Annotated in this window: 49 protein-coding genes and 2 pseudogenes (1 of these 51 cut by a window edge); 18 read left to right on the top strand and 33 right to left on the bottom strand. The window is 68.4% G+C overall.

Annotated elements, in window-relative coordinates:
• Nucleotides 1–794: the 5' portion of an AAA family ATPase gene (locus tag BLQ03_RS13975; RefSeq protein ID WP_245688922.1), read on the bottom strand. 163 nt of this gene lie to the left of the window's left edge; only the first 794 of its 957 coding nucleotides appear in the window; the start codon lies at nucleotides 792–794; the stop codon falls past the left edge of the window.
• 279 nt (nucleotides 795–1,073) lie between these two features.
• Here BLQ03_RS13975 and BLQ03_RS13970 point away from each other — a divergent pair, with 279 nt between their 5' ends.
• Nucleotides 1,074–1,817: a proteasome-type protease gene (locus tag BLQ03_RS13970; RefSeq protein WP_090756945.1), complete on the top strand. Its 744-nt coding sequence runs from the start codon at nucleotides 1,074–1,076 to the stop codon at nucleotides 1,815–1,817.
• A 13-nt stretch (nucleotides 1,818–1,830) separates the two neighbouring features.
• Here the strand turns inward: BLQ03_RS13970 and BLQ03_RS13965 are convergent, their stop codons facing one another.
• From BLQ03_RS13965 to BLQ03_RS13955, 3 genes are all read right to left on the bottom strand, one after another.
• A complete protein-coding gene (locus tag BLQ03_RS13965) occupies nucleotides 1,831–2,805 on the bottom strand; it encodes an alpha-E domain-containing protein (RefSeq protein ID WP_090756944.1) in 975 nt (324 codons plus the stop codon).
• Nucleotides 2,802–4,256, bottom strand: a complete 1,455-nt coding sequence (locus BLQ03_RS13960; RefSeq protein ID WP_090756955.1) for a circularly permuted type 2 ATP-grasp protein — start codon at nucleotides 4,254–4,256, stop codon at nucleotides 2,802–2,804. The genes BLQ03_RS13965 and BLQ03_RS13960 overlap by 4 nt, the downstream gene beginning before the upstream one ends.
• 61 nt (nucleotides 4,257–4,317) lie before the next feature.
• Nucleotides 4,318–5,433, bottom strand: coding sequence for a zinc-binding metallopeptidase family protein (locus BLQ03_RS13955; RefSeq protein ID WP_090756943.1), 1,116 nt, complete (start codon nucleotides 5,431–5,433; stop codon nucleotides 4,318–4,320).
• A 497-nt stretch (nucleotides 5,434–5,930) separates the two neighbouring features.
• Here BLQ03_RS13955 and BLQ03_RS18675 point away from each other — a divergent pair, with 497 nt between their 5' ends.
• Entirely contained in the window at nucleotides 5,931–6,143 is a 213-nt protein-coding gene (locus BLQ03_RS18675) for a response regulator (protein WP_217629764.1), read from the top strand.
• Nucleotides 6,144–6,163: 20 nt separating this feature from the next.
• On the opposite strand, the gene BLQ03_RS13945 is transcribed toward BLQ03_RS18675, so the two are convergent.
• From BLQ03_RS13945 to BLQ03_RS13920, 6 genes are all read right to left on the bottom strand, one after another.
• Entirely contained in the window at nucleotides 6,164–6,526 is a 363-nt protein-coding gene (locus BLQ03_RS13945) for a response regulator (protein ID WP_090756942.1), read from the bottom strand.
• A 2-nt stretch (nucleotides 6,527–6,528) separates the two neighbouring features.
• Nucleotides 6,529–8,433, bottom strand: coding sequence for a PAS domain S-box protein (locus BLQ03_RS13940; RefSeq protein ID WP_175558883.1), 1,905 nt, complete (start codon nucleotides 8,431–8,433; stop codon nucleotides 6,529–6,531).
• A 211-nt stretch (nucleotides 8,434–8,644) separates the two neighbouring features.
• On the bottom strand, nucleotides 8,645–9,607 hold the full coding sequence (locus BLQ03_RS13935; RefSeq protein ID WP_090756941.1) for an alpha-E domain-containing protein: 963 nt from the start codon (nucleotides 9,605–9,607) through the stop codon (nucleotides 8,645–8,647).
• On the bottom strand, nucleotides 9,607–11,064 hold the full coding sequence (locus BLQ03_RS13930) for a circularly permuted type 2 ATP-grasp protein (protein ID WP_090756940.1): 1,458 nt from the start codon (nucleotides 11,062–11,064) through the stop codon (nucleotides 9,607–9,609). The genes BLQ03_RS13935 and BLQ03_RS13930 overlap by 1 nt, the downstream gene beginning before the upstream one ends.
• A 51-nt stretch (nucleotides 11,065–11,115) precedes the next feature.
• Nucleotides 11,116–12,234, bottom strand: coding sequence for a zinc-binding metallopeptidase family protein (locus BLQ03_RS13925; RefSeq protein WP_090756939.1), 1,119 nt, complete (start codon nucleotides 12,232–12,234; stop codon nucleotides 11,116–11,118).
• Between the two features lie 170 nt (nucleotides 12,235–12,404).
• Nucleotides 12,405–13,472: a M42 family metallopeptidase gene (locus tag BLQ03_RS13920; RefSeq protein ID WP_090756938.1), complete on the bottom strand. Its 1,068-nt coding sequence runs from the start codon at nucleotides 13,470–13,472 to the stop codon at nucleotides 12,405–12,407.
• Nucleotides 13,473–13,661: 189 nt separating this feature from the next.
• Here BLQ03_RS13920 and BLQ03_RS13915 point away from each other — a divergent pair, with 189 nt between their 5' ends.
• Nucleotides 13,662–14,207, top strand: a complete 546-nt coding sequence (locus BLQ03_RS13915; protein WP_217629763.1) for a DUF892 family protein — start codon at nucleotides 13,662–13,664, stop codon at nucleotides 14,205–14,207.
• A 79-nt stretch (nucleotides 14,208–14,286) separates the two neighbouring features.
• Entirely contained in the window at nucleotides 14,287–15,030 is a 744-nt protein-coding gene (locus BLQ03_RS13910; protein ID WP_217629762.1) for an SGNH/GDSL hydrolase family protein, read from the top strand.
• Between the two features lie 395 nt (nucleotides 15,031–15,425).
• Here the strand turns inward: BLQ03_RS13910 and BLQ03_RS18395 are convergent, their stop codons facing one another.
• The 4 genes from BLQ03_RS18395 to BLQ03_RS13895 form a co-directional block, all read right to left on the bottom strand.
• Nucleotides 15,426–15,584 (bottom strand): hypothetical protein, encoded by a 159-nt coding sequence (locus tag BLQ03_RS18395; protein WP_175558882.1) that lies wholly within the window; start codon nucleotides 15,582–15,584, stop codon nucleotides 15,426–15,428.
• A gap of 343 nt (nucleotides 15,585–15,927) precedes the next feature.
• A complete protein-coding gene (locus BLQ03_RS13905; RefSeq protein WP_090756936.1) occupies nucleotides 15,928–16,932 on the bottom strand; it encodes an ABC transporter substrate-binding protein in 1,005 nt (334 codons plus the stop codon).
• Between the two features lie 72 nt (nucleotides 16,933–17,004).
• Nucleotides 17,005–17,907: an ABC transporter permease gene (locus BLQ03_RS13900; protein ID WP_090756935.1), complete on the bottom strand. Its 903-nt coding sequence runs from the start codon at nucleotides 17,905–17,907 to the stop codon at nucleotides 17,005–17,007.
• Nucleotides 17,900–18,673, bottom strand: a complete 774-nt coding sequence (locus BLQ03_RS13895) for an ABC transporter ATP-binding protein (protein WP_090756934.1) — start codon at nucleotides 18,671–18,673, stop codon at nucleotides 17,900–17,902. The genes BLQ03_RS13900 and BLQ03_RS13895 overlap by 8 nt, the downstream gene beginning before the upstream one ends.
• Before the next feature lie 421 nt (nucleotides 18,674–19,094).
• On the opposite strand from BLQ03_RS13895, the gene BLQ03_RS13890 reads away from it, so the two are divergent.
• The 8 genes from BLQ03_RS13890 to BLQ03_RS13855 are packed head-to-tail and all read left to right on the top strand — an operon-like array spanning nucleotide 19,095 to nucleotide 25,286.
• Entirely contained in the window at nucleotides 19,095–19,823 is a 729-nt protein-coding gene (locus BLQ03_RS13890) for a succinate dehydrogenase/fumarate reductase iron-sulfur subunit (RefSeq protein ID WP_090756933.1), read from the top strand.
• Between the two features lie 2 nt (nucleotides 19,824–19,825).
• Entirely contained in the window at nucleotides 19,826–20,158 is a 333-nt protein-coding gene (locus tag BLQ03_RS13885; protein ID WP_090756932.1) for a succinate dehydrogenase, read from the top strand.
• Nucleotides 20,155–20,499, top strand: coding sequence for a succinate dehydrogenase, cytochrome b556 subunit (sdhC, locus tag BLQ03_RS13880; protein WP_217629761.1), 345 nt, complete (start codon nucleotides 20,155–20,157; stop codon nucleotides 20,497–20,499). The genes BLQ03_RS13885 and sdhC overlap by 4 nt, the downstream gene beginning before the upstream one ends.
• A gap of 2 nt (nucleotides 20,500–20,501) precedes the next feature.
• Nucleotides 20,502–22,262, top strand: coding sequence for an L-aspartate oxidase (locus BLQ03_RS13875; protein ID WP_090756931.1), 1,761 nt, complete (start codon nucleotides 20,502–20,504; stop codon nucleotides 22,260–22,262).
• A 33-nt stretch (nucleotides 22,263–22,295) separates the two neighbouring features.
• Nucleotides 22,296–23,258 carry a fumarate hydratase gene (locus tag BLQ03_RS13870; RefSeq protein WP_090756930.1) on the top strand — a complete coding sequence of 321 codons (963 nt, stop codon included), beginning with the start codon at nucleotides 22,296–22,298 and terminating at the stop codon, nucleotides 23,256–23,258.
• Entirely contained in the window at nucleotides 23,255–23,923 is a 669-nt protein-coding gene (locus tag BLQ03_RS13865; protein WP_090756929.1) for a fumarate hydratase C-terminal domain-containing protein, read from the top strand. Before BLQ03_RS13870 ends, BLQ03_RS13865 begins: the two co-directional genes overlap by 4 nt.
• Nucleotides 23,920–24,948 (top strand): YeiH family protein, encoded by a 1,029-nt coding sequence (locus BLQ03_RS13860; protein ID WP_090756928.1) that lies wholly within the window; start codon nucleotides 23,920–23,922, stop codon nucleotides 24,946–24,948. The genes BLQ03_RS13865 and BLQ03_RS13860 overlap by 4 nt, the downstream gene beginning before the upstream one ends.
• A gap of 23 nt (nucleotides 24,949–24,971) precedes the next feature.
• The gene (locus BLQ03_RS13855; protein WP_090756927.1) at nucleotides 24,972–25,286 is read left to right on the top strand and encodes an NIPSNAP family protein; all 315 of its coding nucleotides are present in this window, start codon (nucleotides 24,972–24,974) and stop codon (nucleotides 25,284–25,286) included.
• Nucleotides 25,287–25,353: 67 nt separating this feature from the next.
• On the opposite strand, the gene BLQ03_RS13850 is transcribed toward BLQ03_RS13855, so the two are convergent.
• From BLQ03_RS13850 to cuyA, 4 genes are all read right to left on the bottom strand, one after another.
• Nucleotides 25,354–26,097 carry a sulfite exporter TauE/SafE family protein gene (locus tag BLQ03_RS13850; protein ID WP_090756926.1) on the bottom strand — a complete coding sequence of 248 codons (744 nt, stop codon included), beginning with the start codon at nucleotides 26,095–26,097 and terminating at the stop codon, nucleotides 25,354–25,356.
• Between the two features lies 1 nt (nucleotide 26,098).
• The gene (locus tag BLQ03_RS13845) at nucleotides 26,099–27,010 is read right to left on the bottom strand and encodes a LysR substrate-binding domain-containing protein (RefSeq protein ID WP_090756925.1); all 912 of its coding nucleotides are present in this window, start codon (nucleotides 27,008–27,010) and stop codon (nucleotides 26,099–26,101) included.
• Between the two features lie 136 nt (nucleotides 27,011–27,146).
• Nucleotides 27,147–27,857, bottom strand: a complete 711-nt coding sequence (cuyB, locus tag BLQ03_RS13840; RefSeq protein WP_090756924.1) for a cysteate racemase — start codon at nucleotides 27,855–27,857, stop codon at nucleotides 27,147–27,149.
• Between the two features lie 44 nt (nucleotides 27,858–27,901).
• Nucleotides 27,902–28,933: a D-cysteate sulfo-lyase gene (gene cuyA / locus BLQ03_RS13835; protein WP_090756923.1), complete on the bottom strand. Its 1,032-nt coding sequence runs from the start codon at nucleotides 28,931–28,933 to the stop codon at nucleotides 27,902–27,904.
• 90 nt (nucleotides 28,934–29,023) lie between these two features.
• Here cuyA and BLQ03_RS13830 point away from each other — a divergent pair, with 90 nt between their 5' ends.
• Nucleotides 29,024–29,923, top strand: a complete 900-nt coding sequence (locus BLQ03_RS13830; RefSeq protein ID WP_175558881.1) for a LysR family transcriptional regulator — start codon at nucleotides 29,024–29,026, stop codon at nucleotides 29,921–29,923.
• Nucleotides 29,924–29,962: 39 nt separating this feature from the next.
• Here BLQ03_RS13830 and BLQ03_RS13825 read toward each other — a convergent pair whose 3' ends face one another.
• The 4 genes from BLQ03_RS13825 to BLQ03_RS13810 form a co-directional block, all read right to left on the bottom strand.
• A complete protein-coding gene (locus BLQ03_RS13825; protein WP_090756921.1) occupies nucleotides 29,963–30,961 on the bottom strand; it encodes an ABC transporter substrate-binding protein in 999 nt (332 codons plus the stop codon).
• 47 nt (nucleotides 30,962–31,008) lie between these two features.
• Nucleotides 31,009–32,610 (bottom strand): thiamine pyrophosphate-binding protein, encoded by a 1,602-nt coding sequence (locus tag BLQ03_RS13820; protein ID WP_090756920.1) that lies wholly within the window; start codon nucleotides 32,608–32,610, stop codon nucleotides 31,009–31,011.
• 301 nt (nucleotides 32,611–32,911) lie between these two features.
• The gene (locus BLQ03_RS13815) at nucleotides 32,912–34,552 is read right to left on the bottom strand and encodes a Hint domain-containing protein (RefSeq protein WP_090756919.1); all 1,641 of its coding nucleotides are present in this window, start codon (nucleotides 34,550–34,552) and stop codon (nucleotides 32,912–32,914) included.
• Nucleotides 34,553–35,021: 469 nt separating this feature from the next.
• The gene (locus BLQ03_RS13810; RefSeq protein ID WP_090756918.1) at nucleotides 35,022–35,207 is read right to left on the bottom strand and encodes a hypothetical protein; all 186 of its coding nucleotides are present in this window, start codon (nucleotides 35,205–35,207) and stop codon (nucleotides 35,022–35,024) included.
• Between the two features lie 72 nt (nucleotides 35,208–35,279).
• Between BLQ03_RS13810 and BLQ03_RS13805 the strand changes: the two are divergent.
• Nucleotides 35,280–36,213 (top strand): annotated as a pseudogene (locus BLQ03_RS13805) (IS5 family transposase).
• Here the strand turns inward: BLQ03_RS13805 and BLQ03_RS19150 are convergent.
• The 4 genes from BLQ03_RS19150 to BLQ03_RS13785 all read right to left on the bottom strand — a co-directional run bounded on the left by BLQ03_RS19150 (nucleotide 36,129) and on the right by BLQ03_RS13785 (nucleotide 44,396).
• Entirely contained in the window at nucleotides 36,129–36,833 is a 705-nt protein-coding gene (locus BLQ03_RS19150) for a hypothetical protein (protein ID WP_139166746.1), read from the bottom strand. The pseudogene BLQ03_RS13805 and the gene BLQ03_RS19150 sit on opposite strands and share 85 nt — an antisense overlap.
• Before the next feature lie 462 nt (nucleotides 36,834–37,295).
• A complete protein-coding gene (locus BLQ03_RS13795; protein WP_090756916.1) occupies nucleotides 37,296–41,324 on the bottom strand; it encodes a glycosyltransferase in 4,029 nt (1,342 codons plus the stop codon).
• Between the two features lie 634 nt (nucleotides 41,325–41,958).
• Nucleotides 41,959–43,095, bottom strand: coding sequence for a ParB/RepB/Spo0J family partition protein (locus tag BLQ03_RS13790; RefSeq protein WP_090756915.1), 1,137 nt, complete (start codon nucleotides 43,093–43,095; stop codon nucleotides 41,959–41,961).
• A complete protein-coding gene (locus BLQ03_RS13785; RefSeq protein WP_090756914.1) occupies nucleotides 43,092–44,396 on the bottom strand; it encodes an AAA family ATPase in 1,305 nt (434 codons plus the stop codon). Before BLQ03_RS13785 ends, BLQ03_RS13790 begins: the two co-directional genes overlap by 4 nt.
• A 483-nt stretch (nucleotides 44,397–44,879) precedes the next feature.
• Here BLQ03_RS13785 and BLQ03_RS13780 point away from each other — a divergent pair, with 483 nt between their 5' ends.
• From BLQ03_RS13780 to BLQ03_RS13765, 4 genes are all read left to right on the top strand, one after another.
• The gene (locus BLQ03_RS13780; RefSeq protein ID WP_090756913.1) at nucleotides 44,880–45,569 is read left to right on the top strand and encodes a DnaA N-terminal domain-containing protein; all 690 of its coding nucleotides are present in this window, start codon (nucleotides 44,880–44,882) and stop codon (nucleotides 45,567–45,569) included.
• A gap of 66 nt (nucleotides 45,570–45,635) precedes the next feature.
• A complete protein-coding gene (locus tag BLQ03_RS13775) occupies nucleotides 45,636–45,875 on the top strand; it encodes a type II toxin-antitoxin system PrlF family antitoxin (protein ID WP_090756912.1) in 240 nt (79 codons plus the stop codon).
• Nucleotides 45,872–46,276: a type II toxin-antitoxin system VapC family toxin gene (locus BLQ03_RS13770; protein ID WP_090756911.1), complete on the top strand. Its 405-nt coding sequence runs from the start codon at nucleotides 45,872–45,874 to the stop codon at nucleotides 46,274–46,276. The genes BLQ03_RS13775 and BLQ03_RS13770 overlap by 4 nt, the downstream gene beginning before the upstream one ends.
• Before the next feature lie 124 nt (nucleotides 46,277–46,400).
• Nucleotides 46,401–47,909: a malonate--CoA ligase gene (locus tag BLQ03_RS13765; protein WP_090756910.1), complete on the top strand. Its 1,509-nt coding sequence runs from the start codon at nucleotides 46,401–46,403 to the stop codon at nucleotides 47,907–47,909.
• A gap of 30 nt (nucleotides 47,910–47,939) precedes the next feature.
• Here BLQ03_RS13765 and BLQ03_RS13760 read toward each other — a convergent pair whose 3' ends face one another.
• The 7 genes and pseudogenes from BLQ03_RS13760 to BLQ03_RS18390 all read right to left on the bottom strand — a co-directional run.
• Nucleotides 47,940–50,861: an FAD-binding and (Fe-S)-binding domain-containing protein gene (locus BLQ03_RS13760; protein ID WP_090756909.1), complete on the bottom strand. Its 2,922-nt coding sequence runs from the start codon at nucleotides 50,859–50,861 to the stop codon at nucleotides 47,940–47,942.
• 117 nt (nucleotides 50,862–50,978) lie between these two features.
• Nucleotides 50,979–51,668 (bottom strand): GntR family transcriptional regulator, encoded by a 690-nt coding sequence (locus tag BLQ03_RS13755; protein ID WP_217629759.1) that lies wholly within the window; start codon nucleotides 51,666–51,668, stop codon nucleotides 50,979–50,981.
• Between the two features lie 83 nt (nucleotides 51,669–51,751).
• Nucleotides 51,752–52,453: a GntR family transcriptional regulator gene (locus BLQ03_RS13750; RefSeq protein ID WP_090756907.1), complete on the bottom strand. Its 702-nt coding sequence runs from the start codon at nucleotides 52,451–52,453 to the stop codon at nucleotides 51,752–51,754.
• Between the two features lie 85 nt (nucleotides 52,454–52,538).
• Entirely contained in the window at nucleotides 52,539–52,964 is a 426-nt protein-coding gene (locus BLQ03_RS13745; protein ID WP_090756906.1) for a GlcG/HbpS family heme-binding protein, read from the bottom strand.
• A 65-nt stretch (nucleotides 52,965–53,029) separates the two neighbouring features.
• Nucleotides 53,030–54,217: a pyridoxal-phosphate-dependent aminotransferase family protein gene (locus BLQ03_RS13740; RefSeq protein WP_090756905.1), complete on the bottom strand. Its 1,188-nt coding sequence runs from the start codon at nucleotides 54,215–54,217 to the stop codon at nucleotides 53,030–53,032.
• 112 nt (nucleotides 54,218–54,329) lie between these two features.
• On the bottom strand, nucleotides 54,330–55,712 hold the full coding sequence (locus BLQ03_RS13735) for an SLC13 family permease (protein WP_090756904.1): 1,383 nt from the start codon (nucleotides 55,710–55,712) through the stop codon (nucleotides 54,330–54,332).
• Between the two features lie 122 nt (nucleotides 55,713–55,834).
• Nucleotides 55,835–56,182: pseudogene (locus BLQ03_RS18390) on the bottom strand (hypothetical protein); the annotation flags it as partial.

Below are 56,182 nucleotides of genomic sequence, written 5' to 3'. Positions count from 1 at the left end.
CGCGCCCGTGTCGCCGCCGCCAGCGCCAGCGTGCCGCGGGGCGAGACGGGATGCTCGATGCGGTCCGCGACCGCGCCCCCCGCCCGCGTCGCCATGACCAGCCGCACGATGTAGTCCTTGAGCGCGGGGGCCAGATGCACCTGCGCCACCGCGCGCCGCGCCGCGTGGATGTCGGCCTCGGCGATCAGTTCGGCCGCGGGCGGGGGCGGCGCGAGCAGCTCGGTTTCCACGAGGTCGAGGATCGCCCGCTCGTCCTCGGCCCCCGGCAGGTCCAGGTGCAGGTGCAGCAGGAAGCGGTCCATCTGCGCCTCGGGCAGCGGGAAGGTGCCCTCGTGCTCGATCGGGTTCTGGGTGGCCACGACCATGAAGGGATCGGGCAGGGGCCGGGTGGTGCCCCCCGTGGTGACCTGATGCTCGGCCATGGCTTCCAGCAGCGCGGACTGGACCTTGGGGGGCGCGCGGTTGATCTCGTCCACCAGCACCAGCGAGTGGAACAGCGGGCCGGGCACGAAGCTGAAGCCGTCCTCGGCGCGATAGACCTGCGTGCCGGTCAGGTCCGAGGGCAGCAGGTCGGGCGTGCACTGGATGCGCGCGTGCCGGCCCGGCAGATGCCCCGCCAGCCGCTTGACCGCGCGGGTCTTGGCGATGCCGGGCGGGCCTTCCAGCAGGACATGGCCGCCCGCCAGCAGCGCGATCACCAGCCGCTCGGCCATCCGTTCGTGTCCCACCAGCCCCGCCGCCACGTCGCGGGTCAGCCGGGCGACCGGGTGAGAGATGGTGCTGCTGTGGGTCACGGGGCTCTCCGCGTCGGGTGAGGGAACGGGCAGCCGGGCGGTCGCCGCAGGCCCGGAGTGTTGCATCCGCCTCGCCGGCCTGTCTCTCCGACGAAAGGGGGAGGTCGGGGCCGAGGGCTCTGTGCCCCGTGCTGCGGGGCGATCCTTCGTGGTCATCGGGCGGGCAGGGGGCCGGTGACGCTGCGGCGCGGGGGCCCGCGGGCCTTCGGCGCGATTTCGGGAAGGCAGAAGGCCTGCTAGGTTCGGCCTGTCGGGTTCCGAAGGGGAAAAAGGCCGAAGATGACCTATTGTGCGGGGTTCCTGGTGCGGGACGGGCTGGTGATGATGGCCGATACCCGGACAAATGCGGGGGTGGACAATGTCTCGACCTACCGCAAGCTGCGGGTCCATGCCAATGACGGCAACCGGCTGATCGTCAGCGCCTCGGCCGGCAGCCTGTCCACGACGCAGGACGCGGTGCAGCGGCTGCACCAGGGCGTCCCCAACCCCGAAACCGGGGAAACGGAAACGCTGGAGTCCGTTTCCAGCATCTATGACGCGGCGCTTGCCGCCGGACGCGCCCTGCGCGCGGCGCGCGACGGCATGGAAAGCCTCGAACAGCAGCAGATCAGCTTCGACGCCACGCTGCTGGTCGGCGGCTCGGTGGGGGGCGAGCCGCTGCGGCTGTTCCTGGTCTATCCGGCGGGCAACTGCATCGAATGCGGCCCCGACACGCCCTATCTGCAGATCGGCGAGAACAAGTACGGCAAGCCCATCCTGGACCGGGCGCTCTGCTATGACACCGAGCTTTACGAGGCGGTGAAGATCGGCCTGATCTCCTTCAGCTCGACCATGCGCTCGAACCTCGCGGTGGGGCTGCCCATCGACCTCGTCACCGCGCGGCAGGGGCAGTCGGGGGCCGAGGTCGTCCACCGGATCGGGCCGAACGACGGCTATTTCGCCGAACTGTCGCGGCGCTGGTCCGAGGTGATCAACGAAGCCTGCAGGGCGGTCCCGCGCGTGCCCTTCGGGCCGCCCGCCTGAAACGGCGGCAGGGTCAGGCGCCCTGGGCCTGGGTCCGGCTGGCCGGGGCCGGGGGCGCGACCCGGGTCGGCGCGATGAAATAGGTTTCGCACACCGCCTGGTGCAGCGCCGACAGGTCGGACCGGGCGCTGGCCAGCAGACCGGCGATCCGGTCGGCGTCCGCGCCCGCCGTCTCGGCCGCGGCCAGTTCCGCCGACAGCCGGGCCGCGGTCGCGGCGGCCGCCCCCGAATCCGGAAGCCGGCCGAGCGCCTGCCCGATCCCGCCCAGGCAATGGACGAGCGCGCGGGGAAAGACCTGCGAAAACACAAGAAAGCGGCTGACGCCAAGGCGCGTCACGGGTCCGCGCAGGCTGCGGCGGTACATCTGGTAGGCCGTCAGCGACTTGAGCACGCCGACCCATTCGGCCGCCTGCAGCGACAGCATGTCGCCCACGCCGTCCCCGATCCGGGCAAGCGCGTTCTCCAGCACCTGCACCGTGAAGCTGCCGCGCTCGATGGTGCGCCCCAGCCGCAGGACGGCATAGCCCGCGTCGTCGTTCATGGCGCCCGAGAACAGCCCCGCCATGGCCTGCGACCGGCCGATGATCTCGCGCAGGTGGACGTCGCGCATCTGGGGCGCCCCGACGCCGGGTCGCGCGGCGGCCGCGTGCAGCCCGTTGACCGCTTCCCAGCTTTCGCGGGGCAGCATTTCCATCAGGGTGCGGATGTTTTCCCGCGCATAGCTGCAGGAGGACAGCAGCGACGAGGGGTTCTGCGGATCGCTGAGCAGGAAGTTCGTGGCCTCGCGCTCGGTCCGGGGCAGGCCGCGGGCGTCGAAATCCTCCAGCGTGCCGGTGATGGACAGCACCGGTTCCCAGAAGAAGCCCGAGCGGTCGGGCCGGTCCAGCCGGAACTCGGAATGGACGGCGACAAGGCGGGCGGTGTTCTCGGCGCGTTCCAGATAGCGCGCCATCCAGTAGATGTTCTCGGCAGCCCGCGACAGCATCATGACCCTCCGACATCCACGACCCAGGTGTCCTTGCTGCCGCCGCCCTGGCTGGAGTTGACGACGGTCGAGCCCTCGACCAGCGCGACGCGCGTGAGGCCCCCGGCGGTGACCTCGGTGCGGCTGCCCGACAGCGTGAAGGGGCGCAGGTCCACGTGCCGGGGCGCGACGCCGCTGCCGACTATGGTCGGCACCGTGGACAGGGTCAGCATGGGCTGGGCCATGTAGTTGCGCGGGTCGCGCCGGACGGCCTCGGCAAAGGCCGCGCGCTCGGCTTCGGTCGCGTGGGGGCCGATCAGCAGGCCGTAGCCTCCGGATTCGTTGGCGGCCTTGACGACCAGATTGTCGATGTTGGCCAGCACATGGTCGCGTTCCGAAGGATAAACGCAGCGGAAGCTGGGGACGTTGGGCAGCAGGGGCTCGGCGTCGAGGTAATAGCGGATCAGCGCGGGCACATAGGTGTAGATCACCTTGTCGTCGGCCACCCCTGCGCCCGGCGCGTTGGCCAGCGCGACGTTGCCCGCCCGCCAGGCCCGCATCAGCCCCGGCACGCCCAGCATGGAATCGGGGCGGAAGGCCTCGGGATCGAGGAACAGGTCGTCCACGCGGCGGTAGATCACATCGACCCGGCGGGGGCCTGACAGGGTGTGCATCTGCACGCAGTCGTCATCGTCCACGAACAGGTCGGCGCCGGTGACCAGTTCGACCCCCATCCGCTGCGCGAGGTAGCTGTGCTCGTAATAGGCCGAGTTGTAGATGCCCGGCGTCAGCACGACGATCTGCGGCTCGTCGCCGGGGCGGGGGCTCAGCGAGGCCAGCATCGCGTGAAGCTGCGACGGATAGTCGTCCACCGGCAGGATGCGCGCGCGGCGGAACAGTTCGGGGAAGCAGCGCTTGGTGATCTGGCGGTTTTCAAGCATGTAGCTGACGCCCGAAGGGACGCGCAGGTTGTCCTCGAGCACATAAACGGTGCCGTCGCGGTCCCGCACGAGGTCCGATCCGCAGATATGCGCCCAGATGCCATGGGCCGGAGAGACGCCCATGCATTCGGGCCGGAAGTTCTTCGAGGTCGCCAGCAGGTCGCGCGGGACGATGCCGTCCCGAAAGGCCCGCTGGTCGTGATAGACGTCGTCGATGAAGAGGTTGAGCGCCAATGCGCGCTGCTTCAGCCCCGCCTCGATCCGCCGCCATTCGGGCAGGGGCAGGATGCGCGGCACCAGGTCATAGGGCCAGTGGCGGTCGTTCGAGCCGCCGTCCTCGCCATAAACCCGGAAGGTGATGCCCATCATGCGGATGCCGGCCTCCGCCGAGGCCACGCGCTCGGCCAGCCGGGCGTCGTCCAGCGAGGCGAGATAGGCGCAAAGCGCCTCGGCGCCCGGTCGCGGCTGGCCGGGCGCGAGGATCACCTCGTCGTGGAAGCCGTTGACCGGATAGTCCTTCCAGCAGATCCCCATGGCGCCCCCGACAGGCAGACGATGCATCCCCCGTGTGGATCAAGCGGTCGCACGGGCATCATCATCGAACAAGCGAGCCGTCGGGCGAAAAGGTTCCCGTGCCGCCTCTGCCCGCCCTTTGGGCAGAGGCGACGAGATCATGCACGAATCCGAGCTTGGTGATGACGGGCGCGGACAGCACGAAGGGATAAAGGTCCGGCAGGCCCATGCTGCGGTTCAGCGAATTGACCGCAAGCGTCAGCGGCAGCCAGGCCTCGACCAGCGCATCGACGTTGTCGGCCTTGTAGGCGTCGAAGTCGATGCGCGTGGCAAGCTCGTGCGCCTGCGCGACCTGCGGGCGCAGCCCGAGGCCGAAGGCATTGGCGGTGCCCAGAGTGTCCACGATATGCAGGTAATGCGCCCAGGTTTCGGCGAAATCCTCCCACGGATGGGCGGTCGCATAGGCCGAGATGCAGCGGTCGCGCCAGTCGGGGGGAGGCCCCTGGTCGTAATGGCGGTTGAGCGCGGCGGCGTAATCCTCGCGCTCGTCGCCGAACAGCGCGCGGAAGCGTTCCAGCATCTCGGGCGGGCCGTCGCGCACGAGGCGGTCCCAGTAGTAATGCCCGACCTCGTGGCGGAAATGACCCAGCACCGTGCGGTAAAGCTCGCCCATCCCGGCGCGCCTGCTTTCGCGCTCGGCGTCGTCGGCCTCGGCGATGTTGATGGTGATCAGCCCCGAGGCGTGCCCGGTCAGCACCCGCTCGGCCGTGGGGTCATCGGGGTCGGCGATCATGTCGATGATCAGCCCCTCGGGATGCTCTGCGCGGGTGGCGAGCGGAAGCCGGAACTGGATCAGCGAATAGAACAGCCGGTGCTTGGCGGCCTCGATCCGGCGCCAGCGTTCCAGGTTTCCCGCGACCGACAGGTCCGGGATCATCCGGTTGTGCCGGCAGGCCTCGCAGAAGGCATGGGGATCGCCCGAGGCGACAAGCCAGTTGCAGACGTCGTGACCGGCATTGGCGCAGAAGCGATAGGCTTCCCTGGGCCTGTCGATGGGACACCACGCGCCGTCCCGCGCCTGCAAGGCCACCAGCGCCTGCCGGGCCGCGACATAGCCCAGGCGGTGGCCGCAGCGCCCGCAGAAGCGGTTCTCGAAATGAAGCGTCTGCCGGCAGTTCTGGCATTCGAACAGTTGCATGGAGGGATCCTGAAGGCTTCGCGTCGCGGGGGACTGGCGGCGGCACCGGTGGCCAGAGCCAAGCTCAATCGGCGTCAGGGCGGAAGGTTCCACGGGCGGGCGGGATCGGCAAGGCCGCGCGGGGGCGCGCCCTTGACCGGACGGCGTCCTTTCGGCCCATCCCCGCCGATCGGGCGCAGGTCCGGCTTGAGGCGGATCCTCCTTGCGCATATCCGGGGCATTGCAGCCGTCGGCAGGGCTGCCATGATGCCGAGGCGGCGGCCTGCGGACGCCTTGTCGAGGGAGGAAGCCATGGACCAACGACTCCGCACGTCCCTCCGGGGGCGTTTCGTCATGGTGGTCGAGGACGAGTTCTTCCAGGCCGAGGAACTGTCGCGCGCCCTGTCCGGCGCGGGCGCCCGGCTGGTCGGTCCCTTCCCCACGGTGGAAAGCGCGCTGGCGGGTCTGGACGGGGGGGGCGCATCGACGCCGCCGTTCTTGATGTCAATCTGCGCGGCGTGGCGGTGGCGCCGCTGGTCGAGGCCCTGTCCGCCCGCGGCATCCCGTTCCTGTTCGCCACCGGCTATGACCGCGCCGCGCTTCCCGCCGCTTGGGGTGAGGCCCCTGTCTTCGAAAAGCCCCTCAACCTCGGCCGGCTGGTCGAGGCCGTGGGGGCGCTTCCCCCATGCGCGGATGGCCTCGGGCCCGCAATGCGCGCGCCCGTCGCGTAGGCCCGACCGGGAAGGGCCGCTTAGCCGAAGATCCCCCGGGCGACGCGCTGAAGGTCCAGCGGCTTTTCGCAGACCGGGGCATCGGCGTAATCCGCCGCGATGATGGACGGATCATAGCCGGTCAGGAAAACAAAGGGCACCGACCTGGTCCTGAGCGCATCGGCCACGGGATAGGAGGTTTCGCCGCGCAGGTTGACGTCCAGGACCGCCCCGTCGAGATGCTCGGACCTGGCGACGAGGTCCAGGGCCGCGGCGACGGTCGGGGCGGGCCCGACGACGCGGGCGCCGGCTTCTTCCAGCATGGCGGCCTGGTCGAGCGCGATGATGAAGTCATCCTCCACCAGCAGGATGTGCCGTCCCGAAAGGGATGCGACGGTGGTCATGGTCAGGACCTCCCCGAGGTGCCGGCGTCGAGCGGCAGGTCGATGGTGCAGCGCAGCTCGGTCAGCCCGAGCGCATAGGTGGTGCGGGCGCCCAGGGAATGGGGCAGGGCCTGTTCGATGAGGACGCGCCCGTATCCCCCGTCGGCGCGGGGCTCCGCCGGGCAGGCCCCGGCGCGGTTCAGCCCGTCCTCGTGCCAGTCGATGTGCAGATGCCGCCCGGCCGGGCCGTCGCGAAGTTCCCAGCGGATGCCGAGCCGCCCGCCCGCCCCGGACAGCGCGCCATGTTTGCGGGCATTGGTGGCCAGCTCGTGCAGCGCCAGCGCAAGGGTCTGGGCGTGGGAGGGGCGGATGCAGACGGGCGGACCCTGCAGCGGCAGCCGCTGCCCTTCGGCCGCGCCGAGCGCATCCAGTTCCAGGCTGAGCAGCGCGCGCAGGGTGATCGGCTCGTGTTCGGCCCGCGACAACAGCCCCTGCACCCGCGACAGCGCCTTGAGCCGGTGGTCGAAGGCCTCGCGGAAGGCCCCGATCGAGCCTGTCTCGCCCATGGTCTGGTGGGCGACGGACCGGACCACGCCGATCAGGTTGCGGGTGCGGTGCTGAAGCTCGGCCACCAGCACCTCCTGGCGCATCTGCAGCCGGCGCAGCTCGTCGATGTCGAGGGCGGCCCCGAACCACCCGGCAAGCCGCCCGTTCGCGTCCTGCCAGGGGACCTGGCGGCACAGGAACCAGTGATATCCGCCGTCGCGCCCGCGCAGCCGGTACTGAAGCTCGAGCGGCTGGCCCGAGCGGAAGGCCTCGGCAAAGGCTTGCGCCGTCGCCTCGCGGTCCTCGGGATGGACCGAATCCAGCCAGCCGCCGGCCTGCAGCTCGCCGGGGGATTGCCCCAGGTAGCCGAGGGCGCGCCCGTTCAGCTCGATCCTGTCACCCGTGGCGTCCGCCTGCCACAGCAGGGCCGGCGCCAGTTCGCCCAGCAGGCGCAGCCGCTCCTCGCTGGCGCGCAGCTGCTCGTCGGCCAGGCGCCGTTCGGTTACGTCCTGCCCGATCTTCAGGAACCCCCCGCCCGGCATGTGGCCCAGGGCGCGGCGCGATCCCTCGATGAAGACCTGCGAGCCGTCCTTGCGCAGGTGCCAGCGCACGTCGGGCGCGCTGCCCTGCCGCAGGGCGGTGTCCCTTTCCTGGTCGGGCACGCCCGCGGCGCGGTCCTCGGGGGTATAGAGCATGGCCGAGGGCTTGCCCCGGACCTCCTCGGCGGTCCAGCCGAAGACGGCGGCGGCGCCGGGCAGCCAGTCGGTGATCCGGTCCTCGGCGTCGGTGACGAAGATGGCGTAATCCGCCGCCGCCTCGACGGTCAGGCGGAAGCGCTCCTCGGTCGCGCGCAGGTCCCGCAGCCTGAGCAGCCGGTCCACGATGGGCCCGAGGATACCGGCATAGGTGCGCAGAAAGGCGCTGTCATGCCCGTCGAAGTCGCGCGGGCGCGTGTCGTCCACCTGCAGCAGGCCGAAGGCGCCCTGGCGGGGCAGGAAGATCGGAACATTCACCAGCGCGACGATGCCTTCCTTCTTCATGAAGTCGGGCACCTCGAAGCGGTCCTCCTGGGCGATGTCGCGGGTGATCACCGGCTCGCGCGCCCTGATGGCGAAGGATTCCGAGGAATGGTCCTGCATCGAAAGGCGCAGGTGCCCGACGTCGCCCGGCGCCCAGCCGATCCCGGCCCGCAGGAACAGGCTGTCCCCGTCGTCCTCGATCTCAAGCACCTTGGCGCGCTCGGTTCCCATGGCGGCGGCCACCAGCCGGCAGGCTTCCTGCAGCACCTCGTCCAGATCGTCCGACTGCAGCGCGAAATCCGCGAAATCCGCCAGCACCTTCTGACGCTTGAGCATGGTGTCCAGAAGGTCGCGTTGCGGCATCTGCAGGTCTTCGCCTTTCGTGGCGTCGCGGGGCCCCGCCGAGAGAACGGCACGAGAGCGGATCAGGTTTCTCCGGGTGTTATGAACGGGGAACCAACAAAAGTCAGCCCGCAATGCCATCATCCGGCCGCCGCGCGGACCCTGCCGTCGCGGCACCCGAGCCGGCGGGCCGCGGACGCCGGGGCGCGGCCGGCCAGCGATTGCCGGGCTTTCAGGCGCTCTGGCCCTGCCGCTGGCCCCGGGGCGGCGCGCTTGCGCGAAGGGTGAAATAATCCGCCGAGATCATGCCGTGCAGCTCGGCCAGTTCGGACTGAAGCCTTGCAAGAAGGGGGCTGGCGTCACGCTCCTCGTCCGAGACGCAGAACTCCGAGACAAGCCCGGAGGACAGCCGGTCCACGGCGGCCGCGATCGGCTCGGACCGGGGCAGCCGTGCGAGCGACTGCCGGATCTCCTGGGTGCAGTAGGCGATCGAGCGGGGAAAGACGGACGAACAGGTCAGGAAGCGGACGACCCGCGGGCCGGTGACCGGCCCCTGCACGGCGCGCCGGAACATCTGGAAGGCCGTCAGCGACTTGAGCACGCCCACCCAGTCGGCCCCGCGGATGACCTGGCTGTCGTCGGTGCCCTGCTCGATCACGTGGAAATTGCCCAGCATGACGCGCGTCGCGAAATCCGCCCGCTCGATGGCGCGGCCGAGGCGCAGGAAGGCATAGCCCTCGTCATCGTTCATGCCGCCCAGGAACAGGCCGGTCAGGGCCTGGATGCGGCCGATGATCTCGCGCAGGTGCTCGCTGCGCCGCCGGGACGCGGCGATGTCGGGCTCGGCCGTGAGCTGGTGAAGCCGGTTGATCTCTTCCCAGCTTTCGCGGGGCAGGATCTCCAGCAGCGTGCGGGTGTTCTCGCGCGCGCGGGCGCAGATGCTGAACACCGACGAGGGGTTGCGGGGATCGTTCAGCAGGAACTCCGCCACGGCCTGTTCGCTGCAGTCGAGACCGTGGTTGCGGAAGTCGCCGGAGGTGCCGGTGACGCTCAGCACCGTGTCCCAGGCGGCTTCGGCCGGATCGGGATGATCGAGCCGCGTTTCCGTCTGGACGCTGAGCAGGCGCGCGGTGTTCTCGGCCCGCTCGAGATAGCGCGCCATCCAGTAGATGTTCTCGGCCGCCCGCGACAGCATCACGCTTCTCCCGAAAGATCGACCACCCAGGTGTCCTTGCTGCCGCCGCCCTGGCTGGAATTGACGACGGTCGAGCCCTCGACCAGCGCGACGCGGGTCAGGCCGCCGGCCGTCACGTCGGTGCGGCTGCCCGACAGGATGAAGGGGCGCAGGTCCACGTGGCGGGGCGCCACCCGGTTGCCCACGATCGTGGGGACGGTGGAAAGTGTCAGCATCGGCTGGGCCATGTAGTTGCGGGGATCGCGCCGGACGGCCTCGGCAAAGGCCGCGCGTTCGGCGTCCGTGGCATGAGGGCCGATCAGAAGGCCGTAGCCGCCGGATTCATTGGCGGCCTTGACCACCAGATTGTCGATGTTGGCGAGCACATGGTCCCGCTCGCCCGGATAAACGCAGCGATAGCTGGGCACGTTGGGAAGGATCGGCTCGGCGTCGAGATAGTAGCGGATCAGCGCCGGGACATAGGTGTAGATCACCTTGTCATCGGCCACGCCCGCGCCGGGGGCGTTCACCAGCGAGACGTTGCCCGCCTGCCAGGCGCGCATCAGGCCGGGCACGCCCAGCATGGAATCGGGGCGGAAGGCCTCGGGGTCGAGGAACAGGTCGTCCACGCGGCGGTAGATCACATCGACGCGGCGCGGCCCGTCGATGGTCTGCAGCTGCACCATGTCCTCGTCGTCGACGTAAAGGTCGGCGCCGGTCGCCAGCTCGACCCCCATCTGCTGGGCGAGGTAGCTGTGCTCGAAATAGGCCGAGTTGTAGATGCCGGGCGTCAGCACGACGATCCGCGGGGTGTCGCCGGGCCGCGGGCTGACCGAGGCCAGCATGGAATAAAGCTGCATGGGATAGTCGTTGACCGGCAGGATGCGGGCCTGTCGGAACAGCTCGGGGAAGCTGCGCTTGGTGACCTTGCGGTTCTCGATCATGTAGCTGACGCCCGAGGGGACGCGCAGGTTGTCCTCGAGCACATAGACGGTCCCGTCGCGGTCCCGCACCAGGTCCGAGCCGCAGATATGCGCCCAGACCCCGTGGGCCGGAGAGACCCCCATGCATTCGGGGCGGAAGTTCTTGGAGGTCGCCAGAAGCTCGCGGGGGACGATGCCGTCCTGGAAGGCGCGCTGGTCGTGATAGACGTCGTCGATGAAGAGGTTGAGGGCCAGGACCCGCTGCTTCAGCCCTTCCTCGATCCGCCGCCATTCGGGCAGCGGCAGGATGCGGGGAATGAGATCATAGGGCCAGTGGCGATCCAGAGAGCCGCCGTCGTCGCCATAGACGCGAAAGGTGATGCCCATCATGCGGATGACCTGCTCGGCGGTCGAGACACGCTCGGACAGCGCCTTGTCGTCCAGCGAGGCGAGATAGGAGGCCAGCGCGCGGGCGCCGGGGCGGGGCTGGCCGTCCGCCGAGATCAGCTCGTCATGGACACCTTCGGTCCCGTAGTCATCCCAGCAGATCGTCATGATGCTCCAGTTGCCTTCGAAATTCTTGCACGAGGAATGGCGGCCCGGGCCTCAGGCCGGGGCGAGTTGGTCATGGTGGTTCGCGCCTTCCCCGGCCCCGCGCCCGGCGGCTTCCCCGGCGGACCGGATAAGCCGGTGCACGAAGCCCAGCTTCGTGACGACGGGCGGGGACAGGACAAAGGGATACAGGTCCGGCTGCCCCATGCTGCGGTTGAGCGAGTTGACCGCCAGCGTGAGCGGGGTCCAGGCCGCCATCAGCTGTTCGATGTCCGGGGCCCTGTAGGGGTCGGCGCAGGGCGGCGTCGCGGGTTCCCCCTGCGAGACGCTCGGGCGAAGCGACAGCCCATAGGCGCTCGCGGTTCCCAGCGTGTCCACGATATGCAGGTAATGCGCCCAGGTTTCGGCGAAATCCTCCCACGGGTGGCTGGAGGCATAGGCCGAGATATGGCTGTCGCGCCAGTCGGGGCGCGGCCCCTCGTCATAATGCCGCTGCAGGGCCTCGGCGTAATCCTCGCGCTCGTCGCCGAACAGTTCGCGGAAGCGAGCAAGGGTGCCGGGGTCGCCGTCGCGCACGAGGCGGTCCCAGTAGTAATGCCCGACCTCGTGGCGGAAATGGCCCAGAAGGGTGCGGTAAAGCTCGCTCATCCCCTCGCGGCGGCTTTCGCGTTCGGCATCGTCGGCCTCGGCGATGTTGATCGTGATCAGCCCCGCGTCATGGCCGGTCAGCACCTTGGGCGCGTCGGGATCCTCGGGGTCGGCGAGCATGTCGAAGGCCAGCCCCTCGGGATGCTCGGCGCGCGTGGCAAGCGGCAGCCCGAACTGGATCAGGGAATAGAAAAGCCGGTGCCTGGCATCCTCGAGCCGCCGCCAGCGCAGAAGATTGGCGGGGTCCGACAGGTCGGGGATCATCCGGTTGTGGCGGCAGGCCTCGCAGAAATCCCCCGGGGCATCGGCGGCCACCAGCCAGTTGCACACATCGTGATCGGCATTGCGGCAGAAGCGGTATCTGGCTCCGGGGTCGTTCAGGGGGCGCCACAGCTCGCCCTCGGGCTCAATCGCCACAAGCGATTGCTGGGCCGCGACATAGCCCAGGCGATGCCCGCAGCGCTCGCAGCTGCGGTTCTCGAAGTACAGAGCCTGGCCGCAATTCTGGCATTCGAAAAGCTGCATCGGAGATCCTGAAAGCACGGAGGTCACGGCGCAGGCGCGGGCGCCTGACCGAGGATGTTCATCTAAGCTGCTCAAGGGCCGGAAGTTTCACGGGCAGCGGGAAGATAATGATAATCAAATGTTAGTCACATGGCCGTTCACCCCGGTCCGTCCCTGCTGCCCCGTCCGCCTCAGCGCGGCGTGAAGTCCGTGTCGCGCGTGATCCGCCGGCAACAGGCGGCCATCAGGCGGGCGGTGGCTTCGAGATCGGACAGGCTCAGCACCTCGCAGGGCGTGTGCATGTAGCGCAGCGGCACGTTGAGCAGGCCCGTGGCCATGCCGGCACGGTTGATCTGCATGGGCTGGGCATCCGTGGGGGTGGCCCCTGCCGTGACATGGACCTGACAGGGGATGCCGTCCTGCCGCGCCGCCTCGGCAAGAAGGGCGAAGACGGCAGGGTTGGTGTTCGCGCCGCGGTCGATGCCGGGGCCCTTCCCGAGCTCCAGCCTGCCATGGCGGGACAGCCTGGCCTCGGGGTAGTCGGTGGCATGGCCCATGTCCACGGCCAGCCCGCACTGCGGCGCGATGCCGAAGGCCGCCGCCTGCGCCCCGCGCGAGCCGATCTCCTCCTGCACGGTCGCGACGGCATGAACGCCGACCTGCGGGTCGAGGCCGCCTTCTTCCCGCAACAGCCGCAGGGCTTCGGCGATGACGAAGACGCCGGCCTTGTTGTCGAAGGCCCGGGCGGCGGCGCGATCGCCCATCAGCATCTGGAACCCCTGCTGATAGGTCACGACATCCCCGGGGCGGACGACCGCCTCGGCCGCCTCGCGCGAATCCGCGCCGATGTCGATCCACAGGTCCTGCATCTTCGGCTTCCTGTCGAGTTCGTCGGGTTCGAGCAGGTGGATGGCCTTGCGCCCCACCACGCCGGGCACCCGCTCGCGCCCGTGCACCCAGACGCGCTGGCCCAAGGGCGTGGGGCTGTCATGCCCGCCGATTGCGCTGAAATACAGAAGGCCGTCGTCCCCGACATGGTGGATGATGAAGCCGATCTCGTCCATGTGCCCGGCCAGCATGACCTTCATGGGCGCATGGGGGTTCAGCACCGCCGTGACATTGCCCAGGACGTCGGTGCTCACCTCGTCGGCGAAGCGGGCGGCATGATCGCGGTAAAGCCGCGCTACCGGCTGTTCATGCCCGCTGGGAGAGGGCGCGGCGATCAGGGACGACAGGAACTCCAGCGAGTCGGTCTGCATGTTGGAACCTCCTGGAATGCATGCTCCGGGCCCGGGCGGCCTCGCGGCGACAGGCCCGGCATTCCCGGCAGAGGGGTAACGCCCGGCAGGCGCCGCCCGCTCCGCCGGGACGCGGGACCGCGCGGATCTGCGGAACAAGTCGCGCGCTGCCGTGTTCGATCCGTGGACCGACAACACAGGAGGCCCGGGATGGCCTATACCGACACCAACGCGACCGGCTCGATGAACTCGGACCTGGCCATGCAGCAGTATGTGATGGGCGTCCAGAGCGCCCATGCCCTGGAAAAGCAGGCGACCCAGCTCATCAACCGGCAGCTCGAGCGCATCGAAAGCTACCCCGAGGTGGCGGCGCTTCTGCAGCAGCACCTCGCCGAGACCGAGGCGCAGATCCAGCGGCTCGACACGATCCTCGGGGAACTCGGCTCCAGCCCCTCGATGATCAAGGACCTGGCGACGCAGATGTCGGGCAACATGGCGGCGATCATGCACACCGTCATGTCCGACGAGATCATGAAGAACCACTTCGCCAATGTCGCCTTCGAGGCCTTCGAGCAGGCGACCTACCGTTCGCTGATCGCCATGGCGCAGGCCGCGGGCTTCCCCCAGCACGTGTCCGCCTACGAGGCGACCCTGGCCGAGGAGGAAAAGACCTTCTCGACGCTTCTGGGCATGACCGAGCAGCTGACGGTCAAGTTCATGCAGCTGTCGGCCGAAGGCGAGCAGGCCAAGCGCTGAACCGGAAAACAGGAGGGCCCGCCCTGGCGGCCCTCCTGATCCAGGGCCCCGGACAGGGGGTGGCACGAGGGGAACGGGCATGAACCGGCGGCTCGGCCGGCGCGGCCTTCTTCTGTCCGCCGCCGCGTCCTGCGTTGCCGCCCCCACGCCAGCACGGTCCGAAGGTGCCGCGCCCATGACCCATGTCGTCCTTCTGGGGGATTCCGTCTTTGACAACGCCCCCTACGTGCCTGCCGGGCAGGAGGTGATCGCGCATCTGCGCCGCCGCCTTCCGCCGGAATGGAGGGCCACGCTTCTGGCCCGCGACGGGGCGGTGCTGGCCGGGCTGCGCGATCAGGTCCGGCAGTTCCCGCGTGACGGCACGCATCTTTTCGTCAGTGCCGGCGGGAATGACGCCCTTGGCTGGACGGGGGTCTTCGGGGACAGCGCCACGACCGTGGCCGGGGCCCTGATGCGGCTCGCCTGCCTTCGCCGCGAATTCGAGGAGCGCTACCGGGCCATGCTCGACGAGGTGCTGCGCCTGGGGCGTCCGACCGCGATCTGCACGATCTACGACGTCCGCTTCCCCGATCCGGCCTACCGCGAAACCGCCGTCACCGCCCTTGCCCTGCTGAACGACATCATCACCCGCGAGGCCGGGCGGCGCGGGCTGCCGCTTCTCGACCTGCGCGTCCTGTTTGACGAGGACGCGGATTTCGCCAATCCCATCGAACCCTCCGCCCAGGGCGGCGACAAGCTCGCCCGCGCCATCCTGCGGGTGATGGAAGGGCACGATTTCACCACGCAGCGCGCCTGCATCTTCGCAGGACCTGAACGGTCCTGAGCGGAGACGGGGGCACAGAAGGCGTGAGCCGGGCGCGGAGGCTCGACAGGGCTGCCGCCGGTCGTCTTGCGCAAGCGCGCCGCCAGAGCGGGCCGGGAGATGCTGGGGGGCTCTTTCTCCTGAAAGGCAGGACCAAGGGATCACCTCGGATTCACCCGACGATGCCCGTCGCTCTTTTCTCGCCCTCAACGGCCTGCGACAGTCCGCTGTCAATTGGAACCCGCAACTGGCCCTGAGGACGCGCCTTCACGGCAGCATGAATATCCCGCGTCCCGCGACCATGTCGGCGCGAGGCGCGCGCCGAGGCAGCTTTGCCACAGGCTACGGACGGTGCCGCAGGGCGGGAACCTGATGCAGGACCCGGGACGGGCAGCGCCGTCCCGCGCCGTGATGGGTCATGCGCCCCCGATCGGCGTCATCACCTTGCCGCTGCCCTCGCAGTCGGGGCAGGTCTTGCCATCGACCTTGCCGGTGCCGTCGCAGTTGCGGCAGGTGTTCTCGCCCGATCCCGGCGTTCCGGGAGGCACGGCTTCAGGGTTTTCCGTCTGGCTCACCGCAGGCTCTCCTTTCCATGGTCATCGAAGTCCTTGACCCGATCAACGGGAGCCGCCGATGTTTGTTCCCGGCCATCGGAGCCATCCCCGGCGCCTGGACCGCATGATCGGTCAGGCTTTGCCTCGGGACGTGACAACTTCTCTGGCGGTCACGAGCGCAGGCTGCCTTGAAAATCGATCTTACATAACTCTGGTTACTGGAGTTCCAGTTCCGTCACGCCCGGCACGTGACAAGCCGGCCGCCTGGGCCGAAGGCACGGGCGGCCGGTTCCTCATGGATCGAGGCCCAGGCGACCCGCCTGCCCCGGCCGTGGGGCCGGAGCGGGCGGAAGCCGCACAAGGGTCAGCTTCCCTCGGCGCCGCTGACGGTGTCGAAGAACAGGTCGCGCCAGTCGCTGGTGTCCTGCTGGATCAGGCCGACGCGCGCCATGTAGTTGACGTAGGGAAGCAGCCGCTCGGGCGTGGTGGTCCAGCGCGTCTGCTCGTCGGTGATCAGGGCCACGACCTCCTCCTGCGTCATGGGCGAGGATTCGGCCTCCGACCAGATGCGCGCGGCTTCCTCGGGGTTGGCCTGGATGAAGGCGATGCTTTCGTCCAGGGCCGCCATGAAGACCTTCATGAACTCGGGGTTTTCCTCGACGAACTCGGCGCGGCTCCAGACCACGGTGAAGGTATGGGGGCCGCCGAGGACGTCGTAGCTGTCCACCACCTTGTGCGCGCGCTCGTCCTTCATCTCCAGGTTCTGGAAGGGCGGAGAGCCGAAATGCGCGTTGATCTCGGACTGGCCGCCCAACAGCGCGAGCTGCGCGTCCGGGTGGCCCATCGAGACGGTGAAGGCGTCAAGATCGGCATGGCGCCCCTCGCCCAGGTATTTCTCGGCCGCCATCTGCAGGGTGATCGCCTGGATCGAGGTCTTGACCGCCGGCAGCGCGATCTTGTCCGAACGGTCGAAGTCGGACAGTTCCTTGATCTCGGGGTCGGTCGTGATCAGGTGCAGCGGCATGGAGGCCAGCGCCGCCACGCCCTTGACGCGCAGGTTGTTCTGGGTGCGCGCCCAGATCGTCAGCATGGGCGGCGTGCCCCCGGCGGCAAGGTCGAGGTTGCCCGACAGCAGCGCCTCGTTCATGCCCGACCCGCCCGTGAAGCGCAGCCATTCCGCCTCGACCTCAAGCCCGGCGGCGGCGGCGTGCTTCTGCAGCAGGCCCTGTTCCTCGATCAGCGTCAGCGGCAGGTAGCCGATGCCGAACTGCTTGGCGAGCCGCACCTTGATCGCCTCGGCCGAGGCGGGCAGCGCCGCGAAGCCCGCGATCCCCAGGGCCGCGATCATCGAGAAAAGCCGTGTGTTCATCCTGTCCTCCCTTGTTGTCGCCGTCAGGGGCGAATGGGCGGCGCCCGCCGGACGGGCGGGCGCCGCGTCCGGTCAGTGCTGCACGCCCCAGCGCTGGATGGTGCGGCGCTCGATCGTGCGGAAGACCAGGTTCTCGACGACGAGGCCGATCAGGATCACGGTCAGAAGCCCGGCGAAGACCATGGGAATGTCCAGCATGTTCTTGTTCTCGAAGATGAACCATCCAAGCCCGCCCGAACCCGAGGAGACGCCGAAGACCAGCTCGGCCGCGATCAGCGTCCGCCAGGCGAAGGCCCAGCCGATCTTGAGGCCCGTCAGGATCGACGGGAAGGCCGCCGGGATCAGGATCTTGGTGATGAAGCCCACGCCCTTCAGCCCGTAGTTCCGGCCGACCATCTTCAGTGTCTTGGACACGCCGAGGAAGCCCGAATGCGTGTTCAGCGCGATGGCCCAGGTCACCGAATGGACCAGCACGAAGATCAGGCTGGCGTTGCCCAGGCCGAACCAGATCAGCGCCAGGGGCAGCAGCGCGATGGCGGGCAGCGGGTTGAACATCGAGGTCATGGTTTCGAGGAAATCGGTCCCGATGCGCGAGGCGATGGCCAGCGCCGTCAGCACCGCCGCAAGCCCGATGCCGATGGCGTAGCCCGTCAGCAGGACCTTGATCGACACCCAGGCCGCGGCCGGCAGCGTGCCGTTCATCACTGAGGTCAGGAACGCGCCCGCCGTCGCCGAGAAGGTCGGGAACAGCAGGTCGTTGTTCAGCGTGCGGCCGTAGATTTCCCAGATGCCGGCCAGCACCACCAGGATCAGCAGCTTGCGCAGGGCGGGCTCGCGGTACAGCGTCTCGAAGGTGGACAGCTTCTGCTCGACCACGGTCATCTCGCCGCCGAGCTCGACGTCCTTGTTGAAGATCTCGGGCCGGCGGCCGGTGGCGCCATGGCCGAAGTCGATGCGGGCGACGGCCTCAGACATGTTCAAGCTCCTCCTGCTTTTCATGGGCAAAGAGCGTCTCGTGGATGTAGCGCTCCAGCTCCGCGGCCTCTTTCGGGTCGGTGGTGCTGTTGATCTCGGCCTTGACGCGGCCGGGATGCGGGGACAGCAGCAGGATGCGGCTGCCGATCTTGATCGCCTCGGCGATGGAATGGGTGACGAACAGCACGGTGAAGCGGGTTTCCTCCCACAGCTTCAGCAGCTCGTCCTGCATCTTGCGCCGGGTCAGGGCGTCCAGCGCCGCGAAGGGCTCGTCCATCAGCAGGATGTCGGGCTCCATCGCCATGCCGCGCGCGATGGCCACGCGCTGCTTCATGCCGCCCGACAGCATGTGCGGGTGGCTGTCGGCGAACTTGGACAAGCCCACCTTGTCGACGTAATGCAGGGCCTTTTCCTCGGCCTCGCGCTGCGACATGCGCTTGGCGCTCTGCAGGGCGAAGGCCACGTTCTGCTTGACCGTCTTCCAGGGCAGAAGCTGGTCGAATTCCTGAAAGACCATCATGCGGTCCGGCCCCGGCTCGGTGATCCGGCGGCCCTTCAGCGTCATCTCGCCTTCGGTCGGCGCCATGTAGCCGCCGACGGCCTTCTGCAGGGTGGACTTGCCGCAGCCCGATGGCCCCAGCAGGATGAAGCGGTCGCCCTGGTGCACGTCGAAGCTGACGCGATAGGTCGCCGTGATCAGGTGCTGGGGCGTCTTGTACTGAAGCGTCACGCCCTTGACGGCAAGCAGCGGTTCCTGTGGCTGCATGGTTCCTCCCTCGTATCTGGCTACGCGCGCCGCCTCCCGAACGATGCGCAGTCATGCTGGTCGTCCCCCGGCCTGCCTTGCGCCTGAGGGCCCAAGGGTGCCTGCCTGCGGACTGGCCTGCCGGGAACCCGGCTACTAGGCCTCCTTCTCTCCTCCTGCACAAGCACCGCCCGAGCCGGGCAGGTCATGGTCCGGCCAGAGTATGGGAAAGGTACAGTTACCGAAATACATTAATGCTAATAGATAGGTGTAGGTAATCTTACAGAACGACCGTTTCCTCTGTGGTTCTGCAATCTGCAGATCGCCCCCGTTCCCAGCCCAGAATGTAAGATCATCTTACCATTACCTTTAGAATTTAAGATTTTGTGTTAGCGGAACCCTGATCTAGCTGTGTGGCAATGTCCCAGCCAACAGGTGCGCCGTGAGCGAGAACACGAAGACACTGGAGGTTTCCGTCTGGCGCGGCACCCAGGAGGGCGGCGCCTTCGAGACCTTCAGCGTCCCCGCGCAGGAAAGCCAGACCGTCCTCGACGTGGTGAGCTGGATCCAGCAGTCCGCCGACCCGACGCTCACCTACCGCTATGCCTGCCGCGTGGGGATGTGCGGCTCCTGCGCGATGATGGTGAACGGCCAGCCGCGCTGGACCTGCCGCACCCATGTCAGCCGCGTGCTGGACGGCAACCGGCTGGAGATCGCGCCCCTGCGGAACCTGCCGGTCATCAAGGACCTGGCCGCCGACATGGACCCCTTCTTCGACAAGTGGATCAAGGCGGGCGGCGTCCACCGCCCCTCGCGCACGCGCCACGAGCCGATCCAGGAGGTCAGTCCCGAGGAACCCGGCCGGGTCGAGGCCAACAAGGCCATCGAATGCATCAACTGCTCGGTCTGCTACGCGGCCTGCGACACGGTGGCGGGCAACGAGGATTACCTCGGCCCCGCCGCCCTTCAGCGGGCCTGGACGCTGTACAACGACGAGAAGGTGCAGGACCGGGGCGCGATCCTCGACGCGGTGTCCGGCTCGGACGGCTGCCTCAACTGTCATACGCAGGGCAGCTGCACCCGCTATTGCCCGAACGAGCTCGACCCCCTCAGCGCGATCGCGGGCCTCAAGCGGGCCGTGGCGACGTCCTTCTTCCGGCGGAGGGCCTGAGGATGCTGGACCTTCGGCTCTACATGGCGCAGCGGCTCAGCGCGATGGTCATGGCGCCCCTGGTGCTGGGGCATATCGCGGTCATGGTCTACGCGATCCAGGGCGGGCTTTCGACGGCCGAGATCCTGGGCCGCACGCAGGGCAGCATCCCGTGGCTGCTGTTCTACGGCACCTTTGTCCTGGCGGTGTCGGTCCATGCGGCGATCGGGCTGCGGGTGATCGTCCACGAGACGACGGGGCTGCGCGGCCGGGGCTTGAGGATCTTCACCTGGGGCACGGGGATCGTGCTGCTGATGATGGGGGCGCGCGCCGTGGCGGCCGTGACGATGCTGTGAAACTGAAACCGCACCGCACTCACCCCCTCTGGCTCGCCTACATGCTGCACCGGGTCTCGGGCCTGGGACTGGCGCTGTTCCTGCCGGCCCATTTCTACGTGCTGGCCATGGCGGTCAGCCGTCCCGGCAGCCTGGATTACTTCCTGAACTTCGCGGCCAACCCGCTGGTCAAGGTGGCCGAGTTCGGGCTGGTCTTCCTGCTGGCGATCCACTTCTTCGGCGGCCTCCGGCTGCTCGCGCTCGAGTTCCTGCCCTGGTCGGCCCGCCAGAAAAGCCTGGCGGCGGCCTCGGTCGCGGGGGCCTTCCTGGTCTCGGGCACCTTCCTTCTGCGCGCGGTGTAATCATGTCCCTGAACCTCCGGATCGAACGCGAAGACACCGACATCCTGATCCTCGGCTCGGGGGGCGCGGGGCTGTTCGCGGCCCTTCACGCGCAGCAGACCGCGCCCGAGGGCACGCGCATCACCCTGGCCGTCAAGGGCCTGATCGGCAAATGCGGCTGCACCCGCATGGTGCAGGGCGGCTACAACGTCGCCCTTGGCGGCGGCGACACGGTCGAGCGGCATTTCATGGACACGATCCAGGGCGGCAAGTGGCTGCCGAACCAGGACATGGCCTGGCGGCTCTGCGAACAGGCGGTCGTCCGCATCACCGAGCTTGAAAACGAGATCGGCTGCTTCTTCGACCGCAACCCGGACGGGACGCTGCACCAGAAGGCCTTTGCGGGCCAGACCGCCGACCGCACCGTCCACAAGGGCGACCTGACGGGCATCGAGATCATCAGCCGCCTGATGGAACACGTGCTCGCCCGCCCGATCCGCAAGCTGCAGGAACACCGCGCCATCGGGCTGGTCCCCACGCGCGACGGCGCCTCGCTGGCGGGGGTGCTGTTCATCGACATGCGGACCGGCGGCTTCCGCTTCGTGCGCGCCAAGTGCGTGATGATGGGCACGGGCGGCGGCCCGACCATGTACAAGTATCACACCCCCTCGGGCGACAAGACCATGGACGGGCTGGCGATGGCGCTGCGCATCGGCCTGCCGCTGCGTGACATGGAGATGGTGCAGTTCCACCCCACGGGCCTGCTGGCGGGCGACCACACCCGCATGACCGGCACCGTGCTGGAGGAAGGCCTGCGCGGCGCGGGCGGCCAGCTTCTGAACGCGCGGGGCGAACGGTTCATGTTCGACTATGACGCGCGGGGCGAACGCGCGACCCGCGACGTGGTCAGCCGCGGCATCTATGCCGAGATGCGCAAGAACAACGATCCCGCCCAGGTCGGCATGTTCATCTCGATGGGCCATCTCGGCCCCGAGAACGTGCGCAAGAAATTCGCGGGCATGGTCAAGCGCTGCGCCGACTGCGGCTTCGACCTGGCCGCGGGCAAGGTCGAGGTGGTGCCGACCGCGCATTACTTCATGGGCGGCGTGGTGGTCGATCCCGACACCCGGACCGCGATGGAAGGGCTTTACGTCGCCGGCGAGGACGCGGGCGGGGCGCATGGCTCGAACCGTCTGGGCGGCAACGGCGTGGCGAACTCGACCGTCTTCGGGGGCGTCGCGGGCGACGTGATGGGCATGGATGTCCGCCGCATGACCCTGCGCGACCCCGACGAGTCCGTGCTGGCCGCCGAGGTCGAGCGCGCGATCCACCCCCTGACCCGCAAGCCCGGCCATGTGCAGAGCCTGCGCCACAAGCTGCAGGAAGCCATGTGGGAGGATGTGGGCGTCATGCGGACGGGCGCCGGGCTTCAGCGCGGGCAACGCCGGGTGGCCGAGATCCAGTCCGAGCTGATGGACACGGGCGTCGATCCCTCGAACCTCGCCTTCAACCTGACCTGGCACGACTGGCTGAACGTGGCGTCCCTGACCGAGATCTCGACCGTGATCGCGCGCGCGGGCGAACTGCGCGAGAATTCCCGCGGCGCGCATTACCGCGAGGACTTCCCCGAGGCGGGCGACCTCGACAGTTCCTACTTCACCTTGGCGCAGATGAAGGGCGACGAACTGGCCCTGACGCGCGAGCAGGTCCAGTTCACCATCGTCCGCCCCGGCGAGACCATTCTGCCCGAAAGCGAGCCCGAGACGCTGCTCGCCGCCCAGTAGCGCCCCGGCCCTGCCAGCTTCAGGAGGAAAGACGTGATCCCCATCCAACTCATCCAGTCGACCGCCGAGGACCTGATGGCCAAGGCCGCCATCGAGATTCCCGAGGATTACCTGAGCGGGCTCAAGGCCGCCGCCGCGACCGAGGACGGGGACCTGTCCTCCTTCGTGCTGCAGGCGATGCTGGAAAACTACGAGGCCGCCAAGCAGGACCGCCGCGCCATGTGCGGCGACACCGGCACGCCCCGCTGGTACGTGAAGATGGGCAACGACGCCCGCATCGAGGGCGGCCCCGTCGCGCTGGAAGCGGCGCTGCGGCGGGCGACCGCCAGCGCCACCCGCTCGGTGCCGCTGCGGCCGAACCGCGTCCATCCGCTGTGGCGCACGGACCATGACAACAACGTGGGCATCGGCGCGCCCGAGATCGAATACGGCTACGAGCCGCATGGCGAATGGATCGACCTCATCACGGTCCACAAGGGCGGGCTGTTCGGCACCGATTACCGGATGCTGTTCCCCTCGGACGGCATCCAGGGGATCAAGCGCTTCTACCTCGACAGCCTCGTGGCCTTCGGCAAGCGCGGCCTTGCCTGCCAGCCGGCGATCATCGGGATCGGACTGGGCGGCTGCAAGGACACCTGCATGGTTCTGGGCAAGCGCGCCGCCTGCCTGCGCACGGTGGGCGACCGCAACTCGGACCCCCGCATCGCCGAGCTGGAGGAGGAGCTGAAGGTCCTGGGCAACTCGATCGGCATGGGCGCGATGGGCTTTGTCGGCAAGAACATGGTGATCGATACCCATATCGAGGTCGGCTACTGCCACACCGGCGGGATGCAGATGTCGGTCCATGCCTTCTGCCTGTCCTCGCGCCGCGCCGTCGCCCGCATCCATGCCGACGGCCGGGTGGAACATCGCACCGACCCCGACTGGTTCACCCCCTACCAGCGCCGCGAGACGGTCGAATGGGAAGACGCCCCTGTTCTGGAGGCCGCCGAATGAAGCCGCGTGAAGTCGAGCTTTCGACCACCCCGACGCCCGAGGAGATCGCCGCGCTGCGCCTGGGCGACATCGTCTACCTGACCGGGCTGATGTATACGGCGCGCGAAGGCGTCTACATGCGGGCGCTGGAGGACAAGGCCAACATCCCGATGGAACTGCCGTCGCAGAGCGCGGCGAACTTCCATTGCTCGCCCGCCGCCAGCATCCGCGAGGACGGCAGCTTCGACATGGGCGCGGTGACGGCCACGGCCAGCTTCCGCTTCGCCAAGTGGCTGCCCGAATGGATCGCCAAGACGGGCGCCCGGCTGATCGTCGGCAAGGGCGGGATGTCGTCCAGGGACTACAAGGAATATTTCGTCCCGAACGGCGCCATCTACCTGTCCACCGTGGGCTACGGCACCGGCGCGCTTCTGGGCCGGGGGGTCGAGAATGTCGAGGCCGTCCACTGGAACGAGGAACTGGGACTCGCGCAGGCCATGTGGGTGCTGAAATGCAACCGCATGGGACCGTTCCTGGTTGCCTCGGACATGGAGGGCAACTGCCTCTTCGAGCGCGAGAACGCCCGCATCGCCGAGAACCTCGACCGCGTCTACGAGGGCACGAAGCCCGCGGTTCTCAAGCGCTTCGGCGAAACCGACAACCGGGCGGACGAGTTGATCGGATGACCGCCGCAGACATGACGCAGGTGCCGAGCCGGATGTGGGAACGTCTGCGCGAGCTTTTTCCCGGCGTGGTCTCGGCCGTGACCGTGGCGCTGGCCGCCAAGTTCATCTCGGAACATTACGGCGCCCCCGTCATGCTGATGGCCCTGCTGCTCGGCATGGCCTTCACCTTCCTGGCCGAACCGCAGTCCACGACCGCGCAGGGGGTCGAGTTCGCCTCGAAGAAGCTGCTGCGCTTCGGCGTGGCGCTGCTGGGCCTGGGCATCACCGTGCAGCAGATCGCGGCGGCGGGACTGGCCGTGGTCGGCATCACGCTGGGGGGTGTCGCGCTGACCATCGGCGCGGGCGTCCTGCTGGCGCGGCTGTCGGGGCGCAGCCTGCCCTTCGGCCTGCTGACCGGCGGGGCCGTCGCCATCTGCGGCGCCTCGGCGGCGCTGGCGATTTCCTCGGTCCTGCCCAAGGACGACCCGAACCACGAGCGCGACACGGTCTTCACCGTCATCGCGGTGACGGCGCTGTCCACGCTGGCGATGATCGTCTACCCGATGATCGGCGCGGGTTTCGGCCTGTCGGATCACGCGATGGGCGTCTTCTTCGGGGCCACGATCCATGACGTGGCCCAGGTCGTCGGCGCGGGCTATTCCGTGTCCGACGAGGCCGGGGCGACCGCCACCTTCGTCAAGCTGCTGCGGGTGGCATTGCTGGTCCCGGTGGTGGTCACGCTGTCGCTGTGCTTTGCCCGCCACCCCGGCGCGCGGCAGGGCGGCAAGCTGCCGATCCCCTTCTTCGTCCTGGGCTTCGCGGCGCTGGTGCTGGTCGGCAGCACGAATCTCATCCCCCAGGCCGTCACCGCCACGCTGCTGGAACTGTCGCGCTGGTGCCTCGTCACGGCCATTGCCGCGCTTGGCATGAAGACCTCGCTGCGCAAGCTGGCCGAGGTCGGCCCCCGCGCCATCGCGATCGTCTGCGGGCTGACCGCGCTTCTGGCCGCCTTCGCGCTGAGCGCGATCCTGGCCCTGCATATCTGAACCCGCCCGGAAGGACCGAACCCATGTTCATCGACATGCGCACCTATACGCTGAAGAACGGCAATGTGTCGAAGTTCCTCAAGCTCTACGAGGCCGAGGGGCTTGCCGTGCAGACGCGCATCCTGGGGCGGATGGTGGGCTATTACTTCACCGACATCGGGCCGCTGAACCAGATCGTGCACATGTGGGGCTATGACAGCATGGATGACCGCTGGGAACGCAGGAAGGCGCTGCAGGCCTCCGAGGAATGGCAGGCTTACGCGGTGCAGATGCGCCCGCTGGTCGATCACATCGAGAACAAGATCCTGGTCCCCGCGCCCTTCTTCACCCCGGCCTGAGCGGCGGGCCCTCGGACCCTGCAAGGGGGCGGCGGGGCGACCTGCCGCCCCTTCCCCGTTCCGCGGGTCACATGATCTCCCGCAGCCCCAGGATCGCGCCCGAGGCGAACATCAGGCCGATCAGCAGGACGCGGAACTGCTCGTCCCCGAGCCGCCGGAAGATCGACAGCCCCAGCTGCGCGCCGATCATCGTCACCGGCAGCGCGATGGCCATCAGGACCAGCGTTTCGGAGGTGTAAAGCCCGTTCAGCAGGAACAGCAGCGCCGTCAGCGCCAGCACCACGACGTTGAAGGGCTGCAGCACCGCCCGCGTCTCGCCCTTGGGCCAGGGGCGCATCGCGCACCACATCGTCGGCAGCGCCCCCGACAGCGAGGCCGCGCCCCCCAGCACGCCGCCCGCGAAGCCCACGAGGCTGTCCAGCACCGGCGTGCTGCGCTCGAACCGGGGAAGCGAGCGGCGGCGGAGGAAGAAGCCGCCGTAAAGCAGCATGAAGCCCGCGATCACGATCTTCAGCAGGGTCGCGCTGACGACCGACAGCAGTGTGACTCCCAGCGGGATGCCCACCAGCGCGGGCAGCAGGAAGCGGGCCAGCCGTCCGGGGTTGCGCCGGATCTCGCCGCGCACGATCCACAGGCCCTGCAGCCCGCTGACCACCGACATCACCACCACCATGGCGACGGCCTGCGCCGCCGGCAGGACCTGCAGCCAGAAGCCGAGCGCGAAGAGCGCCGTGCCGAAGCCCGCCAGCCCGTTGATCACCCCGCCCGCGAAGGCCCCGCCCAGAAGGACGGCCAGGAAATCCAGCCCCATGTCAGACCGCCTGCGCGATGGCTTCGGGCGAGAAGGTGCCGATCCGCAGCGCGCGCTCGATGGCCGCCGTGATCTCCTCGATCACGCGCATCTTGGTGCTGTCCTTGCGCCAGATCAGGCCCAGTTCGCGCACGGGGCCGCCTTCCGGGGCCAGGCGGATGCGGCGCAGGGGCGGCTGGTTGGCCACCTTCATGCAGGGCTCGGGGATGATCGAGACGCCGAGATCCGCCAGCACCATGCCGTAGATCGCCTCGAGGCTTGCCAGCTCCATCGTGTCATGGACGGCGATGTCCTTGTCCTGCAGCCATTTCTCGACCAGCGTGCCGACGACCGCGTCGCGCGAGAAGCGGATGAAGGGATGGGTCCGCAGCACCTCGGCCGGGTCGTCGCTGTCGACCTTGGGCGCGGCGATCAGGATCATCTCCTCGCGCGCCAAGGGCTGCCACAGCAGGCCCACCGGCATGATCCCCGGCTTCGAGGTGAGCGCCGCGTCCAGCGCCCCCCGTTCGAGCTGATGGACCAGATGCGTCGTCAGGCCGGGAAACAGCCGGACATGCAGGTCGGGGCAGTTCGATTTCAGCAGCGCGGTCGAGAAGGGGATGATGGCGGTCAGCGAGGTCGGCACCGCGCCCAAGGTGAATTCGCCCTTCAGCCCGTCGTCGCCCAGGACCGAAGGGACGATGTTGTCATAGGCGCGCACGACCTCGCGGGCGCGGGCCAGAAGGGCGCGGCCGATGGGCGTGAACTCGGGCGTCCGGGTCGAGCGGTCAAAGATCTCGACCTGCCACTGGGCTTCCAGCGTCCGCATCTGCTGGCTCACGGCGGCATGGGTGACGAAGACCGCGTCGGCGGCGGCGCTGAAGGTCTGGTGATCCGCCACCGCGATCAGCGTCTTGAGCATCCTGATGGACACGCCGTTTCCCTCCCAAGAAACGTAACTCTGTCTTACAGAAACATGTAAGAAGAACTTGATGAATTCAGATCATCTTGCCTTGCGGGCGGGGCAAAGGGCAAGCGCCGACGGCATCCCGGGTCGGGCAGCAGGAGCCCTACCCGTCCTCGCCCTCGCCCTCGCGCCGCGCGAAGCGGACGATCCCGCCGACAAGCACGTCCAGCGTGTCGATGACCTCGGCCTCAACGCGGGCGGCATCGACCAGCAGCGAGAACTCGGTGCAGGCGACAAGCTGGACCGTTGCGCCCTGCTGCCGCAGGTCACGCGCGGCAGAGCCGAGGGCCGTGCGGGCGGCGGGCGTGGCCCCCTCGCGCTTGATCGCCCGGATCGCGTCCAGCAGCGCGGGCTGGTCGGCGGGATAGACCGCCTGCAGGCCGTGCGCCGCAAGGGCCGCGTCGAAGAGCCCGATCCGCTGGACCGCGGGCGAGGCGAGGATGCCGACCCGGCCCCCCTGCGCGGCCCGCGCGGCGGTTTCGGCCGACAGGGCCACCATGTCGATCAGCGGAACGCCCGCCGCCGCGCGGATCGCGGGGGCATAGTGATGCGCGGTGTTGCAGGGCATGGCGAGCGCCTCGGCGCCCGCAGCCTCCAGCCGCCGCGCCATGCCGGCCAGCACCGGTGCGGGATCGGCGCCGGTGCCCTCGATCAGGGCCGCGATGCGCGAGGGCACCTGCGGGTTCTGGTCCACGATCAGGGGCACATGGTCGGCGTCGTCCGCTGCCGGGGTCGCGGCGATCACCCGCGACATCAGCAGCACCGTGGCCTCGGGGCCCATGCCGCCGAGGATGCCCACCCGGCGCGGCGTCACGAGCCACCCCCAGGGGACCGGTCCAGGGATGCGCGTCCCATCGCTCAGGCGGCCGAGGCGGCGGTCACGCGGCGCTCGGAAAAGTCGAAGGCGGCGTCATAGCCGAACAGCGCCGCCGCGCCCCCGGTATGCAGGAAGACGACCCGCTCGCCCTTCCTGAAATGCCCCTTGCGGATCAGGTCGATCAGCCCGGCCGCGCCCTTGGCCGAATAGACCGGGTCGAGCAGGATGCCTTCCAGCTCGGCGAACATGGCCAGCGCCTCCATCCCCGAGGCCGTGGGGATGCCGTAGCCCTCGCCCACGTAGTCGGTGTTGGCGACCACGTCCTCGCGCCGGACGACGCCGGGGGCGCCGATCTTCGCGGCGGTGGCCTGGGCCAGGGCGAAGACGTTCTCCTCCTGCTTGGCCTTGGGCGCGCGCACGCCGATCCCCAGCAGCGGGATCTGCGCGTTGATGGCCTTCAGCCCCACGACCAGCCCCGCCTGCGTTCCGGCGCTGCCGGTCGCATGGACGAGATGGTCGATGACGAGGCCCCGGTCGTTGGCCTGCCCCACCAGCTCGAAGGCACAGTTGACATAGCCCAAGGCACCCGTCGGGTTCGAGCCGCCGCCCGGGATGGTGTAGACCTTGCGCCCCTGCGCGCGCATCTTGTCGGCCAGCCTTTCCATCTCGGCATTCATGTCGAGGCCGCCCTTGAACTTCTGGGTCGTGGCCCCGTGCAGGTGGTCCAGCAGGACGTTGCCGTTGGTGTTGTAGTTGGCGTCCTCGCTGCTAGTGCGGTCTTCCAGCAGAAGGTGGCAGTCATAGCCCATGCGGGCGGCGAAGGCGGCGGTCTGGCGGGCGTGGTTCGACTGGGTCGCCCCCTGGGTCATGACCACCTCGGCACCCTGAGCCTCGGCCTCGGCCATCAGGAATTCCAGCTTGCGGGTCTTGTTGCCCCCCGTGGACAGCCCCGTGCAGTCGTCGCGCTTGATCCAGATCTCGGGGCCGCCGAGTTCCCGGGTCAGCCGGTCGAGCCGTTCCAAGGGCGTCGGCAGATGGGCCAGGAAGATGCGGGGAAAGCGGGACAGCAGCATGGGTCCGGATCCTTCGTGAGATGTCCCCTGCATCATTCGCCGCCCACCGTCCGCTTGCAAATTCGAAATCCCGGCAGGAACATGCGATCCTTGCATTTTACGGAGGCCCGGATGCGGCTGGAATGGATCGAGGACATCCTTGCCGTGGCCGAGACCGGCTCGCTGATCCGGGCGGCGGAACGGCGCAACCTCACGCAATCGGCCTTTTCCCGCCGCATCCGCATGATCGAGGACCAGCTGGGGACCGAACTGTTCGACCGCAGCCGCAAGCCCGTGGAGCTGCACCCTGCCGCGCGCGAGCAATGCGGGGAAATGCAGGAACTGGCCGTCCGCCTGCGGCGGCTCGCGGCGGCGCTGGGGGATGCGGCGCGCACCCATGTCGTGATCGCCAGCCAGCACGCGATCACGACCGCCGTCGCGCCCGCGCTGGTGCAGCGGATCGCGGCGTCGCGCGACATCGGCATCCGGCTGCGGTCTGCCAACCGCGACGAATGCTACACGCAACTGCTGACCCGGCAGGCCGACATCATGCTGTTCTACGCCACCGAGCGCCTGCCCCTGCCGATGGAGCCGGGCTTCGTGGAACTGCACCGGATGGGCGCGGACAGCCTGATCCCCGTCTTCGCCGCCGCGCGGCTGGACGAACTTGAGGCGGCGCTTGCGCAGGGCGAGCTGCCCGTCGTCGCCTATCCCGAGGAGGTCTTCTTCGGCCGCGTGCTGCGGGACGACATCCGCCCCCGGCTTGCCGGGCTGACCCTGCGGCCAAAGGCGGAAACCGCGCTGACGCTGGCCGCGCTGCAACTGGCCGCGACCGGGGCGGCGGTGGCCTGGGTGCCCGAGACGCTGGCCCGCGAACAGGTCCGCTCGGGCCAGCTTGCGGACCTCGGCCCCCGGCTCGGCGTCCAGCCCCTGCAGCTGATGGCGACGCGCCTGAGGGCCGCGCATTCCCCGGATGCCGAGGCCGTCTGGCGGGCGATCGCCGCCGGGTAAACGCGGCAGGGCGCTTCCCCGGGGAAGCGCCCGCCCGGCTCAGCTACCCTGCTTGTCGTGGACGTTCTCGAAGAAGACGTCCTGCCAGGTCGCGCCTTCCAGCTTCAGCGTGCCGATGCGCGTCATGAAGTCGAGATACTTGCCGATGTTGTTCGGCGTCGTGGTGTAGCTGACCTGCGGATCGGTGATGATCTGGCGCACGAGTTCGGGCGTCGAGGCATCCCCGCTGAGCCGGACATAGGTGTCCACCGCCGCCTCGGTGTCCGAGTTGATGACGCCGATCGCCTCCTCCAGCGTTTCCACGAAGGCCTGGTAGATCAGCGGGTTCTCCTCCCTGAACCGGGCCGAAGCCCACACCACGTTGAAGGTCGCGGGGCCGCCGAGGATGTCGTAGGAATTCAGGACCGTGTGCACGCCTTCGTTCTGCAGCTCCAGGTCCTGGATGGGCGAGGCGGTGAAATGGGCCGTGACCTCCTGCTTGGCCATCAGGGCCGCCATCCCGTCGGGGTGGGACATGGTGATGGTGAAGGGGTCCAGCCGGTCATGCTGGCCTTCGCCGAACTCCTTCTCGGCGGCCATCTGCAGCAGGATGGCCTGGATCGAGACCTTGACCGCCGGCAGGGCGATCTTGTCGGCCGACGTGAAATCCGCGATCGAGCGGATCTCGGCCTTGTTGCTGTTGAGCAGCAGCGGCATCGAGTTCATGGCCGACACGCCCTTCACCTCGGAGGAGGTGCCGTCGGTCCGCTCGCGCAGCACCAGAAGCGGCGGCACGCCCCCGGCCGCGAACTGGACGCTGCCCGACAAGAGTGCGTCGTTCATCGCCGCGCCCCCGGCAAGGGTCGCGTAATTGACCTTGAGCCCCTCGACCCCCAGCTCGGCGGCGCGGGCTTCCAGCAGGCCGCGATCCTCCATGATCATCAGCGGCAGGTGGCCGAGGCTCGGCTGCCGGGCGATGGTGATCTCGGCCATCTCGGCCAGGGCCGCGCTGCCTGTCAGGGCAATGGCGGCGGTAAGGGCAAAACCCCGAAGCAACATTCCTGATCCTCCCATGGAACGACGGTGGGGCGTGACGCCCTTCTTGTTCAGTGGCCGCTGCCGCTCGGCGCGGGCAGGCCGGCCATGACGACGTTGACGCAGGCGACCTTGCCGCTGGCCACGGCCCGTTCGAGCGCGGCGTCGAGATCCTCGATCCGCTCGACGAACTCGCCGTGCCCGCCCAAGGCCTCGACGGCCAGGTCATAGCGCGCGTCGGACAGGTCGCAGCCGACCAGTCGGTCCTCGCCATAGTTGCGAAGCTGGATCTGGTGCTCGGCGTTCCAGCGGCCGTCGTTGCCGATCACGGCGACAAAGGGCGCCCGGGCGCGTGCGGCGGTCTCGAACTCGGCCAGGTGGAAGCCCACGGTGCCATCGCCCATCAGGGCGATCACGGTGGCTTCGGGCTCGGCGACCTTGGCGCCCAGGGCATAGCAGGGGCCGCCCCCGATCGCGCCCGAGGGGCCGTTGATGATGCGCCGCGTGCCCCTGGTGCCCGCCTGCGCCCATTGGCCGAACTCGCCCCCGTCGCAGATCACGACCGAGGAGGGCGCGCGGTCGAGGCACCGCTGGACCGCCGCGCAAAGCGCGCCGGGGGTGATGCGGCCGGTGTCGGGGTCGGTGTCCCGATGGGGCGCGCGCCGGCAGACAGCCTCGGCCACCCGGGACCGCCAGTCGCCCCGGCCGGATGCAGACGGCGGATGATCCAGCAGCGCCTGCGCCACCGCGGCGGGTGGGGCGTGAAGCTCATGGACGATGCGCTCGCCGAGGTTCGTCCGCGCGCGCTGCAGTTCGGCCGCTTCGGCGCTGACGACCACCCATGCCGCCGCGGCGGCCGGCTTGCCGAAGCCGAGCGTGAAATCCACCGGCTTGCCGAGCGCGACGATCAGGTCGGCCTCGGCCACCATCCCGCCGAACCCCCCGAGCGAGGGATCGTTCAGCCCGCGCGGGCTTTCCATCGCGACGACCGGGGCATCGAGCTGGTCCGCAAGCCGCGCGATAAGATCCCCCGTCCGGCTTTCCGCCAGCGCCGGGCCGAGAATGACCAGGGGACGCTCGGCCTGCGCGAGCTTCGCGGCAATCCCGGCGATTCCAGCGGGATCGACCGGCTCCGCGCTCCCGGCCATCTCCTCGGCCGACGGGGGCAGGATGTTCGATTCCGCCTCCAGCACGTCGAAGGGCAGCGCGATATGGACCGGCCCGGGGCGGCCCGACAGCGCCGTCCGGGCGCCCTCGACCAGCGCGTCGCGCAACTCTCCGGCGCTTGTCGGCCGCAGGGACAGCTTGGTCAGCGGCGAAGTGAGCGCGACCTGGTCAAGCTCCTGAAACGCGCCGCGCCCGTCCTGGGCCACGGGGGAATCCCCGGTCAGGAACAGCACGGGGCTTTCCGACAGCCGGGCGCTGAAGAGCGGCCCCAACGCGTTCGCGGCGCCGGGGGCGGCCGTGACCATGCAGACGCCGAGCGTGCCGGTCAGCTGCGCATGGGCGTCGGCCATGAAGACGGCCGCGGCCTCGTGGCGGGTGTGGATGATGCGGAGTCCCGTGTCGAGGCAGGCGTCATAGACGGGCATGATCTGGTTGCCCGACAGGCTGAAGATCGTTGTCACGCCTGCCGAGGCAAGCGCCTCGGTCACAAGATTCGCGCCGCGCATCACTCTGTTGTCCCCGCTTGTTGTGCTGCGCCCGTCGGTCCTGTCCAGCGCTTTGAAACGTTATGCGATACCAGAGGCTTGTCGCCCGACAAAAATGCTTGCGCGTTCTGTAAGCTGTTCTTTCCGCAGATCCAAAGGCAGGAAGATCCTGCGGCTGTCCCGCTACTTTCCGTGCCGCGGCCCGCCTCATGGCCATGACACGCCGGAAACAGCAATCCCGCGGAGCGCCGGTCGAGGCGCTCCGCGGGTTCTTTCGGCCGCTCAGCCGGTCCCGCTGTTCCGCGGTCCCGGACTGCCGCCTTCAGCAGAGCAGCGCGCGGCGCTGCTGGGCCTGGCGCATCGCCAGCTTGCGGGCCTCGCGCCCCGAGGGCAGCGGCCGGGCGGGCTCGGCCGCGAAGCTGTCGTCCAGAAGCTGCGGGAAGAGGTCCAGGATCTCCTGCCGCGCCGCGGGTCCGACCGAGCGCAGCGCCTGCGGGCCGGTGTAAAGGGACTCGGTCTGGGCGCCGTTTGAGATCACCACCTCGTGCCGGTCGAAGAGCAGGTGGTAATACTCGACCCCGGCCAGGTCCTCGGCCGCGTCGATGCCGTCCAGCAGCACCAGCTGCTTGGCCGCCACCAGCACCTCGGGGGCGCCGAACATCCGCTGCGCGATCTTCGAGCGCACAAGGATGCGGTGCTGGGGCGAAACCAGCAGGTCCTGCGCCGGCGCGCCCTGCCCCAGGGCCCCGGCCCGGATCCGGATCGGCCGCAGACGGGGCATCTCTGCCAGCGTCGCGGCATCGACCCGGGTCGAGCCGGTCCAGCGCAGCGGCTGCGCGCCCCGGTCGCGGGTCAGCACCAGGTCGCCCGCGCGCAGGTCCTCGATGGCGACGGGACCGCGCGGCGTCTCGATCAGGGTGCCGCGCGTGAAGCAGGCAACCTCCACGGTGACGAAACCGGTATCCGTCGTGCCGGTGCCGTCAGCGATCTGGTAGCTGATGGTCTCGGTGCCGAGGCTGTTCGAGGTGTCGAAGGTCAGCGTGCCGTCGGCATTGACCGTAACAACCGTCCCCGATACCAGCGTGACGCTGTCTCCTGCGACCACGTTCTGGCCGTTGATCTGGGTGATCGTCAGGGTCGCGCCCTTCAGGGCCGTGTCGTTGGCCAGGACGTTGATGTCCCTGGTCCTGCCGGGGCCCATCTGCGCATAGTCGTCATTGGCGATCACCGCAGTCTGAAGGCTGTCCGCGACGATCATCAGGTTGGAATCGTAGCTGGAGTCGCCGGCATCCGCGATGCCGATCCAGATGGTGTTCTCGACGCCGGGATTGACAGGCGCCTTCAGCGTCAGCGTGACGGTGAAGCCGTCCATCTCGGTGTTGTACTGGCTGCCGGTGTTGTCGACGTAGAGGTTCTCGTTGCTGGGCGTGCCGCCCTTGCTTCCCCCGTCCGTGATGTTGTCGATCGAGATGTTGCCGCTGCCGATGGTCAGTTCCGCGCGCTGTCCGTTGACAAAGACGCCGACGGCATCGTTGAAGCCGCCGTTCACGTATTCGGGATACTCTTCCGACGAGAACACCAGCTGCATCGTCAGGACCGGGCCCTGGGGGATGAAGGTCGCATCGAGGATCGCAGCGTCGTTAGTCTGTGCGCCGGCGATCCCGTTCAGAGTCGTGTTGCCGTTGGGGCCGCTGGTATTGCTGCCCGTGTTTGTGATCTGGTTCGCGTTGCTCGAGCCGGTCGCGTTCGTGAAGCTGTCGGCGTGCCCGGTGGACAGGATGATTCCGCTGTCCGAGGGGACGACGCCAGGGGAAACGGCATTGCCGTCGGTGTAGATCCCCTTGGAAAGAGGGTCCCCGGTATAGGTTGCAGAAACGAGGGTGACACCCTCTCCGAACATGGTTTGTGCGAGTTGGGTCGCGTCAGCAGACGTGTCCACAGGAAGCTTGGTTGCCTGGACCATCGGTAGACCTCAAATGTACCTTTTAAAAAGGCGAGCACGGCCCCAGATGGCCGCGGCGGCGGCACTACTACCGAAGGTTGATCATCTTAAAGATGCATTCTTTATGCATTAACAATTCTTAATTGTTGATGCTGGAAAGGTCGTTTCCCGGTGTCCCCGCGGGGATCATCGGTCGGCAGAAGCGTCCTTCATCGGGAAAAAGGCGGCCGCAGATGCGGCACCCGAGGCGGCAACGGAAGAACGACCGGCGAGTCAGTCACGCGCCGGCGTCGGCATTGTCGCTTGCCGCGCCCTTCTCATCCGCCCGGCGTATGTCAGGACACCCGGAGCAGTCCCCTGCGAAAGGATCGGGCCGCTCCGGGCAAGAGGTTTTCGGCCGGGACGGGCTATCCGGCCGCAGGCCGCCACGCGACGCCCGGCCGGGATCGCGCCCGACGCCGCTGTGTCGCCATGCCGCCGCCCTGCAGGGTCATTCTGCGGCGGCGGTCAGCCAATCCTGCATGCACCTGCTGCGGAAAGCGGCATTGGTTTCGTCGCGCTGGCGCGAGATGCGGGGCGTTCCGGGTTGCCAGCCTTCCAGCTCAAGGGACAGCGCCTGGGCCAGCCGGCCCATCTCTGCCGCGGAATGGGCCTGCAGCCGTTCATAGACGACCACGTGCCGCGGGCTCTGTTGCACAAATGGGGTGATGGGATTCGGCCTGTGAAGCCAGCATGATAACTGGATGGCATGAGCAGACCGACACCCTCGACCTACAAGACCGGGAACTGGCCGGCCCACAACGAAGCGCTGAATCGTCGCGGGTCGCTGACAATCTGGTTCGACCCCGAGATAAGTTGGGAGGCCGCGCCCACGGGCCAGCGCGGTAGGCAACCCCGTTACAGCGACGCCGTGATCCAGATCTGCCTGACGATGAAGGTGCCGTTCGGCATGGCGCTCAGGCAGACGACAGGCTTCGTCGAGAGCCCGGCTCGCGGCTGATCGGCGTGGACTGGAGGGTGCCAGACTTCAGCACGCTCTGCCGCCGGCAGAAGACCCTGACGGTCAACATCCCCTGTCGCGGATCAGTGGGGCCGCTGCATCTGCTGGTCGACAGCACCGGCATCAAGGTCGAGGGCGAAGGGGAGTGGAACGCCCGCAAGCATGGCGGCACGAAGCGTCGTGTCTGGCGCAAGATCCACATCGGAATTGATGAGCGGACCCTGGAGATCCGGTCTGCCGAGTTCACCGCCAGCGACGTGGGCGATGCGCCCATGTTGCCCGAGTTGCTGGACCAGATCCCACTCGATCAGGAGATCGGCAGCGTCACCGCAGATGGCGCCTACGACACCCGCAAATGCCACGACGCCATCGCCGCGCGTGTGCCGCAGCCGTGATACCGCCCCGCAGGAACGCCAGGCCATGGAAGCCGGACAGTGCTGGTGCAGTCGCTCGGAACGATGCCCTCCGCGCATCAAAGCGCCTCGGGCGGGCCATCTGGCGACGATGGAGCGGCTATCACCGCCGAAGCCGTGCGGAAACCAAGATGCACTGCGTCAAGTTGCTGGGCCAGCGTCTGACCGCACGCGACCTCAACCGTCAGGTCGCCGAGTTCCAGGTTCGTGTTGCCGTGCTGAACGGCTTCACCGGCCTCGGCAGACCCATCACCGAAGCCGTGGGATAAGTCTGTTCGGGGAAAGGGAGAGGTCCGTCTCTCAGGCGATTTGCGCAACAGAGCCAAAAGGCCCCCAACCTGCACCTGCCATGGACAAGCGCCTTCCAGATGCGCGCGGGGGCTTCGAACTCCAGTCCCTTTGCAGCGGCGTTCGCAGCCTCGAGGTGGACATCCAGCCCCGCATCGACAAGACGATCACGCAAGGGGCGGGGCGCCCCCTGCACGACGGCAGGGCGTTCGGGACGATCGGCGAATTTGCGCAGGAGTTCCGTTTCCGCGTCCCAGGCGGCCAGACGATCACCGAAGCGGGATTTCAGCGCGTCAAGGGTCCGGGCATAGCGATCCAGCAGGTATCTCACGTCCGCGGGCCGGATCGGCTCGACGCCCGGGTTGCCGGTCGGGATGACCGCTCCTTCGGGACGTGCGGGACGCGCCTCGGTCGAAATCGGCAGGTCTTTGCGAAGCAATGGCGAAGACAGGCCAAGAAATTCCTCCAATGCCCGACAGGCCGGTGCAGGATCGGGACAGGTTTCCGGTTCGAGAATGATCGCAAGAAGCTGCTCGGGCGGGAAATGTTCAAGCCATTGCGCGAGGTGCTGATCATAATGGCCGATGTCCAGAATGCCCATGCGTCCGGCAGCTTCGCGAAGCGGCGTGCCGGGCGGGATGCGGCCCAGCCGGCCATGATGAAGGAAGGCGGAAATCGCCCTCTGGACCGGGTGGCGCAGGGAAACGACAAGGCGTGTCTCGCCCCCCAGCAGCCTGAATGCACTTTGCGGAAGCGCCCGGTTGTGGCTTTCAGGCGGCTGGGTGGTCGAGCGGGCGGGATCGAAGGTCCAGAAATACGCCGCCGAGTGATTCACCCGCCAGCGCTGCCGGGGCGATGCCGCACCGAAGCTTGCAAGATAATTCCTGAGCTGCTCGGGGCTTTCGCAATCCGGTCGGTTCAGGAACGAGGGATCGTCCTTTTCGGGACAGAAGACCTCGGGATGCCCTTTCAGCACGCTCCTGATCCAGGAGGACCCGGCGAATTGCGCCCCCAGGATCAGGAGATTGGGTGTGGTTGTCATTTCTTGATCGATCATCCCGGCTTATGCGACGGCCGCCCCGGTTTCGGCCGCATCGGACCGGCGGCTGATCATTTCCCCGATCAGCCGGTCGAAGTCGCCCAGGCTGCCGGCGAAACCGTGGTTCCGCAGAACATGCCTGCGGATCGCCGCCCTGTCGGGCGCGCCGCTCCGGGCCTGCGCGATCGCGGCCTCGAGCGCGGTCACCCAGTCCTCGGTGGTGTCGGTGACCAGCGTCAGGCCCGGCAGGTCGCCGGCCAGCGTCCGATACGCCGGCATGTCCGAGGCAAGCACCGGCAGGCCGAGCGCCGCGCCATCCAGCACCTTCAGCGCCGACTTGTAGCGGTTGAACCCGGTGTCCTCCAGAGGCGCAAGGGCAAGGTCGAAGCGGTCGGACAGCGCCTTCAGCCAGGGAACGAACTGCGAATAGGTCCTGGCCGGGTCCGGCACCTCGATCCGCTCGGCCCAGGCGGGCAGCGCGGCATCATGGACGCCGATCACGGCCAGCCGGAAGTCGGCATGGCGGGCGGCGATCCTTTCCAGGGCGGGCACGATCATGTCGAAATCCGCCTGATGCGTCCTCGACCCCATGTAAAGCGCGGTCACCCGGCCGTCGGCGGCGCGGGGCGGCAGATCGCCCCGCCACAGGGACTCGCTCAGCAGGTTGGGCAGCAGGCGGGTCGCGGGATTGATCCGCGCCAGACGTTCCTGCAGGGGAAGGGTCGAGACCGTCACCAGGCTCGCCTGTTCCGCCAGCCGCTGCAGAAAGGGCGCATAGGCGCGATAGCTGCCGGTCGGGTCCTTGTCGGCGGGCACCTCCAGCAGGTTGTCGTCGAGTTCCAGCATGAAGCCCAGGTTCTTCTCGCGGAACGCGGCCAGCAGGGGCTCGACCATGGTCAGGGGGATCGCGTTGCGCTGGATGATCGCGCCCTGCACCATGCCGTCCCGGATGTTGGCCAGCAGGGCCGCGGGGGTCATCCGGACATAGGTGACATCCCGGTCGAGGTGGTTGCGCGTGCGTTCCCACAGGCGGATCTCGGTCGAGGCATTGGCCCGGTCAAGCCTTTCCGAGGCGGGCGCCACGACGGCGATGACGGGACGCTGCGCCGGCCGGCCGGTCGCCCGCCGGTAGACGTCGAGGTAATGCGCCGCCATCAGCTGGGTCGTGCGCCCCTGCCCCCGGCCGTTCTGCCGCCTGAGCACCGCGGCATCCGCGCGCGCCTGCTCGGCGCCGTCGAAGGCCAGGGCGATGATGCGGGCATGAAGCGCGGCGATGTCGTCATGCGGCAGCACCCAGCCCGCGCCGCTTTCGCGCACGCGGTTGGCCACGGTCGGGAAATCGAACACAAGCGCGGGGAAGCCCGCCGACCACAGTTCTGTCAGCGTGTGGCAGTAGGTTTCGTCCCAGATCGAGAAGATCGCCCCCAGATGCGCCCCGGTCGCCCCTGCCCGCCTGGCGAACTCGTCGCGCGCATAGGTCCCGTGGACGATCAGCCGGGGGTGGGTGATCCCCTGCGAGGTGTCGATCTTGCCCAGGACGTGGAACTCGATCAGCCCGGCGGCATCGTATTCAAGCAGCGCCCGGATGACGCCGAGGCCCTTGGCCATGCTGATGTTGCCGGGCACCAGGATCTTCAGCGGCGTTCCGTGCCGCGGGCGGCTGCGCAGCTGATGCATCGCCGTGAAGCTGCGCCCGTGCGGGATGACGTGGAACCGCGCCGGGTCGATGCCGGGCAGCTGCGACAGGATGCGCGCCCGCGCGCTGTCCGAGGTCGTCACGAAGGCATCGCAGTCCTGCAGGACCTGCGCGAAGCGCTGCTTCCAGAAATCGACCCACCTGCCCTTGAGCGGCGGCAGGCTGCCGGCCGGCCAGAGCTCGGCCCGGCATTCGCCCGCGCTCGCCGTGCAGGTGCCGCCGCAATGGACGTTGTTCTCGTCCAGCAGCTTCACCGTCGGGCAGATGGTGTAGAAGTCATGGAACGAGAAGACGACGCCGCAGCCCAGGTCCTTGGCGATGCGCGGCAGCGACAGGCTGTGCCAGCCCAGATGGCGGATATGGACGATCTCGGGGCCGATCTCGCGAATCCAGTCGCGGACAACCGCGTCGTATTCGCCGGAACGGTGGCGGATCGGGTCCACCGGCTCATCCAGGCGGTGCCGCCGGATCTCGCGCAGCTTGCTGCCCTCGAGCCTGCTGAGGGTCAGTTCCCGGCTGTCGCAGCGCAGCAGCCATGAATCGAGCCCGTCGGCCAGGCCCGTCATCAGGTCCAGGTTGGTCTGCGGCGTGCCGCCGGTCTGGGTCGAGACGACGAACAGCACCGAGGGCAGCCCGGCGCGCGCTTCGGCGCAATCCGCCCTCGCCTGCCGGGCGCGGAACCGGGCCAGCCGAAGATCGGCGCCGGTCGAAAAGACGCCGATGGCCTTCTTGTATTCGGGATAGCGCGCATCCACCACGGCGCGGCCGGCCGCCATCAGGTCGCCCTTGGCCTCGCCGAAGCTTTTCGATCGGTCGTGGAAGACATAGGTGCGGTCATCGACGAGATGGGTCCAGCCGGCCCGGCCCGCCCGCATGCAGAAGTCGTTCTCCTCGCCATAGCCGCGGGGGAATGCCTCGGCATCCAGGGTCCCGACCTCGTCGAGGCAGGCGCGGTTGACGAACATGCAGAAGCCGTTGCCGGTCGGGACCACGGGGTAGATCCCCAAGCCCCGGCGCCGGAAGGCGCGCGCAAAGGTGATCTCGTCCACGCCGGGCGGAAGCTCGTTGGCGTTTCCGATGTCGGGGGCCGAGAACGCCCCGGCACGGTCGGACATGGCCGTGACGGTGGCCACCCGCGGGCGCGAGGCGGCCGCCTTCAGCATCCCCTCGATCCAGTCGGGCGTCACCCTTGCGTCGCTGTTCAGCAGGATGGCGTGCTTCCGGCCGATCTCGGCCAGTCCGCGGTTGATCGTCCGGGTAAAGCCCAGGTTCTGCGCGTTCCGCAGCACGCGCATGCTGGGGTGGCGTTCCGCACGGTCCATCAATCCCGCGATCGCCGGATCGGGCGAGGCATCGTCGATGAACAGGATCTCGGTTTCCGGGGGCGTGAAGCGGGCCAGCCGGTCGATGCAGACGGCCACGTCCTCGGCCGCATTGTAGACCGGAACGATCACCGCGACCTCGGCTGGCGAGATCCGGGCAACTCCCTGGTGCAGGGGATAGGGACGCACCGTTTCGGTCACGACGACCGTTTCGCTGCAGATCCGCCCGTCGGGCAGCTTCAGCGAGACGGTGTGCTCGCCCGGCTCGAGATGACGGAAGGGCAGGTCGAGCCTGACCCCGCCCAGGCCCAGGGAAACCTTGTGCTTGAGAAGATCGCCCCGCGGATGGTCGTTGCGCGTGGTGCAGAAGGGCTTTCCGTCGATCATGACCTCGATGGAAAGGACCTGCCCGCGCGACGCCCGGTTGACAGCCCAGCCCTGCAGGCCGTTCAGGGTGACGACCTCGATCTTGGCTTCGCAGTCCACAGGAACGGCCGCCGGACGGTTCGCCGGGGCTGCAGGCTGGACGCTGCTTTCCTTGCGCGCGCGCTTTTCCTTGCGCGCGCGCTTGTCGGCCGGCTTGCGCGCAGGCTTGTCGGTGTTGCCGGATACCGGTGCGGGGTCGGGCGCCCGCTCCCGCCGGTGCTGCGGGGACGAAACGACATGACGCAGCAGGATCTCGCCGGACAAAGATCGCCGCACCTCGATCAGCGCACCGACGATATCCTCCAGATGCTCGTCGGGAATGGGGCATTCAAAGCCGTACCGCCCCGCTCCGAAGCCCGCGTCCTGGACGTCCTTGCGGTGGCGGTCCGCAGTCAGGGCCATGACGAGAGGGGCGCCGCGCAGAAGGATGTCCACGGTCAGCGGGGCGTCATTGTCCTCGTCCTTGACCCATCCGAAGATGACTCCGTCGGCGACCCGGTCGACATGGCCGAGGCGCGCCACCCCGACATAGGCGCCGTTCCCGTCCCGGCGCCCGGCACCAAGCCGACGCAGGTTCAGGGCGGAGATCTTCAGGCCGTACTTTTCCAACTCAGTCCCTCAGGCAAACTGCTTTTCGGTTCACACCGGTCCATAGGCGCTTCTTATCGCGGCGCGCGACCATCTATCGCCTGCGGGCAGGCCTGTAAAACCGGTTCGCGAAAGGTTGTCCTCAGCTTTGCCTCTGGAGGGGCCGGGGCCCCGGCCCGGCTCGAATATCCCTGCGGGCCCGCATCCTCAGGCCGTTCCCAAGCGCCCCTCGTCGCCGTAGACGGGATCTCGCGCCCGTGCAGGGCCTTGAGGATCACCACCGACACCAGCTTCTCGCGGAAGTGGAAGGGATCGTAGTTGTTCATCAGCTTTGGATTTGCTCATGATTCACGGTGGTAATCGTCCGAGGAGAAACCCTGAGACATGGACGACTTAGGAGGAATGCAAGGTGGTCTTCACTCTAAATCCTGCTGGACGTGATGGCCGCGGTAGAGTTGCAACGGAAGAAGCGTTGGAGCCCCGCCAATAACAGGCACTTCTGAAAGGATCTTCCCCTCGGGGAAGGTAAAGGTGGGGCGATTTTCCTCAGTTGGACTACCTCTGACCCTTTCCTTATTCTAGAACATATACAGAACAAGTTCCTAAAGTTAGCACCTACGTGCCTGCTCACCCCTGCCCTTCCCCGCAGGGAAGATCATTCAAGCTGGTCCAGCATCTGGACGATGGCAGTTTCCAGCCTCCGACGATCCACGGCGGTGAAGTCGCGGGCAAGACGAATCTCCAGCCGGCCGTTGGCTGCCGTGCATTTCGCCATGCCCTGTGGCCGGTTCAGCTGGAAGGTCGTGCGGGCACGGGCGCCGGACTCGCCGGGCCCTGCGCCGTCGTCTGAGGATAGTTCCTCGCTGGCAGAGGCCGAGGCCTGACGCCGTGCAGCGGCACGAGCGCCCTGCCCCGCCGTTTCGTCAATTCCGGCGAAGCGGCGCAGGACCGCCAGTTCGTCGCTGACCGACCGGCCGTCCCAGCCCGCGAACTCGGTCCTGAGCGCCGTGACCATGCCGGGCTGTTCGTCAAGGCGGCGGGCCAGTGCAAGCCCCAAGGCGCGCGGGATTTCGTGGGGGTACAGCAGGACACCCTCCAGGCGCTCGACCAGGGGGATGAAGGCGCGGATGTAGCTGCGCTTCTGGTAGCCCGCCGACTTGAACAGCACCGCCACGGCCTTTTCGGGATCCGTCTCGGCGGTTTCCGGGTCCAGTGCGTAATGCAGCGCAAGCTGCGCCATCTCGGCAAAGGACAGGTCCTTGCGCACCAGGTTCTCATCCACCATCCGGCGGTAAAGCGCCTCGAGCGCATCGCCCTTGGCGGCGATTCCGGCCGGGATGCGGCCCCATTTCTCGCTGTCGCCCGTTTCCGCCAGCAGTTGGCGATAGGCTGTCAGGCGGCGCCATCCCTGGATCAGCTCGTAACGGCCGTCCTCGCCGGGTTCGACCCGGATCGGGTTCGACAGCCCGATGTCGCGGATCGAGGCGACCAGTTCGGCCAGCTCCGGGTCCGGTGCGGGCGCGCGGTCGCGGATCAGCTTGCGCGTCTCGACGGCATCCAGCGGGATCATGTCGATGATCAGTCCGGCGCGCTTCAGCCGGACATGCTCCTGTGCCAGCGCGTCGTTCTCGGCCCGGATCTCGGCCTCGACCCGGGCACGTTCGCGGGTGGACTCGGCGGTTTCGACGATCGCCGTGGCCATGGGTCCGCGCCGTCCCGACTCCTTCCCCGCGGGGAAGCTCTCCCCCTCCTCGGGCAGATCGATGTCGAACATCCTGCGCCTGCGCGTCATGCCTCTCCCTCCAGCCTGTCCCATGCGGTCAGCACATTGCCGCGGAATTCCTCATAGGCGCGGTCGAATGTGGCGCGCGCCCGCCGCCAGGTTCCCCGGGTCATCTCGCGATAGTCGATCTCGTAGATGGACGACAGGAAGCGGCCGGATTGCTCGACCGCCCGCGTCAGTTCGATCGGATGCTCGGCCATGCGTTCGCCGAATACCTGGCGGAAGGCGTTCAGCATCGCCTGGTGCAACTCGTTCGACGGCTCGAAGCGCGTCATCAGGAAGCGGATGTCGGCAAAGCTCTTGGGCAGGGCGACCTTCCCCGTGGGGATGTTCTCGAACCCGTGCGACAGGTCGCCGAGTGCTTCCGACAGTTGACCGATGAAGCTGGTGGTGGAGTCGTATTCCCAGTAGCCGGGGCCCGAGGGGATATACAGCATGTCGGCGGCGAAGACCGCGTTCATCGACTGATAGCCGATCGCCGGGGGGCAGTCGAAGAGGATCAGGTCATAAGCATCGTCCGGCAGGCTGTCGAGGAAGCGCGACACCGCGGCGAAGAAGGTCCATTCGGGGTTCAGGTGCCGGTACTGGGCCGAGGCGAATTCGACAAAGGCGGCATTGGCGCAGCTGGGAATGATGTCGATCGTGGACCAGGCGGTCGGCTTGATGAAGTCGGCCGGCCGCAAGGCGCCAAGTCCCATGTCACGGATCGAGGCCGGCAGCTTGCGGCGGGGCAGGGCGGTTCCCGTCTCGGCGCCCTGGGCCGCGGCATTCATGCGGTCGGTTTCCCGTTCCAGGTCGCGCGCCATGATGCCCCAGACGGTATGGTCCTCGCCCACGTCGGTCAGGCCCATCGAATGGCTCAGCGTGGCCTGTGGGTCGAAATCGACCGCCAGCACCCGATAGCCGTCCAGCGCCGCCGCATGGGCAAAATGCAGCGCCACCGTGCTCTTGCCCGCGCCGCCCTTGAAGTTGGCGATGGCCGCCCGCAGCGCGCGCTTGCCCGGGGGGCGGGGCGGCATCAGCGACTTGCGGTTGATGCGGATGCGGCGGCGCAGCTCGTTGATCTCGTCCAGGCTGAACCAGCGCTGGCGGCCGTCGTCCTGAACTTCCCCGAGGGGAAGGTTCGGCTCGGCCGCCAGCTTGCCGCGAAAGGTGGACTGGTTGATGCGGAAGATCAGCTCGGCCACCTCCCAGCTGGAAAAGCGGCGCAGGGTCTTTTCATTGGCGGGGCTGAAGGTCTGGCGCCGGATCCAGCCCTGCATCCGCAGCGACTGCCCCTGCAGCCGGCCGAGGTCTTCGTGCGAATACATCTTTCCCCCGTTCCGAAAGGACGTTGTTTGTGACTGATCCGGCTTTTACGCCGCATTTGCATTTCAGGCAAAGTCAATGTTCACTGGATTCAGTGCAAGCAGCAAAGGCGTCCTTTCCCACCGCGCCCTGTTCCCGCTGCCCGAATCGGGGCTTGCGATTTGGGGCTCCTGAGCCGGGCCACCGGTCTGCACGGAACCCGATTTTGGGGGACATTCCTGCGGCTGCCCCAAGCAATTGAGGGACATTTGCGGCGGATCGGGGGACATCCTGCATGGCCCCCATAACCAGTGATACCGTTTCTTGAGACCAGGATCAGGGGGCTGTTGCGTGCAACGGGTAGCGCACGCTTGACAGATTGGTGATCTCGGACGCTAATGCGGTCAGGATGGCGAAAAGCGTTCCGGCAAGTCCCGGGCCCGCGTCGCCCTTCAGGGCGCAAGGCCGGTGGACCGGCGTCAAACAGGCCGGCAAGCGAGGGGTCTATGCAGGGAATCCGTCCCGTCGGGCGCGAGGCGTCGAGCCGCAAGTACGACCTGCTCTCGGCCCTGATGGCGCATGGGCTGGCGGGCGACAAGCACCGGCAGCGACTGGTGCTGCGGCTGATGGCCCTGATCACCACCCGCTACAACTGGCAGCGGGACGAACTGACCGTGGGACAGGCCGAGATCGCCCGACTGTGGTCGGTGGATGAGCGCACGGTCAAGCGCGACATGGCGCGGCTGCGCGACCTCGGCTGGATCGTCGTCAAGCGCCCGGGCGCCCGGGGACGCGTGTCGGTGCTGGGGCTCGCCTTCGACCGCATCCTGCTGGACACCCGGCCGGCCTGGCCGAACATCGGTCCCGATTTCGTCGCCCGCATGGGTGGCGCCGGGCCGGAACAGGCCGGGGCAGGGGAGGACAGCACCGTTATCCCCTTCCGCCGTCCCCGTCCTGCGGCAACCGGGTCCGGGCCCTGGGCCGCCGCCTGCGCCCTGCTGGCGGCCGAGGATGCGCCCGTCTTCGACGCCTGGCTTGCTCCCCTGACCGAGGCGGGGATCGAGGGCGGGCAGCTTGTCCTGCTCGCCCCCAGCCGCTTTCACGCAAGCTATGTGCTGGCGAACCTGCGCGAGCGTCTTGTGACCGCCCTGCGCCGCGCCGATCCCAGTCTCGCAGGCGTCACCGTCCGCGCTTGATCCGGTCCCCGCGCCGCGCTATGTAATGCAAAACCTCATACCGCATTACCTCTCGGGACCGCCGCCATGACCGAATCCACCGTCACCATCAAGGGCCAGACCACCCTGCCGCGGGCCGTGCGGCAGGTGCTCGACCTCGGGCCGGGCGACCGGCTGCGCTATGTCATCCTCGACGACGGGCAGGTCCGCCTGATGCGGGCGCAGCCGGTGGCCTCGCTGGCCGGCTTCCTGCGGCGCGAGGGCCAGCGCCCCGTCTCGCTGGACGAGATGGAGGCCGCGGTCGCCGGGGGCGCACAAGGGGAATGATCGCGCTCGACACGAATGTGGTCGTGCGCTTTCTGACCCAGGACGATCCCGCCCAGTCCGCCCAAGCCAACGCGCTCATGGCGGGGCTCACCGAGGCCGAGCCGGGGTTTCTCTGCCGCGAGGTGGTGGTGGAACTCGTCTGGGTGCTGGAACGCGCCTATGACCTGCCGCGCGACCGGATCGCGGCGGCGCTGGACGGGCTGCTGGCCGCGCGCGAACTGGTGGTCGAATCCCCCGACCGCACCGGCCTTGCGGTCGAGCGCTATCGCGCCGGCGGGGCGGGCTTTTCCGACCACATGATCGCGCTGGCGGGACGCGAGGCGGGCTGCCGCGCGACCTTCAGCTTCGACCGCAAGGCCGTGGCGCAGGCCGGCATGGCGCCGGTCCCGCCCGCCTCGTGACCGTGCCGAGCTTGCCCGACGCAGGCCCCATGGCTACGAGCATTCACCACGACAGGGGCCGCCTTGCCGGCCGTTGCCCCAAGCCCGACCCGATCCTTCCCGCCCTTTCCTGCCGGAGCCTGCCATGAACATCTTCGACCGCATCGCCGGGCGCATCGCCGACCCCGAGGCCACGGCCATCGAAACCCGGGAAGGCGCGCGCATCACCTATTCCGGCCTGGTCGCCCGCAGCGGGCGCATGGCCAATGCGCTGGTCGCTTTGGGCGTCGCGCCGGGCGACCGGGTGGCGGTGCAGGTGGAAAAATCGGTCGAGGCGCTGATCCTTTATCTCGCGGCCGTGCGGGCGGGGGCGGTGTTCCTGCCGCTCAACACCGCCTACACCCCCGCCGAGGTCGAATATTTCCTGACCGATGCCGAGCCGCGGATCTTCGTCTGCGATCCCGCGCGCGCGGAGGCGCTGCGCGCTGCCGCCGAACAGGCGGGTGCCCGCGTGCTGACGCTGGACGCGGCGGGGCAGGGGAGCCTGAGTGATGCCGCCGCAGACAGGCCCGAGGACTTCGCCACCGTTCCGCGCGGGGAGGATGATCTCGCGGCCCTGCTCTACACATCGGGCACGACGGGGCGGTCCAAGGGGGCGATGCTCAGCCACGGCAACCTGGCGTCCAACGCGCTGGCGCTGGTGGAGGCCTGGCGCTTCACGGCCCGCGACGTGCTGATCCATGCGCTGCCGATCTTCCACACGCACGGGCTGTTCGTGGCGACGAATGTGGTGCTGCTGTCGGGCGCCTCGATGATCTTCCTGCCGAAGTTCGACCCAAGCGCCATCTTCGCGGCGATGCCCCGTGCCACCGTCCTGATGGGGGTGCCGACCTTCTATGTCCGCCTGCTGGCGGACGCACGGCTGGACCGCGAGACGACGCGGGGGATGCGGCTCTTCATCTCGGGCTCGGCGCCGCTGCTGGCGGACACGCATCGCGCCTGGGCGGAGCGCACGGGCCACGCCATCCTTGAACGCTACGGCATGACCGAGACGAACATGAACAGCTCGAACCCTTACGAGGGCGAGCGGATCGCGGGCACCGTCGGCCTGCCGCTGCCGGGCGTCGAGATCCTGGTGACCAACCCCGAGACCGGCGCGCCCCTGCCGCAGGGCGAGATCGGCATGGTCGAGGTGCGCGGCCCCAACGTCTTCCAGGGCTACTGGCGGATGCCGGAAAAGACGGCGGCGGAACTGCGCGGGAACGGCTTCTTCATCACCGGCGATCTGGGGCGCCTCGACGAGCGGGGCTACCTGCAGATCGTCGGGCGCGGCAAGGACCTGATCATCACCGGCGGCTTCAACGTTTATCCGAAGGAGGTCGAGACCGAGATCGACGCCCTTCCCGGCGTGGTGGAATCCGCCGTCATCGGCCTGCCCCATCCCGACTTCGGCGAGGGCGTCACCGCCGTCGTCGTGCCCTCCGGCACCCCGGCCCTGACCGAGGCCGCCATTCTGACCCCGCTGGAATCGCGGCTGGCGAAGTTCAAGCTGCCCAAGCGCGTGGTCTTCCTGGACGAGCTGCCGCGCAACACCATGGGCAAGGTCCAGAAGAACCTGCTGCGCGACCGCTTCGCCGGTCTTTACCGCGGTTGAAGGCGGCGGCCGGGCACAAGGCCCGGCCCCTCACTGCGCCAGCGCCTGATCCAGCACCCGCGCGACATGGATCGCCTGCCGGTCGGCGCCGTCGTGGATCTGGTGGCGGCAGCTCGTGCCGTCGGCCACGATCAGGTCGTCCGGCCCGGCCTTGCGGACGGCGGGCAAAAGCGACAGCTCGGCCATCTTCATCGAGACCTCGTGGTTCTCGGTCGAATAGCCGAAGGCCCCCGACATTCCGCAGCAGGAACTTTCGATCACCTTCAACTCCAGCCCCGGCACGCTGCGCAGGACGGTTTCGACGGGCCCCATCACGTCGAAGGCCTTCTGGTGGCAATGCCCGTGCAGATGCGCGATCCGGCCCCCCTGGTCGGCCAGCGGCAGGGTGATCCGTCCCGCCTTCAGGTCGGCCGCCAGCACCTCCTCGAACAAGAGCGCCTTGCCGTCGAGGAAGCCGGTCTCGGACGCCGGCAGCAGCGCCGTCATCTCGTCGCGGAAGGTCAGGATGCAGGACGGCTCCAGCCCCACGACCCGCGCGCCCCGTTCCACGAAGGGGCGCAGCGCGTCGACCGAACGGCGCACCTCGGCCCGCGCCTCGTCGGTCTGCCCCGAGGCAAGCCAGGTCCGCCCGCAGCACATGGGTCGGCTGCTGCCTGCGGGCTGGACCCGGTGCAGACGATAGCCGGCGGCGATCAGCACACGCTCGGCGGCTTCCAGGTTCTCGCGTTCGAAATAGCGGTTGAAGGTGTCGCCGAACAGGACGAGGTCGAGGCCGTCGCCCGCGACGTCCTCGGGGCGGCCGACCGCGCGGGCTTCCTTCCAGGGCTTGCCCCATTTCGGCAGGCTGCGCTTGGCGGAAAAGCCCAGCATCCGTTCCGACAGCCTTGCCACGAAGGGAAGCCGGTCGCGCAGGTTCAGCGCCGGGGCAAGGCGGCTGGCGCGATGGGCAATGTGCGGCAGGTTGGCGATCAGCCGCTCGCGCAGGGGCAGCCCGTGCTTCTTGTAGTAATGGTGCAGGAACTCGATCTTCATGCGCGCCATGTCCACGCCGGTGGGGCAGTCGCGCTTGCAGCCCTTGCAGGACACGCAGAGGTCCAGCGTTTCCTTCATCTCGGCCGAGGTGAAGGCGTCGGGCCCGAGCTGCCCCGAGATCGCCAGCCGCAGCGAGTTCGCCCGCCCCCGCGTCAGGTGCTGTTCCTCGCGCGTCGCGCGGTAGGACGGGCACATGGTCCCGCCCGCCAGCTTCCGGCAGGTGCCGTTGTTGTTGCACATCTCGACCGCGGCGCCGAAGCTGCCCCAGTCCGACCAGTCGAGCGCGGTCCTTTCGGGTTGTGTCGCAGCATAGCCCGGCTGGAAACGCATCAGGCTGCGGTCGTCCATCTTCAGCGGCCGGACGATCTTGTGGGGGTTCAGGCGGTTGTCCGGGTCGAAGCTGTCCTTCACCTGCTCGAAGGCGCGGGTCAGCTTCGCGCCGAACAGCGGTTCCACGAATTCCGACCGCGAGATGCCGTCGCCATGCTCGCCCGAGAACGACCCCTTGTAGCGGCGCACCAGATCGGCGGTGTCCTCGGCGATGGCGCGCATCTTCCGCACGCCGTCCTCGGTCTTCATGTTCAGGATCGGGCGGACGTGCAGGCAGCCGACCGAGGCATGGGCATACCAGGTGCCGACCGTGCCATGCTTGCTGAAGACCTCGGTCACGGCGTCGGTATAATCGGCCAGGTGTTCCAGCGGAACGGCGCAATCCTCGATGAAGGACACGGGCTTCCCGTCGCCCTTCATCGACATCATGATGTTGAGGCAGGCCTCGCGCACATCCCAGACGGGCTTCTGGCGGGCGGGCTCGATCACCTCGACCACCGCGTCGGGGAAGCCGTGGTCGCCCATGCACTGGTCCAGGCGCTTGAGGTCGCGCTTCAGCGCATCGAGGTCGTCGCCCGCGAATTCGACCAGCAGCAGGCAGTTCGGCTTGCCGCGGGTGATGTCGCTCAGTGTGCGGACGAACAGGGGGATGTCGGCGCCCAGCACCAGCACGTTGTTGTCCACCAGCTCGACCGCGACCGGGTCCAGCGCGACGATGTGCCGGGTCGTTTCCATGGCGTCGCGGAAGCTGGGGAAGTGGCAGACGCCCATGACGCGGTGCTTCGGCAGCGCCGACAGCTTCAGCGTGACGCCGGTGGTCAGCGCCAGCGTCCCTTCCGATCCCACCAGCAGGTGCGAGTAGTTCGGATTCTCGGGCAGCAGCTCGTCGAGGTTGTAGCCACCGACGCGGCGCTGGACCCTGGGAAAGATCGTCTCGATATCGGTGCGGTGCAGGCGGGCAAGGGCGGTCAGCCGCTCCATGATCTCGCGCGACCGCGCGGGCAGGGAGGTCAGCGGCGCGTCGCTCAGGGAAAAGCGCTCGCCGTCGGGCAGCATCCCGTCGATGGCCAGCACGTTGTCCACCGTCTTGCCGAAGCGCAGCGAACGCGCGCCCGACGAGTTGTTCCCCGCCATCCCCCCGATGGTGCAGCGCGAGGCGGTCGAGGGCTCGACCGGGAAGAACAGCCCGTCCTTGCGGAGGGCGTCGTTCAGCGTGCTCAGAACCGTGCCGGGGCGGACGCAAATCGTGCGGGCCTGCGGGTCATAGTCGGTCACGCCGTTGAAGTGGCGCGACATGTCGAGGATCAGCCCGTCCCCGATCGGCTGGCCGTTCTGCGAGGTGCCGCCGCCGCGCGCGATGACCGGCACCCCATGTTCGCCCGCGACCTGAAGGGCCGCGGAGATGTCGGCCTCGTGCCGGGGGAAGGCCACGGCGCGCGGCATGATCTGGTAGATCGAGGCGTCCGTCGCATAGCGCCCGCGCGTGAAGGCGTCGAAGCGGACCTCGCCTTCCAGCGCCTTGCCAAGCGCGGCCTGAAACGCCTGGCTGCGCGCGGCCGGAGGGGTGCGGGGCTTGGTGGATGCGTTCATCTGCCGGTGCCTTCTTGCTGCGGAGGGCCGAGGGGGAAGGTTCCCGCACGGCGATCCGCGCCAGACTAGCGGCCGACAAGATTGAATACAATCTTTCTGTTCTGCCCGAATATGGATTCAATCCGGCGCGAGGTTCCGCAGGATGGCGTCCTTTGTGCTGCGCAAATGGGCGAACAGCAGGTCCGCCAGTTCGCCCCCGGCCCGGCGGCGCAAGGCGTCCAGGATCAGTTCGTGTTCGCGCACCGCCTCGCGCCAGCGTTCGCCCTGCTCGTCGATGTTGGCCGTGAAGCGGACGCGGCGCAGGCGGCCCAGCAGCGTGCGGGCCGCCGAGGACAGGGCGCCGTTGCCGGCTGCGGCAAGGATCGCCTCGTGGATCTGCTGGTTGCAGGCGAAATAGCCCTGCCGGTCGCCGCGCAGGTAGAAGGTGTACATCTCGCGATGCGCCTGCTCGATGGCGTCGAAGGCGGCGGGCGTGATCCGCTCGCAGGCCAGCCGCCCGGCCAGCGCCTCGAGCCCGCCCATGAGGTCGAACAGTTCTCCGATCTCGTCGGGCGTCAGCGCCTTCACCCGCGCGCCGCGGTTGGGCAGAAGCTCGATCAGCCCTTCCGAGGCCAGCACCTTCAGCGCCTCGCGCAGGGGCGTGCGCGAGACGCCGAAGCGTTCGCACAGCTCGCGTTCCGAGATGCGGGCGCCGTCGGGAAGGTCGCCCTGCACGACATGGTCGCGCAGGCCGGACAGGATCTCGCCATGCAGCGTGGTGCCGATGCGTTCAGGCGTGGCCGCGTCGCGTGTCGTCAGGTCGTTCATCCGCCCCTTCCCTGCCTTCTGGTCGGCCAGCATAGGGGAGCGCGGGCGATCTGCCTAGATCGGCCCGCGCGGATTGCATGCAATCAGGGCCTTGCCTTGCCCGCTGTCCCGTTCTGGTGCGCAAGGGACTGGCTGACGGCCCGCAGCTTGTTTTCCAGATGCTGCCGCAGGGTCGCGGCCAGCTTGGCGCCGTCGCGGGCGGTCAGGTGCGCCATGATCTGCACATGTTCCTCGACGGCCTGCTTCCAGCGGTCGGGGGTGGTGTTGGCGACATAGCGCGCGCGCTGCACCCGCGCCGACAGCGCCCGGTAATGGGCGGCCAGGGTCGGGTTGCGGGCCGCGCCCAGGATGCCCTCGTGGATCTTCTGGTTCGCGGCGTAATAGCCGGCCAGGTCGCCGGCCTGATGATGCGCCAGCATCTCGGCGTGATGGCGGCGGATCTCCTCCAGCTCGGCGGGGGTGATGTTCCGGCAGGCCAGTTCCCCCGCCAGCGCCTCGAGCGCGCCCATGACGGGGAAGACCTCGTCCATGTCTTCCTGCGTGATGGGGGTGACGCGGGCGCCGCGGTTGGGTTCCAGCAGGACCAGCCCTTCGCTCGCCAGCACCTTCAGCGCCTCGCGCAGGGGCGTGCGCGAGACGTCATAAGCCTCGCAAAGGTCCCGTTCCGGCACCTTCATCCCCGGCTGAAGCTCGCCGTGGATGATGAGGTCGCGCAGCCTCTGCGTCAGTTCCTCGTGCAGGGTCGTCCGGCGCGGGGGCTTGAGGGTATCCGGCACGAAGTTCATCGAATTGTTGTCCCGTCCTTTCTTCGGCAAAGCCGGTGGGGTGGCACCGATCCTACCACCCCGACGCCGGCCCGCGCCAGACGGATCAGCCCGCGTCGGCCTGCAGGCCCAGGGCCTCGATGGCGGCGACGGCGCAGGCCTCGTCATTGTCCGAGGTGTCGCCGGTGATGCCGACCGCGCCGATGATCTCGCCGTCCTTGCGGATCAGGACGCCGCCCGGCACGGGCACGAGGCTGCCGCCCGCGATCGTGTTCATCGCCTGGATGAAAAAGGGCTGCTCCTGCGCGCGGGTGTAGAGCGCGCGCGAGCCCAGCCCCATGCCGATGGCGCCGCGCGCCTTGCCCTGCGCGATCTCCGAACGCAGCAGGCTGGTCCCGTCCTGCCGCAGCAGCACCTTGAGATGCCCCGAGGCGTCCAGCACCGCCACGGTCAGCGGCTTGAGGTTCATCCCGGCCGCGCGATCAAGGCAGAGATCGGCCAGCTTGCGGGCCAGGTCGAGTGTCAGGGTCATGGCTTCTTCCTCTGGGGCAGACGATGGGATGCGGCTACGCCCCGGGCGGCCGGGGCGCAACCCGGTCAGGCGTCGATGCCCGGGGCAGGGGTGGATTCCAGATGCGCCATGGCCGCGGCGACCCCGCCCTTCTCATGCGGGACGCCGGCCTTGGACAGCGCCATTTCCACGCCGCTGAGCGCACCCACCAGCGTCAGGTCGTTGATGTCGCCCAGGTGGCCGATGCGGAAGACCTTGTCGGCGACCTTCGACAGCCCGCTTCCCAGCGAGATGTTGTAATGGCGCAGGGCCTGCGCGCGGAAGGCGTCGGCGCTGTGGCCTTCGGGCATCATCACGGTGGTCAGCACGCCGCTTTCATGCCCCTGCCGGTTGCACAGCACCTCGAGCCCCCAGGCGCGGACGGCGGCGCGGGTCGCGGCGGCCAGGCGCTGGTGGCGGGCGAAGACGGTGTCGAGCCCTTCCTCGTGCAGCATGTCGATCGCCTCGACGAGGCCGTAAAGCATGTTGGTCGCGGGGGTATAGGGGAAATAGCCCTTGCCGTTGATCTCGACCATCTCCTGCCAGTCCCAGTAGGACCGGCGCATCCCGTTGTTCCTCGCGGCCTCCAGCGCCTTGCCGCTGACGGCGTTGAAGCTGATCCCCGGCGGCAGCATCAGGCCCTTCTGCGAGCCCGAGACGGCGACGTCCACGCCCCACTCGTCGAAGCGGAAGTCGATGGAGGCCAGCCCCGAGATCGAGTCCACCATCAGCAGCGCCGGGTGGCCCGCCGCGTCCATGGCGCGGCGCACGTCGGCGATGGGCGACACCGAGCCGGTCGAGGTCTCGTTGTGAACCACGCAGACGGCCTTGATCTCGTGGGCGCTGTCGGCGCGCAGGTGCTGCTCGATCTGGTCGGGATCGGCGCCCGAGCGCCAGTCGCCGCCGATGAACTCGGCCCGGACGCCCAGCTTCTCGGCCATCTTCTTCCACAGGGTGGCGAAATGGCCGGTTTCGTACATCAGGACGCGGTCGCCTTCCTTCAGCACGTTGGCCAGCGCCGCTTCCCAGGCGCCGGTGCCCGAGGACGGATAGATGATGACATCCTGTTCCGTCTTGAAGATCGTCTTCATCCCCGCCAGCGCCTTGAGGCCGAGCTCGCCGAACTCGGGGCCGCGATGGTCGATCACCTGCTGCGACATCGCCCGCAGGACGCGATCCGGCACCGGGCTGGGGCCGGGGATCTGAAGGAAATGGCGGCCGAACACATGGGTCATGGATCTGTCTCCTGAGGGGCAGGGGTGATTTTGAATAATGAATGCACTTTTGGTGGCGCAGGGTCAAGCTAACGGGGATGCGGCGCGGGTGCGCCGCATCCATGGGCAGGGATCAGGCGGGGATGACCACGAAGATGATCCACAGCAGCAGGGGGGCAAGCCCCGTCACCAGCGCGCCATAGCCCAGCAGCTGGCGGTAGAAGACCTGCTTGTCCACGCCCTGCGAGTTCGCCAGCACCAGGGCGCCGCTGGTCGAGAAGGGGCTGACGTCCACGATGGTCGAGGCGACCGCCATGCCGGCGATGAAGGCGACCGGGCCGATGCCCGTGCCCGCCTGCAGGAAGGGCACCGCCAGCGGGATCAGCGCCCCCAGAAGCGCCGTGGACGAGGCGAAGGCCGAGACGATGCCGCCGATGTAGAACAGCAGCAGCGCCGCCATCATGGGCGAGGCCATCGAGGCCACGCTGTTGCCCACGAAGTCGATGGTGCCCATGTTTTCCAGCACCGCGACATAGGTGCCGACGCCGGTGATCAGCATGATCTCGGGCCAGGCGACCTGCGACATCGCCCGCTTCTGCAGGTTCGGCTGGCACAGCGCGATCACAAGGCCGATCGTCAGCGATACGAAGCCGATGTCGAGGTTGAAGGCCAGCACCATGACCGCCAGCGCGGCAAGGCCCGCCACGGTGACGATCTGGATCGGGCTGCCGTCGGGCAGCTCGCCCTTGGGGGCGTCCACCGTCAGGCGGTTGGCGTCGCCGCCGGCCTCGCGGGCGATGCGGGGGCTCAGCGCCTCGGCCTCGCTGTCGCCGAAGATCTGGGGGCCGGTGGCGGGCCTGGTGATCTCCAGGTGCGGGACGGTGACGCTGTGGCTCAGGTCCACGCGCGCCTTCATCAGCTCGCGCCCTCCGAGGACGAGGAACAGGATGACCACGCAGACGAGGTTGCAGAAGAAGCTGGCCGCGAAGGTCACCGCCGGGTTCAGCGGCAGGCCCGAGCGTTCCACCACGCCGTTGGTGATGCTGCCGAAGATCCCGATGGGCGAGAAGGCCCCGGCCGAGGCCCCCATCGCCACCATCATGCCCATCATCAGGGGCGAGATCTTGTAGCGGAAGGCGAAGCTCAGCGCGATGGGTGCCACGATGGCGACGGCGCCCGGCGTCACGGCGCCGATGGCCGTCAGGACCGCCGAGATCGAGAACATGATCCAGGGGATCAGGGCGATCCGGCCCTTGACCGCGCGAACGGCGGACCGGACCAGCCAGTCGATGGTGCCGTTGTTCTGCGCCAGGGCGAACAGCCAGGTGATCCCGGCCAGCGTCAGGAACAGCCCGCTGGGGAATTCCCCGATGATGTCCTTTGTGGTGTCCCCCGCAAGCAGCGTTCCGACGATGAACGCGCCAACGAAGGCCAGAACGCCGATGTTGATCGGCAATGCGGTTGCAATGACGAACATCGCAACCAGCGCACAGATGGCAATGAGATGATGTGTCACGCGCGGCCTCCCTTCCTTGCATGATCTTTTCCGAGCGCAGCACGTCTCATGCCGGCCTCGCGGGAAAATTATGAATTATGAATGCAGATGTAGCAAGGAACTTCGTTGGGGGGAGCAAAGCATCAGGAGGGGCGGTTTCCGCCGCCGCTTGTCAGTGCCGCCACGAGACCCGCGGCGTCAAAGTCCTGCCCCGTCGCGGGCGGGCCGAAGATCGCGCGGTCCAGTCCGGCCAGCGCCGCCTGGTCCACGGATCGCCCCGCGGCGCGCTCGTGATCCGCATAGGCGCGGGCGGCGCGGCGCAGGGTCGCAAGATTGCCGGCCTGCGCGGCGGCCCTCAGGGCGGCGCGGTGCGGATTGGGCCGAAGCCGCCGCAGCAGGGAACGCAGGCGCCACCCGGCCGGGCGGCGGTCGAACAGCAGCAGCCCCGCCCCCAGCAGCCCGCCGCCCGACAGCAGCGCAAGGCCCAGCAG

It is taken from the genome of Paracoccus chinensis (assembly GCF_900102885.1).
Lineage (GTDB): Bacteria > Pseudomonadota > Alphaproteobacteria > Rhodobacterales > Rhodobacteraceae > Paracoccus > Paracoccus chinensis.
This window is presented reverse-complemented; position numbering and strand designations above follow the sequence as displayed.

Excerpts from the sequence above, each read along its gene's own strand:
- BLQ03_RS13970 (WP_090756945.1), top strand. The coding sequence starts at position 1,074 with ATGACCTATTGTGCGGGGTTCCTGGTGCGGGACGGGCTGGTGATGATG.
- BLQ03_RS13965 (WP_090756944.1), bottom strand. The coding sequence starts at position 2,805 with ATGATGCTGTCGCGGGCTGCCGAGAACATCTACTGGATGGCGCGCTAT.
- BLQ03_RS13960 (WP_090756955.1), bottom strand. The coding sequence starts at position 4,256 with ATGGGGATCTGCTGGAAGGACTATCCGGTCAACGGCTTCCACGACGAG.
- BLQ03_RS13955 (WP_090756943.1), bottom strand. The coding sequence starts at position 5,433 with ATGCAACTGTTCGAATGCCAGAACTGCCGGCAGACGCTTCATTTCGAG.
- BLQ03_RS13945 (WP_090756942.1), bottom strand. The coding sequence starts at position 6,526 with ATGACCACCGTCGCATCCCTTTCGGGACGGCACATCCTGCTGGTGGAG.
- BLQ03_RS13940 (WP_175558883.1), bottom strand. The coding sequence starts at position 8,433 with ATGCCGCAACGCGACCTTCTGGACACCATGCTCAAGCGTCAGAAGGTG.
- BLQ03_RS13935 (WP_090756941.1), bottom strand. The coding sequence starts at position 9,607 with ATGCTGTCGCGGGCGGCCGAGAACATCTACTGGATGGCGCGCTATCTC.
- BLQ03_RS13930 (WP_090756940.1), bottom strand. The coding sequence starts at position 11,064 with ATGACGATCTGCTGGGATGACTACGGGACCGAAGGTGTCCATGACGAG.
- BLQ03_RS13925 (WP_090756939.1), bottom strand. The coding sequence starts at position 12,234 with ATGCAGCTTTTCGAATGCCAGAATTGCGGCCAGGCTCTGTACTTCGAG.
- BLQ03_RS13920 (WP_090756938.1), bottom strand. The coding sequence starts at position 13,472 with ATGCAGACCGACTCGCTGGAGTTCCTGTCGTCCCTGATCGCCGCGCCC.
- BLQ03_RS13915 (WP_217629763.1), top strand. The coding sequence starts at position 13,662 with ATGGCCTATACCGACACCAACGCGACCGGCTCGATGAACTCGGACCTG.
- BLQ03_RS13910 (WP_217629762.1), top strand. The coding sequence starts at position 14,287 with ATGAACCGGCGGCTCGGCCGGCGCGGCCTTCTTCTGTCCGCCGCCGCG.
- BLQ03_RS13905 (WP_090756936.1), bottom strand. The coding sequence starts at position 16,932 with ATGAACACACGGCTTTTCTCGATGATCGCGGCCCTGGGGATCGCGGGC.
- BLQ03_RS13900 (WP_090756935.1), bottom strand. The coding sequence starts at position 17,907 with ATGTCTGAGGCCGTCGCCCGCATCGACTTCGGCCATGGCGCCACCGGC.
- BLQ03_RS13895 (WP_090756934.1), bottom strand. The coding sequence starts at position 18,673 with ATGCAGCCACAGGAACCGCTGCTTGCCGTCAAGGGCGTGACGCTTCAG.
- BLQ03_RS13885 (WP_090756932.1), top strand. The coding sequence starts at position 19,826 with ATGCTGGACCTTCGGCTCTACATGGCGCAGCGGCTCAGCGCGATGGTC.
- BLQ03_RS13875 (WP_090756931.1), top strand. The coding sequence starts at position 20,502 with ATGTCCCTGAACCTCCGGATCGAACGCGAAGACACCGACATCCTGATC.
- BLQ03_RS13865 (WP_090756929.1), top strand. The coding sequence starts at position 23,255 with ATGAAGCCGCGTGAAGTCGAGCTTTCGACCACCCCGACGCCCGAGGAG.
- BLQ03_RS13860 (WP_090756928.1), top strand. The coding sequence starts at position 23,920 with ATGACCGCCGCAGACATGACGCAGGTGCCGAGCCGGATGTGGGAACGT.
- BLQ03_RS13855 (WP_090756927.1), top strand. The coding sequence starts at position 24,972 with ATGTTCATCGACATGCGCACCTATACGCTGAAGAACGGCAATGTGTCG.
- BLQ03_RS13850 (WP_090756926.1), bottom strand. The coding sequence starts at position 26,097 with ATGGGGCTGGATTTCCTGGCCGTCCTTCTGGGCGGGGCCTTCGCGGGC.
- cuyA (WP_090756923.1), bottom strand. The coding sequence starts at position 28,933 with ATGCTGCTGTCCCGCTTTCCCCGCATCTTCCTGGCCCATCTGCCGACG.
- BLQ03_RS13825 (WP_090756921.1), bottom strand. The coding sequence starts at position 30,961 with ATGTTGCTTCGGGGTTTTGCCCTTACCGCCGCCATTGCCCTGACAGGC.
- BLQ03_RS13820 (WP_090756920.1), bottom strand. The coding sequence starts at position 32,610 with ATGCGCGGCGCGAATCTTGTGACCGAGGCGCTTGCCTCGGCAGGCGTG.
- BLQ03_RS13815 (WP_090756919.1), bottom strand. The coding sequence starts at position 34,552 with ATGGTCCAGGCAACCAAGCTTCCTGTGGACACGTCTGCTGACGCGACC.
- BLQ03_RS19150 (WP_139166746.1), bottom strand. The coding sequence starts at position 36,833 with ATGGGCATTCTGGACATCGGCCATTATGATCAGCACCTCGCGCAATGG.
- BLQ03_RS13790 (WP_090756915.1), bottom strand. The coding sequence starts at position 43,095 with ATGACGCGCAGGCGCAGGATGTTCGACATCGATCTGCCCGAGGAGGGG.
- BLQ03_RS13785 (WP_090756914.1), bottom strand. The coding sequence starts at position 44,396 with ATGTATTCGCACGAAGACCTCGGCCGGCTGCAGGGGCAGTCGCTGCGG.
- BLQ03_RS13780 (WP_090756913.1), top strand. The coding sequence starts at position 44,880 with ATGCAGGGAATCCGTCCCGTCGGGCGCGAGGCGTCGAGCCGCAAGTAC.
- BLQ03_RS13775 (WP_090756912.1), top strand. The coding sequence starts at position 45,636 with ATGACCGAATCCACCGTCACCATCAAGGGCCAGACCACCCTGCCGCGG.
- BLQ03_RS13770 (WP_090756911.1), top strand. The coding sequence starts at position 45,872 with ATGATCGCGCTCGACACGAATGTGGTCGTGCGCTTTCTGACCCAGGAC.
- BLQ03_RS13765 (WP_090756910.1), top strand. The coding sequence starts at position 46,401 with ATGAACATCTTCGACCGCATCGCCGGGCGCATCGCCGACCCCGAGGCC.
- BLQ03_RS13760 (WP_090756909.1), bottom strand. The coding sequence starts at position 50,861 with ATGAACGCATCCACCAAGCCCCGCACCCCTCCGGCCGCGCGCAGCCAG.
- BLQ03_RS13755 (WP_217629759.1), bottom strand. The coding sequence starts at position 51,668 with ATGAACGACCTGACGACACGCGACGCGGCCACGCCTGAACGCATCGGC.
- BLQ03_RS13750 (WP_090756907.1), bottom strand. The coding sequence starts at position 52,453 with ATGAACTTCGTGCCGGATACCCTCAAGCCCCCGCGCCGGACGACCCTG.
- BLQ03_RS13745 (WP_090756906.1), bottom strand. The coding sequence starts at position 52,964 with ATGACCCTGACACTCGACCTGGCCCGCAAGCTGGCCGATCTCTGCCTT.
- BLQ03_RS13740 (WP_090756905.1), bottom strand. The coding sequence starts at position 54,217 with ATGACCCATGTGTTCGGCCGCCATTTCCTTCAGATCCCCGGCCCCAGC.